Raw genomic sequence first — 57287 nt, 5'->3', positions numbered from 1 at the left:
GCGCATGGCGCACAACGTGGGGGCCAACGGCTTCTTGCGGCGCACCCAGGAAGGCGACGAGCTGGTGGGCGTCCTGCTGCGCGAGCTGCGGACCGCCGCGCCGACGCACGCGGTGCCGCCCATGGACCTGGGCACCGAGGACCACCTGTACCGGATGGTGCGGCAGCTGGAGCGCCGGGTGGGGCTGCTGGAGCAGGCCGAGCACACCGCGCGCGAGAGCGAGGCGCGCCTCCGCCTGGTGGTGAACGGCTCGTACGATGGCATCTGGGACTGGGACTTGCGCCGCCGGACGCTCTACTGGAGCCCGCGCCTGCTGGAGATGCTGGGGCTGGCGCCCGAGGACTTCGGGGGGACCTACGAGGCCTTCATGGCGCTGCTGCACCCGGAGGACCGGCCGGACGTCATGGCCGCCCTGTCCGCCCACCTGGAGCGGGGCGCGCCCTACGACGTCTCCTTCCGGCTGAGGCATGTCACCGGGGGCTACCGCTCGTGTGTGAGCCGGGGCCGGGCGCTCCATGACTCGCAGGGCCGGCCGGTGCGCATGGCGGGCATCATCGGCGACGTGACGGAGCAGCTGCGCATGTACCGCGAGACGCAGGAGGCGGTACGCGCGCGCGACGAGTTCCTCAGCGTGGCCGCGCACGAGCTGCGCACGCCGCTGGCGGCGTTGCGGCTGCGCGTGCAGGGGGCCCAGAGCGTGCTGCGCGCGGGCGTGGCGTCCGCGCCCGAGCGGCTGGAGCGGGCGCTGGACTCGGCGGACCGGCAGGTGCAGCGGCTGGCGGAGCTGGTGGAGTCGCTGCTGGACGTGTCGCAGCTCCAGGGGAGCGCGCCGCGGCTGCGCCTGGAAGAGGTGGACCTGGCGTCGGTGGTGCGCGAGGTGGTGTCGCGCTCCGAGGAGGCGGCCGCGCGCGTGGGCTGCCAGCTCGTCGTGAGCCCGCTGGAGCCCACGCCGGGCCGCTTCGACGCGGCCCGGCTGTCCCAGGTGGTGACGCACCTGCTGTCCAACGCGATGAAGTTCGGGCCCGGCAAGCCGGTGGAGGTGGCGCTGGAGTCCGAGCGGGACATGGCGACGCTGGTGGTGACGGACCACGGCATCGGCATTGCCCCCGGGCGGGTGGACGGCCTGTTCCGCCGCTTCGAGCGCGCGGTGCCGGTGCGCCACTATGGCGGGCTGGGGCTGGGGCTGTACCGCCTGCGCCGAATCGTCGAGGCGCATGGCGGCGAGGTGTCGGTGAACAGCACGCCCGGCGAGGGCTCTACCTTCCGCATCCGCCTGCCCCGCGCGGGCCCGCCCTCCGCCCGGGCATGAGGGGCAGCGAGCGTGGCCAGGGCGCGGTGGGGCCGGCGCATGGCGCGTCCCTCGCGCCGGAGCCAGCCGGCCTGCCCCCCGACCGGGCAGGTACCCACGGACGGCTCGGTGGACCGCACGTCCGGAGCGGACCGGGTGCTACATCCCGTCCGGGTTGCAGGTGCTCCCCGCGTACGATTGTCAGCCACTGGGCGCTGCGAAAGCCGTATGTACGGCGTTCACTTTCATCTTCACGGAATCGCTCTAGGGTCGGCGGCCGTTGCCAGGGGAAGCCATGCCAGAGGTGCTCGTCGTCGATGACAGCAAGGTGATGCGCGACATGGTCGTCGCCTGTCTGCGTCCCTATCCCGGGCTCACCTTCACGCATGCCTCGAGCGGGTTGGAGGCCATCGAGCGGCTGTCGCTGCAGCCGTATGATTTGCTCGTCCTGGACCTCAACATGCCGGACATCGGCGGCATCGAGGTGGTGGAGTTCGTCCGCGGCCAGGACCGGCTGCGCAACCTGCCCATCATCATCGTCACCACGCGTGGGGACGAGGCGTCGCGGACCCGCGCGCTGGCGGTGGGCGCCAACCGCTTCATGACCAAGCCCTTCACCCCGGATGCCATCCTGACGGAAGCCCGGGGCCTGCTGGAAGAGAAGCGCGGGTGACGGCCTCGGTGGACCTGGCGGACTTCCTGCCAGCGTACCTGGCGGAAGCGGAGGAGCTGCTCGGCGCGGCCCAGCGGCACCTGCTCGCCGTGGAGGCCAGCGTGCGCCGGGGGCTGGCGCACCCGCGCGCCGTGCGCGAGCTGTTCCGCGCGCTCCACACCATCAAGGGCCTGTCCGCCATGGTGGACGTGGAGTCCATCGTCTCCATCGCCCACTGGATGGAGACGTCCCTGCGCCACGCGGACCGCGCCGGGGGACGCCTGCCCGAGGCCAGCGTGGAGCCCCTGATGGAGGGGCTGCGCGAAATTGAGCACCGCGTGCGGCAGCTCGCCTCGGGCAAGCCGGCCACGCCCGTGCCCGCGGGACTGCTGGAGCGGCTGGAGGCGCTGGAGGCCGCCGCCCTGGGGACGGGCCCCGCGAAGCCCGCGCCCGTCACCCTGGAGCTGGACGCGACGCTCGCCGCGCGCCTGTCCGCAGCGGAGCGCGAGCAGCTCACCGCCGGAGTTGCTTCCGGACGGCGCGCGGTGCGGCTGGACTTCGTCCCGGGCGCCGAGCGCGCCGCCAGCGGCATCACCATCAACAGCGTGCGCGAGCACGTGGCGAAGCTGGGCGAGACAGTGAAGGTGCTGCCCCTGTCCGGCCCCGCCGCCGGGGGGGGCTCGCTCACCTTCGCGCTGCTGCTGCTCACCGACGCGCCGGACGCCGCGCTGCTGGAGGCCGCCGGGGGCCCGCCCGCCTCGGTGCGCTCGCTGGTCTCCGAGCAGGCGCCTGCGCCGGCAGGCGCACCGGCCATGCCCTCCGAGCCGGAGCTGGAGTCGGTGGCGGCGCGGATGGAGGACGAGCCCGAGGAGCAGCGCCGGGGCGGCGGCACGCTGCGGGTGGAGGTGTCCCGCCTGGACGAGGCGCTGGAGCGGCTGGCGGCGCTGGTCGTCAACCGCTCGCGACTCACCCGCGCGGTGGCGGAGCTGACGGCCGCCGGGGCCCCCACGCGCGAGCTCACCACCATCCTCCAGGAGAACGGCCGCCAGCTGCGCGACATGCGGGCCGCCATCATCCGCCTGCGCATGGTGAAGGTGGCGGACGTGCTGGAGCGGCTGCCGCTGCTGGTGCGCGGCCTGCGCCGCAGCACCGGCAAGGCGGTGCGGCTGGAGCTGGAGGTGGGCGACGCGGAGCTGGACAAGGCGGTGGCGGACCGGCTGCTGCCCGCGCTGGTGCACCTGGTGCGCAACGCGGTGGACCATGCCCTGGAGTCCCCGGAGGAGCGCCTCGCCGTCGGCAAGCCCGAGGAGGGCGTGGTGCGGCTGGCCTGCCACGGCGGCGCCAGCGGGCTGCTCGAGCTGAGCGTCACCGACGACGGGCGCGGCGTGGATGCCACGGCCGTGGCCGCGAGAGCGGGCGTGCCCGTCCCCTCGACGGCGGACGGGCTGCTGGACGTGCTCTGCCGCCCCGGCTTCTCCACCCGTGACGCCGCCAACGCGACGAGCGGCCGGGGCATGGGCATGGACATCGTCCGCCGCATCGCCGTGGACCAGCTCGGCGGCGAGCTGCGGCTGGAGACGCGCCTGGGCGTGGGCACCACCTTCCACCTGCGCGTGCCCCTCACCATTACACTGCTGGACGCGCTCGTCTTCGAGTGCGCCGGCCTGCGCTACGCGGTGGCGGTGGGCTCGGTGGAGGAGCTCATCGACGTAGACGTGGCCCGGCTGGTGCGGCCCGCGGGCGCCTCCGGCGTGACGTTGGTGGAGCGGCGGGGCAGCGCGGTGCCGCTGCTGGCGCTGGAGCGGCTGCTGGAGCGGGGACGCCCGGAGGGAAGGAGTGGGGCGGGCGCCAAGGCGCTCATCGTGCGCCAGCGCGGTGAGCCGGTGGCCTTCGCGGTGGACCGGCTGCTCGGGCAGCAGGAAATCGTCCTGCGCCCGCTGGAGGACCCGCTGGTGCGCGTGTCTGGAGTCGTGGGGGCCACGGACCTGGGAGACGGCCAGCCCACGCTGGTGTTGGACCTGGCGGCGCTCGGCGCCGCGCGAGGCGGGGCCGTCAGACGCCCGGAGCCCAGGCAGGGAAGGGAGCGCGCGCCATGAGCGTGCTGCACGTGGTGTTCAAGGTGGATGGGGCCGAGTACGCGCTGCCCGCGTCGGACGTGTTGCAGATGGAGAGCTACACGGGCGCAACGCCGGTGCCGGGGGCTCCGTCCCATGTGGCCGGGCTGGTGCAGGTGCGCGGCCGGGTCATCCCCGTGGTGGACGCGCGGGCGCGCTTCGGGCTGCCGCCCGGGCAGCGCTCGCTGGACACCCGGGTGGTGGTGGGCCAGCTCGGCAACCGGATTGTGGGATTGCTAGTGGATAGCGCCCGCGAGGTCCTGAAGCTGGACCCCGCGCAGGTGAAGCCGCCTCCTCCGTTGGTCGTGGAGGGAGCGCGCGGGTTCGTGAAGGCCGTGGCCCAGGTGGGGCCCCGGCTGGTGATGCTCATTGATTTCCCCCGGGTCATCGGGGAGGAGACGCCGAATGGCGACGGACAGCGGTAACACGGCGGTGGCGCTGGAGGACGCGCGCAACCTGGCCGAGGGGGCTTCGCGCAGCGTGCAGGAGAGCGCCGGCCTGGTGCAGGCGGTGGAGGCCCTGGCGACACGGCTGGCGTCCAGCGGCAACGAGCAGGCCGCGGGCTCCGAGCAGGTGCGCGCCGCGATTGAGTCCGTCGCCGCCCACGTGGAGGAGACGGGCCTGTCGGTGCACGAGCTGGTGCGCGCCCAGCGCACGGTGAGCGACTCCGCGCGCGGTCTGCAGCAGGAGGCCGAGGCCACCGCGGGCGCCCTGCAGGAGGTGAATGCCTCCGTGTCCGGCGTGCGCAAGGACGCAGCGCACCTGGCCGCGTCGTCGGACGCCACCGCCGGCACGCTGGAGCAGGTGACGCGCTCGGTGAAGGGCGTGAGCGCCGGCGCGGAGGAGCTGGCCGCCTCCAGCGAGGAGCTGCTGGCCTCCATGACGGAGATGAACGCCACCGTCGCGGACCTCGTCAGCCGCAACCAGTCCAGCGCCGCCGCCACCGAGCAGGTGGCCGCCACCGCCGAGGAGATGGCCAAGGGCATCACCCGCCTGTCCACGGACTCGCAGGCGGTGGGCGAGCGCGTGGCGCAGGTGTCCAACGCCGTGGTGGGCATCGGCCGCGTGCTGGGAGAGGTGGCCCGCGACGCCACCGCCATGGCCTCCGGCGTGGAGGAGACGGCCTCCACCTCCGAGGAGCTGGCGCGCAGCGTGCGCGGCGTGGCCGAGCATGCCCGCACGCTGGAGACGCACGCCGCCTCCACCGCGTCCACCGTGGAGGAGGTGGCCGCCAGCGTGGAGGAGGTGGCCGCCACCGCGGAGAAGAACGCAGCCGTGGTGGACGCCAACGCGGCGACGATTGAGCAGCTGGCCCGCTCCGCCCAGGCCGTGGCCAAGGCCGCCGAGCAGATCAACTCCCAGGCCGCCAGCAGCGCCACCGCCTCCACGCAGCTGGAGACGTCCACGCGCCGGGTGGCGCAGATGACGGAGGAGGCCCGCGCCACCGCCGAGCGCGTGGGCACCACCGCGCGCGAGGGCGGCGCCACGGTGACGCGCTCCATCGCCGGCTTCACGCGCATCCGCCAGTCCATCGTCGAGTCCTCCGGCGTCATGAAGGAGATGGGCAAGCGCGCCGAGGAGATTGGCGACATCGTCCAGACCATCAACCTCATCGCGGACCGCACCAACCTCCTGTCCCTCAACGCCAGCATCGAGGCGGCGCGCGCGGGCGAGCACGGCCGCGGCTTCGCGGTGGTGGCGGAGGAGATTCGCGCCCTGGCGGACCGCGCGGCGGCGGCCAGCGCGGACGTGGCGAAAATCGTCCGCGGCCTGCAGACGACGGCGCGCGAGGCGGCCACCGCCACCGGGGAGGGCGTGCGCGCGGCGGACGAGAGCGCGGCGCTGGCGGGCGACGCGGAGCGGGCGCTGACCACCATCCTCAAGGGCGTGGAGGACCTGGGGCAGAACGTTCGCGAGGTGTCGCGCGCGTCCGGCGAGCAGGTACAGGCGGTGCAGTCCCTCGCCCTGGCCACCGCGAAGGTGAGCGAGCAGGGGCGCGCCATGACCACCGCCGCGGCGGAGCAGGCGCAGGCGGCGCAGTCGCTGTCGCAGAGCGGCACGGAGATGCGGCGCATGGCGCGCCAGACGACGCAGGCCACGGCGGACCAGGCGCGCGCGCTGCGCGACGCGGTGCGCTCCAACGGCCAGCTGGCCGAGGTGGCCCAGAAGGTGTCCCGCGCGGTGCAGGAGCAGGCCGCGGCGGCGGCGGACCTGGCCAAGGGCTCCGCGCAGATGCGCCAGCTGGTGCAGACGGTGAGCGTGGCCGTGGGGGCGCAGAGCAAGGACGTGGGCGCGGTGGGCGGGCTCGCGCAGGAGGCGGCGACCGCCACCCAGCGCACCCTGCTGGGGCTGGCCGAGCAGGCCAAGGCCGCCACGGAGGTGACGCGGGCCATGGAGGAGACGCGCAAGCAGGTGGCCCAGTCCTCGCGTGGCATGGCGGAGCAGGCCCGCGCCCTCAAGCAGGGCGAGGTGGCCAGCCGTCAGGTGGCGAAGCTGGCGGCGGACGTGACGCGTGCCACCGACGAGCAGGCGCAGGCGCTCACCTCGCTGGTGAAGGGCGCGGATGAGGTGCGGCGCGTGGCGAAGGGGACCTCCCGCGCGCTGGACGAGCAGACGGAGGCGCTGGCCGCCCTCACCGGCTCCGCCAGCCGCCAGGCCACCAGCGTGGCGGCCATGGCGCGCGCCAGCACCGAGTCCACCACGGTGACGGAGGGGCTGGCGAAGAGCGTGGAGGAGATGCGCTCCCGCGCCCGGGAAATCGTGACCACCACCGCGCAGCAGACGCGCGCGGCGTCCGCCACCGCCGCCGAGGTGCGCGAGGTGGCCGGACGGCTGGCCCAGCTCACGCGCCTCCAGGGCGAGCAGGCGGAGAACCTTGCACGGCTGAGCGGTGCGCTCGGCGGTGCGCGCAACACCGAAGTGGGGACCTCCCGGTCCCGGGAGCAGCAGGCGTGACGGTTTCGTCCTCGGCACATCCCCATCCGCTCACCCTGTCGGCGGACGACCGCGCCCAGGTGGACGCGGTGGAGCAGCTCGCCCGCCGCGGCTCCGCCAGCCTGGAGTTGCTGGTGGCGGGACTGGACGCCCCGAGCTGGGCGGTGCGCCGCGCCGTGGTGGGCGCCCTGGCGCGGCTGGGCACGCCGGCCGTGCCGCCGCTGCGCGACGTGCTGAGCCACCGCCGCGACAGCGAGGCGCGCCTGGCCGCCGCCGTGGAGGCGCTGGTGGCTTCCTCGGGCGACGTGGAGGCCGCGCTGGAGCCGCTCGCGGAGGACCCGAACCCGGCCGTCGTCTGCGACATCGCCCAGGTGCTGGGCCGCCGCCGCAGCCGCCGCTCGGTGCCGCTGCTGGCCCAGCTCACCGTCCACCCGGACGACAACGTGGCCGTGGCGTCGATTGAAGCGCTGGGCCGCGTGGGTGGCGGGGCCGCGGTGGACGCGCTGCTGGCGGCGCTGGGCAGCGGCAACTTCTTCCGCATCTTCCCCGCCATCGACGTGCTGGGGCGGTGCGGGGACCCCATCGTCGTGCCGGCGCTGCTGGGCCTCTTGTCGGACCCCTTCTACGCGCTGGAGGCGACGCGCGCCCTGGGCCGCACCGGCCAGGAGGCGGCGGTGCCCGCGCTGGTGGGGCTCTTGCGCCGGGGCAATGACGCGCTGGTGCGCGGGGCCGCGGTGGCGCTGGTGGACATCCACGAGGCGCAGGTGCAGCGCTTCGGCGGCGCGCGCGCCGTGCAGGCCGCGCTGCGGGGAGACGCGGAGGGCGCGGTGCTGGGCCGCCGGCTGTCCCAGGCCATTACCGGCGCGGACTCGGCGGAGAAGGCCGCTCTCTCCCGGCTGCTCGGCTGGGTGGGCGGGCAGGACGCCGCGGGCGGCCTGCTGAAGCTGCTGGACGGGCCGGACCCGGCGGTGGCGCGCGCGGCGGCCAGCGCCCTGGCGGACCTGGGCTCGGACGCGGACTCCCAGATTCTGCAGGCGCTGCGCGACGGCGACAGCGCCCGCCGCCGCGTGCTGCTGCCGCTGGTGGGGCGCAGGGCGGCGTCGGTGCCGGACGTCATGGTGTGCCTGGAGGACAGGGACGCGACGGTGCGCGCGCTGGCGGCGGACACGCTGTCACGCATTGGCGACCCGGCCGCGGTGCCGGCCCTCTTCGCGCGGCTGGTGGACGAGGACCCGCGCGTGGTGCAGTCCACCGTGGGTGCCATCCAGTCGCTGGGCAGCGAGGGGACGGAGACGCTGGCCCTGCAGGCGGCGCGCTCTCCGGACGCGCGCCTGCGCCGCGCGGCGCTGCGCATCATCGCCTACTTCGGCTACCCGCGCGGGTTGGACGTGCTGCTCCAGGCCATGCGAGATCCGGACGAGCGGCTGCGCGACGCGGCGATTTTCGGCCTGCCCTTCATCGAGGACCCGCGCGCGGTGGACGCGCTGCTGTCCGCCGCCGCCCACGAGTCCGAGCGCACGCGCGCCGCCGCCATGCGCGCCCTGGGGCAGACGGAGAAGGAGGCGCGCATCACCTCCACGCTGCTGGGCGGCCTCAACGATAGAGACCCCTGGGTGCGCTACTACGCGTGCCAGTCGCTGGGGAAGCTCAACGAGGAGGCCGCCGCGGACGCGATTGTCGCGCTGGCGGACGACGACGCGGGCCAGGTGCGCGTGGCGGTGGTGGACGCGCTGGCGCACATGCACACGGAAGGGGCCATGTCGGCGCTGCGGCGCGCGGCGTCCAGCGGGGACGCGGACGTGCGCCGCGCGGCGCTGCTGGGCCTGGGCGTGGCCCGCCGCCCGGACGCGCTGCCGGTGCTGCTGGAGGCGGTGGCCTCCGAGGACGCGGCCACGCGCCTCGTCGCCCTGTCCGCGGTGGCCGAGTACGACGCGCCGGAGACGCTGCCCGCGCTGCTGCGCGCCGCCAGCGACCGGGACGACAGCGTGCGCAGCGCGGCGGTGGGCTTCCTCGCCACGCGCGCCGGGGTGCCCGCCACGCAGTCGCTGGTGACGCTGCTGGGGGACATGACGCTGCGCGAGCGGGTGGTGAGCGCGCTGGCGCTGCCCATGGAGGGCCGGCTGCCCGGGCTGCTCACCGCGCTGGAGGTGGCCGACGAGCTGACGGCCCCGCTGCTGGTGGCGGCGCTGGCCCGCATGCGCCGGGCGGACGCGCGCGCCGCGCTCCTGCAGGCGCTGGTGTCCGCCAGCCCCGCCGGCCGCCGCGCCGCGGCCCCGGCCGTGGCGGCGCTGGGCACGGTGGAGGCCCGCGAGGCGCTGGAGCATGCCTCCACGCACGACGAGGACGCCGACGTGCGGCGGGCCTGTCTGCTGGCGCTCGGGCGGTAGCGAGGAACCATGTCCTCGCTGCCCATGTCTCCGCAGGTGTTCGCCATCCTCGCCGCGCTGATTGAGCAGCGCGCGGGGCTGCACTACGGCCCGGAGGACCGGGACCTGCTGGCGGACAAGGTGGCCGCGCGCGCCCTGGACGCGGGCTTCGACTCGCTGCTCGACTACTACTACTTCCTCCGTTACGACCCGGCGGGCCCCGAGGCGCTGGACTCGCTGGTGGACTCGCTGCTGGTGCACGAGACGTACTTCTTCCGGGAGCCGCTGCCGGTGTCGGTGCTGGTGACGGACGTGCTGGTGCCCGCGGTGCGGGCCGGCCGGCGGCCCCGCGTGTGGTGCGCGGCGTGCTCCACCGGCGAGGAGCCCCTCACGCTGGCGATGATGCTGGCGGACCAGGGCATCCTGGCCGACGTGGAGCTGGTGGCCAGTGACTTGAGCCCCCGCGCGCTGGAGCGGGCCCGCACCGGGGAGCACAACCTGCGCTCGCTGCGCGCGCTGCCCCCGGGCGTGGAGGGGCGCTGGATGGAGGTGCGCGAGGGGCGCCCGCACGTGAAGCCGGAGCTGGTGGCCGCGGTGGACTGGCGCCGCGTCAACCTGGTGGACGCGGCGGCAGTGGCCGCGCTCGGCGCCTTCGACGCCATCCTCTGCCGCAACGTCCTCATCTACTTCCGGGACGACACCGCGCGGCGGGTGGTGGAGCTGCTCACCCGCGCGCTGGTGCCCGGCGGGCAGCTGCTGGTGGGCACCTCCGAGTCGCTGATGCGCTTCGGCACCGCGCTGAGCTGCGAGGAGCGGCGCGGCGCCTTCTTCTACACGAAAGCTGAATCATGACGGCGCCCTCTCCCATCCGCGTGCTGGTGGTGGACGACTCGGCCTTCGCGCGGAAGGTGCTGCGCCAGGTGCTGTCCAACGCGGAGGGCCTGGAGGTGGTGGGCACCGCGCGCGACGGCCTGGACGCGTTGGAGAAGGTGGCCGAGCTGGCCCCGCACGTGCTCACCCTGGACCTGGTGATGCCGGGGCTGGACGGGCTGGGGGTGCTGCGCGCGCTGGCCTCCATGCCTGGCGCGCCGCGCGCGGTGGTGGTGAGCAGCGCGGGCGAGGAGAGCGAGCTGGCGGTGTCCGCCCTCCAGGCTGGCGCGGTGGAGCTGGTGAACAAGCCCACCGCGCTCGCCACGGACCGGCTCTACGAGCTGGGGGGAGCGCTGGTGGAGGCGGTGCGCACGGCGGCGCGCGCGGTGCCGCACCCGGCTCCGGACGTTCCGGTCGCCGCCGGTGTCCCGGGCCCCGTGAGCGGGCTCACGCCGGGCCGGAAGCTGGTGGTGGTGGGCACCTCCACCGGCGGGCCGCAGGCCCTGACGCGGCTGCTGTCGGCGCTGCCCGCGGACTTTCCCGCGCCGCTGGCGCTCGCGCTGCACATCCCCATCGGTTACACGCAGGCGGTGGCGAAGCGCCTCAACGCCCAGTGCGCGCTGGAGGTGCTAGAGGCGGAGGACGGCGTGGAGCTGCGGCCGGGGCGCGTGGTGCTGGCGCGCGCGGGGCAGCACCTCAAGGTGGAGCGGCACGGCACGGTGGGCCTGGCCCGGCTGGACAGGCACCCGCTGCAGATGCCCCACCACCCCTCGGTGGACGTCCTCTTCCAGAGCGCGGCGCGCGTCTGGGGGGCGGACACGGTGGGCGTGGTGCTCACCGGCATGGGCGAGGATGGCAAGGCCGGCGCGCAGGCCATCCGCGACGCGGGCGGCACCGTCCTCACGGAGACCGAGGCCTCCTGCGTGGTGTACGGCATGCCGCGCGCCGTGGACGAGGCGGGGCTGGCCACCGCCACCGCGCCCCTGGAGGACATGGTGCCGCTGTTGCTGCACCACCTCGCCTGAGTCCCGGGCCTGGGTGGGCTCGCGACGCCTGGGTGCCTACATGCCGGGCGTTCAGTCAACCCCTCTCCAAACCAGCCAGGATGTTTTGGCGGGTGGACAGCGGCTGGGGCAGTATCCGCCGCATGCTCCGTTACGCTGCCGACCGCCGGACCTTGCTCTGGTGCCTGGCCATGCCCGTGGTGGCCCTTTCGATGTACGCGGCCCCCGAGCTGATTCCGTTTCTCTGCCCGGTATCCTGCTACCTGGCGCTGTCCGCGGGCGTCATCGCGCACAACCACAACCACAGCCCCACCTTCCGCAACCGGAAGCTGAACGAGGCGATGGGCATGTGGCTGTCGCTCTTCTACGGCTACCCCACGTTCGTGTGGATTCCCACGCACAACCTCAACCACCACAAGTTCGTGAACAAGGCGGGCGACGCGACGATTACGTGGCGCTACTCCAAGAAGCACAACTTCCTGGTGGCCTTCACCTTCCCGTTCGCCTCCACGTACTGGCAGCAGGAGCCGACCAAGGCCTTCATCGAGAAGGCCAAGGAGCGCAACCGCCCGCTGTTCCGGCAGATTGTCCTCCAGTACATCATCTGGGGCGGCACGCACGCGGCGCTGCTCGGGCTGGCCATGGCGCTGCACGGCGTGGGCGGCGGCGCCCGCATCTGGGCCTTCGCCTTCCTGATTCCGGCGTTCTTCTCGCTGTGGACCATCATGTTCTTCAACTACATCCAGCACGTCCACACGGACCCCTGGAGCGAGCACAACCACAGCCGCAGCTTCACCGGCCGCCTCATCAACTTCTTCCTCTTCAACAACGGCCTCCACACCGCGCACCACGAGATGCCCGGCCAGCACTGGAGCCTGCTGCCCGAGGCCCACGCGAAGGTGGCCGCCGACATCCACCCGGACCTCAAGCCCGTCAGCTTCTTCGGCTGGTGCTTCCGCTCCTACGTGCTGGCGCCCGTCCTCCCCAGCTTCGGCACGAAGCAGGTGGGCCGCGCCCCGTATGACCCGCCCACCGGTGAGAAGGTGAACGTCGCCTTCGGCGACGAGTTGCAGGCCGTCGACTCGGGCATCAACGTCGCCCGCGTCTGAGCCACCGGGGGAGGTGGGAAGGTTGCCCGCCTGACCCCCAGGCCGCCGCTGTGTCGTGTATTCCCCATCTCTCCCTGGAATCAGCCCCGGGGGAGTATTCGCCGTGTGTCCGTTTCTCATATCTCGAAGGTCGAGAGACGGGCGGGCCGGGGGGGGCAGTCACGACACGGAGGCACCGCATGATGACGGCTTCAGGACCGGACCGTCCGCCGCCAGGGCTGGTTCCGACTCCGATGCGGGTGTTGTGGGTCGGCCCCGCGAGCGAGTCCTGGCTGGCGCTGTCCCGGGCGGTGCGCTCCCTCGGGGGCGAGTCCCTTCACCTGACGTCGCTGGACGCCCTGGGCCCGGAAATGGCGCGCGTGCGGCCGGCGCTGGTGCTGGTGCACTGGCGGCTGCTGGTGGACTCGCGGAGCGGCCCGGGGATGCAGCGAGCACGCACTGGCGACGTGCCGGTGGCGCTGGTGGCGGAGGTGGACACCCCGGCGGAGGTGCTGGAGGCGGCGGAGGCGGAGGCCGTGGAGGACTGCCTGCTGGCGCCCCTGCGCGTCTCGGAGCTGCGGGCGCGGCTGGTGGCGCTGACGAGCGGGAGGGTGCCGGCGCGCTTCGTCGAGCGCTTCAGCCCCCGCGTCGTGCTGCTGGCGGGGGCGAGCGGGGCGCGAGCCTGGGGTGGGCTGGGCGCGTTGCTGGAGGCGTGCGGCCACCACCTCCTTTATAGCGCCAGCGTGGAGGGCGCGGCCGCGCGGCTGTCGCGAGGGGGCCTGGTGCCCCACCTGGTGCTCGTCTCGGGCGAAGGGCCGCTGGCGGCGCTGCGGCTGCTGTCCACGCTGCGCGCGCAGCCGCTGCTGGAGGGTGTGCCGGCGCTCACCGTGGCGGTGGGCCCGGGGACGCGGACAAGCGCGCTGGCGGCGCTCCTGCCGCGCATCCACGCGCTGCTGGGGCGGGACTTGGGCTCGCTGCGCGTGGACGAGCGGGTGCCCTTCTGCTGCCCGGTGGAGTTTGGCGAGAGCGCCTCGCGCGACACGGAGTGGACGTCCGGCTTCTCCAGCGCGCTGAGCCCTGGCGGCCTCATCATCCGCACGCTGGTGCCCGCACGGCCCGGGACGGCAGTGCGGCTGCGAATCCTCCTGCCCACCACGCGCGAGCAGCTGGAGACGCACGGCGTGGTGGCCTGGACCAACCCCTTCGCCCCGAGAGCTGGCCTGTCCTTCCCGTATGGCATGGGCATGCGCTTCCTCGGCATGGGCCCGCCGCGGCTGATGCACCTGCGCCAGCTCTGCCAGCCGGTGGCTTCGCTTTGACTTCAAGCTCCGCCCGGGAGGCGCCATGCGACGCAAGAAGGTCCTGCTCGTCGACGACTCGTCCACCGTGCTGCTGCTGCACCAGATGATGCTGATGGAGCTGGGCTACGACGCCGTCACCGCGCGCGACGGGCTGGAGGCCCTGGCGCGGGCCGAGGTGGAGCGGCCGGACCTGGTCTTCCTGGATGTCGTCATGCCGCACCTGGACGGCCTGGAGACGTGCCGGGCGCTGCGCGGCCGGGAGCCCACCCGCAGCACGCCCATCATCCTGTGCAGCACGCGCGCCGAGCCGCGCAGCGTGCAGGCGGGCTTCGACAGCGGCTGCAACGACTTCCTCGCCAAGCCCTTCGAGGGCGCCGAGCTGACGGCCCTGCTGCGCCGCTACCTGGATTGACAGCCCCTTTCCAAGTTGCGAAGCCATGCCCGTGGCGGTCCACGCGAGGTGCGTTCCGCTTGGGGAGGTTGCGTGAGGAACGGGAAGCGGAGCCGCTGGCCACGTCGCGTGGTGTCAGGCGTGCTGGTGTTGCTGGGGCTCGCAGTGACGGCGGCCCTGGTGGACGGCTGGAGGGCCTTTGGCCGGCGTGCCGACGGTGAGCGGCGCGCTCGCATGGACAAGTCGCCCCAGTGGGGTGACGGCCGCTTTCTGAATCCACAGCCGCTGAAGAATGACTTCTGGGGCTCCGTGACGGGCGCGTTCAAGGCCAGCGCGGACGGGAGTCCCTCGCTCCCGGTGCCCACGGTGCGCGGTGGCTCCGAGCGCTTCGCCACACCGCCGGCCTCCGGGCTGCGCGTCACGTGGCTGGGGCACTCCACGCTGCTGGTGGAGGTGGACGGCCACCGCATCCTCACCGACCCGGTGTGGGGCGAGCGAGCGTCGCCGCTGAGCACGGTGGGGCCGAAGCGCTGGTATGAGCCGCTCGTCGCGCTGGGGGAGCTGCCGAAGCTCGACGCCGTCGTCATCTCCCATGACCACTATGACCACCTGGACGAGCCCACCATCTCCGCGATGAAGGGCTGGGACACCACCTTCATCGTGCCGCTCGGCGTGGGCGCGCACCTGGCGTATTGGGGCGTGCCAGCGGAGCGAATCGTGGAGCTGGACTGGTGGGAGCGCACGAAGGTGGGGGCGCTGGAGATTGTCGCCACGCCGGCGCGCCATGCCTCCGGCCGGCTCGTCATCGACAACGACGCGACGCTGTGGGCCAGCTACGCGCTCCTCGGCCCCCAGCACCGCGTCTGGTTCTCCGGGGACACGGGGCTGTTTCCGGCGATGCGCGACATCGGCGAGAAGCTGGGGCCGTTCGACCTGACGATGATTGAGGCGGGCGCCTACGGCAGCGCCTGGCCCGACTGGCACCTGGGCCCCGAGCAGGCCGTGACGGCCCACCAGTTGGTGCGCGGCCGCGTGCTGCTGCCGGTGCACTGGGGGCTGTTCAACCTCGCCTTCCACGGGTGGACGGAGCCGGTGGAGCGGGTGCTCGCGGCGTCTCAGCGCGCGGGCGTGACGGCGGTGGTGCCGAAGCCGGGCCAGAGCTTCGAGCCGGGCGCGCTGCCCGCCCTGGAGCGCTGGTGGCCGGAGCTGCCCTGGAAGACAGGGGAGCAGGACCCCATCGTCGCGACGCAGATGAACTGAGGGCGGCGTTGGCGCCGGGCTACGGAGGCGGCCCCTGCGGCCCCCTGGGAGGCCCGTTCGGCTTCGTCGGCTGCGAGCGGCGCGGCAGCGTCACCGTGAAGGTGGTGCCGTCGACCTCGCTGGAGCTGACCTCAATCGTGCCTCCGTGGGCGTGGACGATTTCCCGGACGATGTAGAGCCCCAGCCCGTAGCTCATCTTCAGCGTGCGCGTCGTCTGCGGGCCGCGCCGGAAGGGCTCGAAGATGTGGGGCAGCAGGTTGTCGGGGATGGGGCGGCCGGCGTTGCGCACCTCCATGACCACCTTGTTGCGCACGCTGCGCACGGACAGATGCACCGGCGCCTCCGCGGGGCTGTACTTCAGCGCGTTCTCCACAAGATTGGACGCCACCTGCGCCAGCCGGTCCGGGTCCCACGTGCCCTGCGTGTTGCCCTTGGGGTCCACCTCCACGACGCGCTGGGGGAAGGCCACGCGGAACTCGTGGGCGACCTTTGCCGCCAGGTCCTTCAGGTCCATCGGCCGTGGCTCGATTGCCACGCCGCCCACCAGCCGTGTGCGGGTGAAGTCCAGCAGCAGCCGGGTGAGCCGCTCGATGCGCACCGCCGCCGTGGCGATGCGCTTGCTGGTCTGCTTCGCCTCCTCCGGGGTGCCGCCCTCGGCCAGCACGCGGGACCAGTTCATGATGGCGCCCAGCGGACTGCGGATGTCATGGCTGACGATGCCCATGAGCTGCTCCTGGAACTCCGCGTGGCCGCGCGCCTCCTCCTCCGCCCACTTGCGCTGGGTGATGTCGCGGCTGATGCCGAAGAGGCCGAACACCTTGCCCTCCGGGTCCTTCAGCACGCCCTTGGTGGACAGCCACACGCGCGGGCCCTCGGCGCCCGGCTGCGCGTCCTCGAAGGTGACGGTGCGCCCGAAGGCGAGCACCTCCCTGTCATTGGCCGCGTTGGCGCGCGCCACCTCGGGAGCGAAGAGCTCGTGGTCGGTGCGGCCAAGCATGGCCTCCGCCGTGTACCCCACCGCCTTGGCTCCGGCGGGGTTGATCATCTGGTACCGGCCCTCCAGGTCCTTGGTGTAGACGGCGTCCGTCGTCCCCTCGAGGATGGAGCGGAAGATTTCGCCGGTGCGCCGCAATTCCTCGCGGGCGCGGCGCTCGCCGGTGATGTCGCGGCAGTGCACCAGCAGGCCGCTGTCCACCGTGCGCACCCGGACGTCGAAGCACAAATCCTTGTCCGGCCAGCCATGCTCGAAGCGCACGGTGGCCTGCTCGGTGGCGGGCTGGTCGAAGCGCAGGTGGCGGCGCAAGTCCAGCAGCGTGGGGCACGTGCGGCGCACGTCGTCGCCGGGCCCGCCGCAGCCGCTCAGCAGCTCCGTCATGCGGGGGCTGATGTAGAGAAAGCGCCACTCCGCATCGAGCATGAAGAAGGCATCCGGCAGCCCCTCCAGGAGCGCGTGGAGCGGCACGGCGGGCGCCTCGGAGGGAGGCGCGGCCGGGGAGCGCTGGCGCTTCTTTGCGGAGGTGGGGGCCATGCGTCTTCGGTTCCGCGGTGGGCCGGAAGGGGCCCTCAAGAGGTGAACACGGGGTGGAGTGGGTCGCGTGCCGTCAGGGCGTGGGCATGGGCATGAGGCCGAGGTTGCGGGCGATGTCCTGGAAGCCCTCCACGGCGGGGGTGGGAGCGCGGGCCTTGTCCGGACTGGCGAAGTCCACGCGGAAGAGGCCGAAGCGTGGCGTGTAGCCCTCGGCCCACTCGAAGTTGTCCATCAGGCTCCAATGGAAGTAGCCCCGCACGTCCACCCCCTCTTTCACCGCCTGCTCCACAGCGTACACGTGGCTACGGAGGTAGTCCGCCCTCCGGATTCCTTCCGCGTCCGCCATTCCATTCTCTGTAACGAACAGGGGGATGCCCAGGTCGCGAAAGCGTCGCAGGAAGAGGTACAGCCCCTCGGGATAGATGTCCCAGCCCAGGTCGTTTACCGGACGTCCGCCGGGCACGTACTGGTTGGACAGGGACGCCTCGCTGAAGTCCTGCCGCACGTAGTCACGAGCGTAATAGTTGATACCCAGATAGTCGCTGGAGCCCTTCAGGTCCGCCACCTCGCGGTCGATGCTGACCTGGGCGGGCACGGATAGGCGGATGCGGCCGGTGCGCAGGGCGAGGGGGACGCTCTCGTTGAAGAAGGCGTCGGTGAGGCCCGCGGCGGTGATGTCGGCGGTGGAGCCGGTGGCGGGCTGGAAGACGCGGACGTGGTGCGCCAGGCCCACGCGGGTGGCGTGGCCGTCACCGTCGGCGTCCACGGTGTCCCGGGCGCGGAGCTGGCGGGCCGCGCGCGCGTGCGCCTCGATGAGGTGCGCCAGCGCGGTGGCCATGGCCTTCGCGTCCTTCTTCCCCGGGGGCCAGACGCCGTCCAGGTAGCCGAACACCGCGAGCACGTTGGGCTCGTTGATGGTGCACCACCAGTCCACGTCGGCGCCCAGCTCTTCGGCGACGCGGGTGACGTAGGCCTCGAAGTCGTCGAGCGTGGCGGGGTTCTCCCAGCCGCCCGCGTCGGCCACCCAGGGGGGCAGGGTGAAGTGGTGCAGCGTCACCAGCGGGGTGATGCCCTGCTCGCGCAGCGTGCGAGCCTGCTCGCGGTAGCGGGCGAGCGCGGCGGTGTCCCACTCGCCACGCGCGGGCTGGAGGCGGCTCCACTCCAGGCTGAAGCGGTAGGCGTTGGCGCCCAGGTTGCGCATCAACCCCACGTCCACGTCGAAGCGCTCCCACGAGCCAGCGGCGTCACCGGACACGCTGCCGTCGTGGATGTGGGGGCGGCCGTCGGGGTACGTGCCCTGCTCCCAGGCGCTCCAGTCGTTGGTGAGGCCGCCTTCAATCTGGTGGCTGGAGGTGGCGGTGCCCAGCAGGAAGCCCGCGGGCAGGCCGGCGCCGAGCGTGGCGCGGCGGATGTCCTCCGCGTCGAAGGAGGGCCTGTCGCTGCAGGCGGCCAGGACCAGCGGGAGGGTGAGCAGGGCGCGGCGGCTCATGAGGCGTCCCCCGCGCGGGTGGCGGTGGGAAGGCCCACGACGCCCACGGTGATGAGCGAGGTACGCACGTCGCCGTACTGGAAGAGGAAGCCCTCCACGCGCACGCTGGCGCGCGGGGCCAGGGGAATGTCCACGCGGCCCCGGCCGCCGAGGGGGAAGACGTAGGCCAGGCCCACGGGCCCGTAGGAGGCGCCGAGGTGCGCGGGCACCTGTCCATTCGCGTCGAAGACGCCGGCCTCCAGGTCCACGGGGCCCACGCGGTAGAGGCCCTTCACGGTGGGCAGGAGCTGAAGCAGGGGCCGAGAGGTGTAGCCGAGGCCGACGACGGCGCCGGCGAGGACGCTCCAACGCTCACCGGTGTAGCCCAGGCGCGCGGTGACGGCGGTGCTGGCGCCGGGGCCGCCGCGCTCCAGCGGGAGCAGTGACAGGAGGCCGCCGTCCACGGTGAAGCCGCCCACCAGGTAGCGGGCGGACGAGGTGCTGGCGAAGTACGCGTCCTGCCAGCGTCCGCCCGCGAAGGCGTAGCCGCCGGTGAAGAGGCCGACGTTGGTGCCCAGCTCCGCCGCGAGCGCGCGCACGGGCTCCGCGGCGGACGGAGCGGTGGCTGTCTCGAGCGCGGGGCCGGGCGCGCTGGAGAGGGTGAGTGCGAGGAGTGCGGGAAGCGGGGAGCACATCCGGGCAGGAACCATACTCCGCTCAAAGCCCCGCGCGAGGCCACCCGGTGCCCTCTGCACTGCGCGTCACAGCAGACAACGCGAGGAGCGGGAGGGGGTGCACCTGAGACGGAGGAATGCGCTCATGTTGAATGCGGGGGGCTGTGAAACAGGAATTTCCTGTGAACAAATGAATGTATGGACTGTGGAGGAAGTGGCTCCGGTCAGTCCCGGTTGATGCCCAGTTGGGGCGTGACGATGGCTGGAGGGATGGAGCTGCTCAGCCGAGAAGGCGGCGCCACCAACGCAGGACTTCTTCTTCCGAGTACCCGGCCCAGGCGAGGGCGTGGCGAGGCTCGAACCTGTTCAGCCAGGGCTCCAGGGTTCGAGCCAGCTCACGGTAGGCGGGAAGGCCGTCGCCGCGAGCCAGGTCTCCCGCTTCGGGCCATGTGCCGAGTGACACCACCGCGCGCCCGCCATTCAGTTCCAGGAGGCGCACCGGTGAGACGTCCAACCGGTGCCGCAGCCCGTCCAAGCCGCGCAACGCGTCCACCATCGGTGGGCCCAGGAAGTTCAGCCAGTGCACGCCGTCGATTCGCGTGCCCAGGGCCGACTCCACGCCTGGCTGAGGCAGGTCCAGTCCCGGGTGGCGGAAGAGCGCCTCGCGAATCAGCGGCAGCGCACGGCTCCGCCTCCCATACAGCTCGAAGGCCAGCCCCGCATGGCCCGTGGAGAAGCTCAGCAGCGAGGCCAGCCCCACTGCCAGCTCCCGCACTCTGCCCGGGCCATGTTCCTCCAGGTACTCGGTGGGAAGGGTGGCGCTCAGCACGCTCACGCTTCCTGCTGGCGGCGTGCGCCACGGAAGGCGGGCCCGGTAGCTGAATGAGAATCCATTGGGCTGTGGAGCGAGCCCGGTGAGCAGGAGCGAGGTCTCAGCCTGCATCTTGAGCTGGGTCCGCAGGAACGGGGTTGCGTCCTCGCTCGCGAGCTCGTCGATGAAGCGGTAGCCGTCGAAGGGGCGCAATTGGCTCCGGACGTAGTCCCACCTGTCCGGGCCGAGCTGGAACCGCGCACCGTCCAGGTCCTCTCCGTGGGAGAGGATGTCCGGGCCCGCACCGACGGCCTCGACGTAGAGGTCCAGGGCACGGCTGACCTGGGGTGCCAGGTCATGGTGGTCATGCGGCAGATAGAACACGAGTCGGACGACCTCCCGGGCCCGTAACTCCGCACCGTGGGTCTCGGAGGCGTGGAGCCGGATGCGCGGGAAATGCTCGCTCATGGTGGGCCACTCACGCTGATTTCGACTGAGCCGCTCCGTCCTGCTCGAACAGGCTCTCCAGCTCCTTGCGAGGCACCACGGTGGGAGGAGGCCCCGGTGCCGTCATGGCTTCTCGTCCATGTCGTCGAGTTGGTCCTGCGCAATCTCCCGGTAGAAGGGCACCACCTCGACGGCCAGCACGGCATGCATTTCCTGCCGCGCGGTGTCGTAGTCGCCGGCCCGCTGGTGGTCGTACATGAGAGAAAGAGCCCGTGTCAGCCGTCGTGAACCTTCGCTGATGCGTCGGATGGTTTCGCGCAGCAGGTCCAGTGCTCCGGCCTCGGTTGCCAGTGCATGGACCGCATGGGCATTGCTGATTGCGACCTCGCCCGCGGTGCGGAGGAGTAGCGCGCGCACGTCGTCTGTCAGCTCAAGCGGGGTGCCGCCCTCCAGTACGCGGCGCCCCAGGGCGCGGATGGCGTCCCAGCCGTGTTCGTCCGACATCTCTCCTCACGCCGACTTCGACTGCTCATCCTGCTCGAACAGGCTCTCCAGCTCCTTGCGAGCCTTCGCCGCCATCTCCACGAGCTTCGCCTCGTCCTTGTGGTACTTGGCCGTCTCGCGAAGCAACTCCTCGTCGTGGTCCCTCAGCCGCTCCAGCGCGCGGTGACTCTCCGAGTACGTGAGCCCCAGGTTCATGAGCACGTCCTGGGCCATCTCCAGGCTCCCGGCGAATGTCTCGCGCATCACCCGCTGGATGCCCATGTCCAGCAGCCGGTACGCATGCACGCGGTTGCGCGCGCGGGCGAAGATGGTCAGGTGCGGGAAGTGCTCCTTCACCGCCTGCGCCGTGCGCAGCGACGCTTCGATGTCATCGATGGCGAGCACGAACACCTTCGCCTTGTCCGCCCGCGCGGCCCGCAGCAAATCCAGGCGGGAGGCGTCGCCGTAGAAGACCTTGGACCCGAAGCGCTTCATGAAGTCGATGTGCTCGGGGCTCGCGTCGATGGCCGTGAAGCCGATGCGCTTGACGCGCAGCATGCGGCCCACCATCTGCCCCACGCGCCCGAAGCCGGCGATGATGACCGGGTTGTCCTCCTCCGGCGCCACGTCGAACGCGCGCGCCTCCGCCTTCTTCTGGAAGAGCGGCCGCACCCACCGCTCATGCACCACGTACAGCAGCGGCGTGGTGGCCATGGACAGGCCCACCACCACCACGAGCAGGTCCGCCAGCGCGCGGTCCATGACGTGGAAGGAGACGGCCAGCGCGAAGAGGACGAAGGCGAACTCGCCGCCCTGGGAGATGACGACGCCCAGGCTGAGCGCGGGCTCGTCCTGCTTCAGGCTGAAGCGGCCCAGGCCGTACAGCACCGCCCCCTTGAGCACCACCAGCCCCAGCACCAGCCCGGTGACGAGCAGCGGCTTCTCCACGATGAGCCCCAGGCTCACCGACATGCCCACCGCGATGAAGAACAGCCCCAGCAGCAGGCCCTTGAAGGGCTCGATGTCCGCCTCCAGCTCGTGGCGGTACTCGGACTCCGCCAGCAGCACGCCGGCGAGGAAGGCGCCCAGCGCCATGGACAGGCCCACCGCGCTGACCAGCGCCGCGGTGCCCACCACCACGAGCAGCGCGGTGGCGGTGAACAGCTCCTGGCTGTGGAAGGACGCCACCGCTCGGAACACCGGGCGCATCAGGTAGCGCCCCGTGACAACCACGCCCACCAGCACGCCCGCCACCTTGAGGCCGGTGAGCCAGCCCGGCTCGGTGGACGTGGCGCCACCGTCTCCCAGCAGCGGCAGCATCGCGAGCAGCGGAATCACCGCCAGGTCCTGGAAGAGGAGGATGCCGAAGGCAATCCGCCCGTAGCCGGTGGTGAGCTGGTTGCGCTCGGCCAGCAATTGGAGCGCGAAGGCGGTGGAGGACAGCGACAGGCCGAAGCCGGCGATGATGGCCGCGCCCGGCGTGAGGCCGAGGGCCAGGCCCACGCCGGACAGCAGCGCGCCGGTGAGCAGCACCTGGGCGCCGCCCATGCCGAACACCGAGCGGCGCAGCTCCCACAGGCGCGAGGGCCGCAGCTCCAGGCCGATGACGAACAGCAGCAGCACCACGCCCAGCTCGGACACGTGGAGGATGTTCTCCACGTCGGTGACGAGCCTCGCGCCCCACGGGCCGATGACGGCGCCCGCCGTGAGGTAGCCCAGCACGGACCCCAACCCGAGTTTCTTGAACAGGGGCACCGCCACCACCGCCGCCGCGAGGAAGACCAGGGCCTGATGCAGGAAGGACATGCGGCCCTTCCTCTCACGGAGCCCGCGGTGGCGGCAAACCGGTGGCCGGCGCCCGCGCGTGCCGGGCCCCAGGCCCTACCCGTTCAGGCAGGTCCGGGCGCTCGGAGCCTCTCCCTTTCGGTGGGCGCGGGACGCCGGGCCCGGCCATTCCGGTAGTGGCGGGGACGCCAGGACCGGCGATTCAAGTAGGGCGGGGCCGCCATGCGCCGCCAGCCGGCGGGCTCAGGAGTGATTGCAGAAGCGCGCCACCGACTGGAGCAGGTGCGCCATCTCCACGGGCTTGCGCAGCAGCCCCGCGGCGCCGCTGGGCAGCTCCGTGACGTGGCTGGCCGTCATGATGAGCACCGGCACCAGGGACTGCGTGCCGGTGATGCGCAGGCGCTCCAGGAACTCATAGCCCGTCAGCACCGGCATCATCAGGTCCAGCAGCACGAGGCAGGGTTGGCGGAGCGAGGCCAGGACATTCAGCCCCTCCTGGCCGTTGCTGGCGCTGGAGACGGAGTAGCCCTCCAGCTCGAGCAGCTCGGCGACCGCTTCGCGAATGTCCTGGTCATCCTCCACCACGAGGATGGAGTGCTGAGCGTGCTCGCGGCGCATGATTCCCACCCTGACCGGGCCGAGAGGTTGAGGCCGCCAATGTAACTCCATTCCAGGTGCCCTGTCCCGCGCAGGACCCCGGCTCTACCGTGACGAAGCTACTCATCCTCCTGCTGACCGAACAGCAGGCGCAGCAGCGGCAGGTCCTCCGAGAGACAGAAGACATAGACGTGGTCCCCTGTCTGGAAGACGGTGTCGCCGCGAGGCGCCATCAGCTCCTGTCCCCGCACCAGCAGCATGGCGGCGGAGCCGGGCGGGAAGGGGAGGTCGGAGATTCGCTCGCCCGCCACGGCGGAGGCCGAGCCGATGTAGAAGGCGCTCAGCTCGCCATTGAGGAGCTGGGTGGAGGCAATCTCCAGCACGGCCGGGGGCGGCTCGGGCACGTTGGCGGCCAGCCCCAGCTTGCGCGTCACCCAGGGCACGGTGGCGCCGGGGATGAGCCCGTTCACCACGACGATGAAGAAGACGATGTTGAAGATTTCGCGCGCCCCGGGGGCGCCGGACAGCACGGGGAAGGTGGCCAGGATGATGGGCACCGCGCCGCGCAGGCCCACCCAGCCGGTGTAGAGGATTTCGCGCGGCGGGAAGCGGAAGGGCAGCAGGCACAGCAGCACCGCCAGGGGTCTCGCGACGAAGGCGAGGACGAGCCCCATCCCCAGTCCCTCCCACGTCACCTCCAGGAGCGCCTCGGGGAACACGAGCAGTCCCAGCACCAGGAACATGCCCACCTGGGACAGCCAGGCCAGCGCGTCGTGGACGCGCAGCAGGCCCGTGCGGTAGCGGATGGTCTCATTGCCCAGGGCGATTCCGACGATGTAGACGGCCAGGAAGCCGCTGCCCTGCAGGAGGGTGGGCACGCCGAAGGCCATCATCGCCAGGGCCAGCGTCATCACCGGGTACAGGCCCGCGGCCCTCAGGCGCAGGCGCTTGAGCAGCAGCCGCCCCGCCCACCCGATTCCCACGCCCAGGCCGGCGCCCACCACCATCTGCACCACCGCGCCCCACACCAGCTCCCAGCCCGGCTCGCTGCCGCCCACCAGGCTGAGCGTCATCGCCGTGGTGAGGATGACGGCCATGGGGTCATTGAGGCCCGACTCCAGCTCGAGCGTGGTGCCCACGCGCCGCTTCAGGTGCAGCCCGCTGCCGCGCAGCACGGCGAAGACGGCCGCCGCGTCCGTGGAGGAGACGATGGCCCCCAGCAGCAGGGCCTGCTGCCACGCGAAGCCGAACAGCAGGTGTGCGGCGAGGCCCGCCACGGCCGCCGTCATCACCACGCCCACCGTGGCCAGCACCGCCGCCGGGCGGATGGCGGTCCGGATGGAGGACAGCGGCGTGTTGAGGCCGCCGTCGAAGAGGATGAGGACGAGCGCCACCGTGCCCAGCCGGAAGGCGAGGCCGTAGTCGTTGAACTCGATGCCGCCCGGCCCGTCCGAGCCGGCGGCCATGCCCAGGCCGAGGAACAGCAGCGCCACGGGGATGCCGAAGCGTCCCGAGGCCCGGCTGAACAGCACGCTCAGCGCCAGCAGGACGCCGCAGAGGGTCAACAGGAGGGCGGTGGGGAGTGGCTCCGCGCTGAGCATGGCTGGGCGGGACTCTAGCTGTCTCCGGCGCGGCGTACGGCGCCGCTCAGGGCTCTTTTCCCCGGACAGTGTCCGTCACCACATGCGCCGGAGCGCCCACGCCACGCCGGAGCGCGCCGGGTGTCAGTCGTGCGTCGCCGCGCGTGCCGTCAGGGGCAGCGCGACGGGAGCGCCGAGGGCGATGGGCAGGGTGAAGGCGAAGGTGCTGCCCTCGCCCGGCGTGCTCTCCGCGCGGATGGTGCCGCCGTGCGCCTCCACCAGCCCCTTGGCGATGGCGAGCCCCAGGCCGGTGCCCCGGCTGGCGGCGTCGCGCGCCTGCCAGTAGCGGTCGAAGATGTGGGGCAGCGCCTCGGGGGCGATGCCGGAGCCGGTGTCGCGCACGTGGAAGGACACCTCGGGGCCGTGGGCCCGAGCGACGACGGAGAGGGTGCCTCCGGCGCTGGTGAACTTCACGGCGTTGCCCAGCAGGTTGCCCAGCACCTGGAGCACCCGCACCCGGTCGCACCGCGCGCGCGTGTCCCCGGCGGGCAGCTCCATGCGCAGGTGCAGGCCCTTGGCCTCGGCCAGCGGGCGGATGGACTCCACCGCCTCGGTGACGAGCGCGGCCACGGCGTGCTCGCCCCACTCCAGCGGCAGCCCGCCCGCCTCCAGCCGTCCCCAGTCCAGCAGGTCCGAGATGAGGCGCGACATCCGCTCCGTCGCGTCCTGGATGCGGGTGGCCTGCTTCGCCACGCTCTCCCCGCCGGGCTTGCTCCCCGCCCCGCGCAGCAGCAGCGCGGCGCCGAGCTGCACCACGCCCAGCGGGTTCTTCAAGTCGTGGGAGACGACGGCCAGCAAGTCCTCGCGGGCGCGCGCGGCGCGGCGGGACTCACCCACCAGCCGCGCGTTGTCGATGGCGAGGCTGGCCCGCAGGCACAGGTCCTCCGCCAGCGCCAGGTCGTCCGGCCCGTAGCGCCGCCCGGAGCCGGAGGCCACGAAGGTGACGGCGCCCAGCGTGTGCCCCCGCGCGCGCAGGGGGACAATCATGTACGAGCGCGCCTGCAGCAGCTTCAGCAGCGCGGGGTGCGCCGGCTCGGCGGCGGCCGCGCGCAACAGCGAGTCCGTCACCGCGGGCACCAGCTCCGACTCGCCCGTGCGCAGCACGCGCAGCAGGCCCACCGGCGCGTCCTCGCGCAGCTCCGTGCGCGGGGGCAGCGCGCCCACGCGCTCCTGCTGCCTCGGGTCCAGGCACGCCGCCGCCATGCGCGCCACCCAGGGGCCCTGCTCCAGCGCGTCCACGAGGCACCAGTCCGCCAGGTCCGGCACCGCCAGGTGCGCCAGCAGCGTGTACATGCCCTGTGGGTCCGGCGGGTGGGTAAAGAGCGTCGTCATCGCCTGGTAGAGGAAGGAGCGGCGCCGCTCGGCCTGCTCCACCTCCGAGCGTGCGGCCTGCTCCAGCTCCAGCGCCCGCGAGTACACCGCCTCGGCCTCGGTGAGGGGCCGCGCCGTCAGCAGCACCGCGACTTCGCGCCCGTCCTCCGCCGGCAGCGGGGTGAACACCAGCGCGTGCCTGTGTGTGCCGGTGGGGCCAGGCCAGGGCAGCTCCACCGTGGCCGTGGCCCCGCTGGTCACCACCCGCGCGCGCGTCGCCTCCAGCGAGGCCACGTCCTGGGCGGACATCCCCAGCTCACCCCAGTGCCTGCCCGTCACCTCTCCCTGCGTCCGCTCCAGCGCACGCGCGCCCGCGAGACTGCAAGCCACCACGCGTCCCGCGACGTCCAGGACGTAGGCGGGCTCAGGCAGGGCGGTGAAGGCGGCGGCGAGCGAGGGAGAGAGTGCTTGCATGTAGAGCCGTGTGAGTCGGCTTCATGATGACACCTGGGAAAAGGCGCGCCATCCCGGAGGGGTGTCATACGAGGAGAGTTTCCAGAAGCCGATATTCTGGATCAGGGAATCGGAATACCTGTCCGGACACCCTGTAACAGGCGCAATGCGATGGAGGGCAGTGGCACCACCTCGTGTGCCAGGCCCGCGCCCACCACCACGCCCGGCATGCCGTAGACGACGGAGGTGGGCTCGTCCTGGGCCATCACGTAGCCGCCCGCCCCGCGCAGCTCGCGCACGCCTTCCAGGCCGTCCTGGCCCATGCCGGTGAGGACGACGGCGAGCGAGCGGGGCCCATGGGCGCGCGCCACCGAGCGGAACAGCCAGGTGGCGGACGGGCGGAAGCCATGCACCGGCGCTCCCCGGGTCACCTCCGCGCGTCCCTCGGCATGCAAGCCCAGGTGCCGGTCGTCCGGCGCCAGGTAGACGTGGCCGGCCTGGAGCAGCTCGCCGTCCTCGGCCACCTTCACGGGCAGGGGGCCAGCGGTGCCCAGCCAGGTGGCGAAGCCCTGGCTGAAGCCGAGGGCGATGTGCTGCACCACCAGCAGCGGCACGGGGAAGTCCCTTGGCAGCTCGGACAGCACGCGGTGGAGGGCGGCCGGGCCTCCGGTGGACGCGGCCAGCGCCACCAAGGCCGGGCGCTGCAGGGCCTGGGGCGGGGTGGGCACGGGAGGCACCACCGGCGCCATGACGCGGTCCGGCCAGCGGCGCACCACCTTCACCTCGGCCATGGCCTTGAGGGTGTCACGCAGGCGGCGGCTCTCCGCGTCGAAGTCCGGCGACTCCGGGCCCACGGGCTTCTGGAGCACCGCGAGCGCCCCGGCGCGCAGCGCGGCCATGGACGTCTGGATGTCGCGCTCCACCAGGGTGGACACCACCACCACCGGCGTGGGCACCTCCGTCATGATGCGGCGGGTGGCGTCCAGGCCGTCCATGCGCGGCATCTGGATGTCCATCGTCACCAGGTCCGGCCGCACGCGCTGGACGAGCTCCACCGCCTCCACGCCATCCTTCGCCTCGCCCACCACCGTCAGGCCGGGGTCGGCACGGAGGATTTCCACCAGCAGGCGCCGGGCGGTGGGCGAGTCCTCGGCCACGACGATTCGCAACGGGTCGTTCCTCATAGCAGTCGTCTCAGCGTCTCCAGCAGGCTGGTCGGGTCGAACGCGCTCTTGACCAGATATGCGCTGGCGCCGGCCTGGAGGCCACGCGCCTTGTCCTCGGGCTTGCCGCGCGCGGTGACGAGCACCACCGGCAGCCGAGAGAAGCGGGGGGAGGCGCGCACGGCCTCGGTGAGCGAGAAGCCGTCCATGCGTGGCATCTCCACGTCCAGTACCAGCGCGTCCGCGCCGCCCGCCTGGAGCCGCTCCCAGGCCTCGGCGCCGTCCACGCACGCCACCACCTCATAGCCCGCGCCCTCCAGGATGTTCTGCTCCAACGCGCGCGTGGTGGGTGAGTCGTCCGCCAGCAGCACGCGGCGCCTCGCCCGCTGGGCGGCCGGGGCGGGGAAGAGCGCGGTGGAGGGCCGGCCTCCCGCCGCGCGCACGAGGGAGAGCGGGTTGAGCAGGAGCGACATCCGCCCGTCTGGCAGCACCGCCACGGCGGACACGTGCCGGGCCCGGCGCACGCGGGGACCCAGGGAGCGCACCAGCGCCTCCTGCTCGGACAGCACCTCGTCCACCACCAGCGCGGCGCGCGCGGTGCCGGCGGCGAGCACCACCGCGCCCCGCCGCGCGCGCGGAGGCCCGGAGGGCAGGCCCAGCACGTCCGCCAGCGAGGCCAGCGGCACCAGGGCATCTCCCGAGGCCCAGGTGGGGCGCCCCTCCACCTCGCGCACCTCGCCGGGCGCCACGCGGACCAGCCGCGCCACGCTCTCGCTGGCCAGCGCCAGCGTCTGCCCACCCGAGGACACCAGCAGCACCCGCAGCGTGCTCAGGGTGAGGGGCACGTCCAGGACGAAGCCGGTGCCGTGGCCCGGGCGCGTCGTCACCTCCACCGTGCCGCGCAGTGCCTCCACCTGCGTGCGCACCACGTCCAGGCCCACGCCACGGCCCGCCACCCGCGTCACCTCTGTCGCGGTGGACAGGCCGGGCAGGAAGGCGAGCCGCGCCGTCTCGGCGTCGTCCTCGGGCACGTCGAGGCCCCGCGCCCGCGCCCGCTCGCGCAGGGCGTCCAGGTCCAGCCCCCGCCCGTCGTCGTCCACCGTCACCTGCACCCGGCTGCCCCGCAGGCGCGCCGTCAGCAGGACGCGTCCCTCCTCCGGCTTGCCCGCCGCGCGCCGCTGCTCCGGCGCCTCCAGGCCGTGCGCCACCGCGTTGCGCACCAGGTGCAGCAGCGGCTCGCGCAGCGCCTGGAGCAGGGAGCGGTCCAGCTCCAGCGCTCCGCCCTGAATCTCCAGCCGCGCCGCGCGGCCCAGGCTGCGCGCCACGTCGCGAGTGGCGCGCTCCAGCCCCTCACAGCCCTCCAGGAAGGAGAGGGTGCGCGCGCGGCGGACCTCGTCGTCCAGGCCGGTGGCCACGCCCCCCAGGGCGCGGCGGTCCGCGGCCAGCTCGCGCGCCACGCGCGCCAGCTCCGTCTCCGCGCGCCGCAGCGCCGCCTCGCCCACCGTCCCGCGCACCGCCTCGCGGGCCTGGGCCAGCGCCTCGCGCACGGACTCCAGCGCGTCCGTCCTGCCTTCCAGCCGCAGGGTCGCCACCCGCAGCTCGCCACTGCGCGCCAGCAGCGCGTCCAGCTTCTGCGCGGACACGCGCACCGGCAGCGTCTCGGCCCCGGGGGCGACGGAGGACGGAGGCTCCGGCGGCGGAGCGGGCTCCTCGGCGGGCATCGCCGGAGCGACACGGGCCGCAGCGGCGGGACGCATGGGGCGTGCGGCGACGCGCTCCAGTTGGGGCAGCAGGGCCTCCAGCGGCGAGCCGGCCAGGTCCTGCTTCGCGGCCAGCCGCCGTCCCGCGTCGTCCAGCGCGTCCACGGTGGTGAAGCACAGCTCGTACACGTCGGGCGTGCCCGCGCCCTCGTCGCGCACGCGCTCCAGCACCTCCTCCATCCGGTGGCACGCGGTCTCCACCAGGGTGGCGCTGGCCGCGCGCGCCGCGCCCTTCACGCTGTGCAGCGTGCGCAGCAGCGAGGCCACGTACTCCGCCGCGCGCGCCGGTGCCGTCTCGCGCTCCAGGGCGAGCAGCTCGCGGTTGAGCGAGGCCACATGCCCCTCGAGCTCCTCGAGGAACGTGGCCAGCAGTGCCTGGGCCAGCCTGTCCCGGTCCATCAGCGCCCGTACTCTCCCAGCAGGCCCTTGAGCTTCTGGCCCATGCCGTTGATGTCCTGCATGGCGCGCTCCGTCTGCCGCGAGGACTGGAGGGCCTGCTGCGTGGCCTGATTCACGTCGTGCATCGCCTGGCGAATCTGGGCGATGCCGGTGGCCTGCTGGTTGGCGGAGGCGGCAATCTGGGCCGCGGTCAGCGACGCCTGGGCCAGCAGGTCCGACAGCGTCTGGATGTTGGAGCCCGCCTCGGACACGATGCGGGTGGCCGCCGCCACGCTCTTGGTGCCCTCCTCGGTGGTCATCACCGCGCCGTGGGTGGCCTTCTGAATCTGCCCCAGAATCTGGCGCACCTGGCCGGTGGCCTTCTTGGACTGGTCCGCCAGCGCCTTCACCTCGGCGGCCACCACCGCGAAGCCGCGGCCCTGCTCCCCGGCGCGGCTGGCCTCGATGGAGGCGTTGAGGGCCAGCATGTGCGTCTGCTCGGAGATGTCGTTGACGGTGGTGATGATGTCCCCAATGGCCTGCGCCTGCTCGGCCAGGGCGAGGATGCGCGAGGCGATGGACTCCACCTGCTCGCGGACGACTCCCATGGAGGACACGGCCTCCTCCACGGCGCGCCGGCCGCCGCGGCCCACCTCCTCGGCGTGGCGGGCGGAGTCGCTCACCGCCCGGGCGCGGCCCGCGGCCTCCTCGGACGTCTTGGTGATTTCCTCGATGGTGCTCACCGTCTCCGTCACCGCGCTGCCCTGCTCCTGGGCGCTGGCCACCTGCTCCGTGGTGCTGGCGAGAATCTCCGAGCTGGCCCCGGCGAGCTGGTTGACGAACTCCGCCACCGTCTTCAGCGTGTGCTCGCGCTGCTCGGCCTGCTTCGCGAGCTGGGCCTCCGTCTGCCGGCGGCGCTCGGCCATCTCGTTGAAGGCGCGCGCCAGCTCCGCCGCCTCGTCGCCGCCCCGCACGTCGATGCGGTGCTCCAGTTGGCCGCGGCCGAGCTGCTCGGCGCCGACCATCAGCTTCTGCAGCGGGACGGTGATGCTCCGGGTGATGAAGTAGCTGCCCACCGCGACGATGGCCAGGCCCAGCACGGCGCAGAGGGTCAGCACCCAGACGATGCGCTGGGCCATGGCCCTGGCGTCCGCCGAGTGCTCATCCCAGCGCTGCTGCTCGGCCAGGAGCATCTCCTCGCTGATTTCCCGCACCTGGCTCATGAGCCGCTCGCCCTCGCCCACCTTGATGTACTTCGAGCTCCCCTCCAGGCCCTGCTCACGGCGAACGCGGATGCCCTCCGCCAGCCGGTCCAGCCGCTCCATGAGGGCGGGCTCCAGCCGGGCCAGCCGCGCCCGCTGCTGGGGGCGGTCCGCCATGGCCTCCCGGAGCATCGCTACGTCCTCCTTCAGCGTGGTGATGACCTGCTGGTACGGCCCCAGGTACGGCTCCTCCCCTGTGAGGAGGAAGCCGCGCTGGCTGGACTCCGCTTGCGTCAGCAGGGTGCGCACCTCGCGGATGGCGCTGACATTCTCATGGGTCGTCAGCAGCCCCTGGGTGCTCTCCGTGAGCTGGTTGGCGCCCTGGAAGGCCACGCCCGCCAGCACCAGCAGCACCAGCAGGGACAGTCCGAAGCCGAGTGCGATGCGGTTCCCGATGCTCATACAACTCCTTCGTCGGACAAATCGAACACGAGGCGACTGTCACCCAGCAGCGCCTCTCCCTCCAGCACGAGCGTGCCGTCCTCCTCCGCGGCGGACACCAGCGGGGTGTCCACGGTGGTGGGTGGAGGCAGCAGCGCGCGCCCCCGCAGCAGGGTGACCTCCTCGACCTCTTCGGTGCGCAGGCCCAGCTCGGGCCGTCCCGCGCCAATGACGAGCAGCGGGCCCGAGGCCTCGGCCGGAGCGCGGTCGAAGAGGGGCGCCAGCTCCACCACCGGCAGCACCTCGCCGTGCAGCAGGGTGAGGCCGCGCAGCGCGGGCGGCGCGCCCGGCAGCGGCACCACCTCCGGTGCGCGCACCACCTCCAGCACGAAGCGGGACTCCAGCGTGTAACGCTGGCCGGCGGTGCGGAAGCGGACGACCTCGCGCAGCGTGCCGGGCTCCGCCTCGGGAGCGGGCGCGCGGGCCAGGGCCCTGGCGCGGGCGTCGAGGAGCGCCGTGGCCTCTCCGGGCGCGAGGGTGCTCGCTTCCCCGGCCGCCTCCGCGAGCCGGGCGAGGCGCGCGCGTGCCGCCTCCCAGTCGATTCCGCCAGACCCCGGCATCAGGTGGTCTCCTCACCGACGGCCAGGGCCGCCTCCAGTCGAGTCCGCTCACCGCTCGCCACGGCGGCCAGCCCGCTCGCGCGCTCGCCGTCCGCGAGGGGGACGGGGGCCTCCGGGGGAAGGACGGCGCACAGCAATTCCGCCTCGCGCCAGGCCCTGAGGGCGCCGGCGGTGTCGCCCCGACGGCGCAGCACGCGGCCCAGGACGAGCCAGGCCACCACCAGCGAGGGCTCCAGGTAGAGCGCCTGCCGGGCGGCGCGCTCGGCGTCGGCGAGCCGGCCCTGGCCGAGCAGCAGCAGGGACTCCAGGTAGCGCGGTCCGGCGACGAGCGGGTGGCGCGCCGCGGTCTCGGCGCAGGCGTCCACGGCGGCGTGGGCGTCCAGGTTGGCCAGGGCGCGCACGGCCTCCATGGCGGTGGCCGGGTCCTCATCCTGGGTGCCGAGCCGTCGTGCCGCCTCGCGCCAGTCGCCGCGAGCCAGGGCCCGCCGCGCAGCCGTGAGGGCCTCCACGTCCGGAGCGTGGTGGGCGCCGCGTGCCTGGGACGGAAGCGGGACGGGTGTCGCGTTCCCGGAGCGACGGGACACGGAGCCTGCCACGCCACCGTCACGCGCCACCGGGCTCGTTCCTTCCGAGCGTCCAGTCGCGGCGCCCGAGGGAACATCCGTTCCCGGGCCCGAGCGGGATGCCGCGGCGCCCGGAGTCGCCGGCGGGAAGCCAGGGCGCCCGTGCACCTCGCTCCCACCCGAGCCTGCGCTGGTGGGAGCCGGGGGCCTCGCGCCTCGTTCCGCGCGCGCGGGCCCGGTGGGCTCTCGCGCCTCGGGCGTCGCCACGAGGGAAGGGGAGGGGACGGCTACCGAGGCGCCGTGCCGGGGCCGCCGGTAGATGACGCCCCACTCGGTGAGGACGGGCTCGAAGGGCGCCAGGTCTCCGAGCGGCGGGTCCGAGGGGCCGGTGAAGAGGTAGCCCCCTTCCGCGAGCGCGTCATGGAGCCTGCGGGCCACGGCCTCGATGGTGGCGCGGTTGAAGTAGATGAGGACGTTGCGACAGAAGATGACGTCCAGCCGCCAGAGGCCGCTGTCGGCCGAGGGCCAGGTGTCGAGCGCGAGGTTGAGGTAGCTGAAGCGCACGTGCTGCTTCACCTCGGGGGACAGGAGGTACCTGCGTCCCTCGACGCGCAGGTGGGCGCGCATGCGGTCCGCCCAGGGGCCGCGCAGGGACCACTCGCCATAGACGGCCTGCCGGGCGCGGGCGAGCGCGCCGCGCGACACGTCGGTGGCATACACGGCCATGTGCTCGCCCCAGCCCTCGGCCTGGAGCAGGGCCGCCAGTGAGTAGGGCTCCTCGCCCGAGGAACACGCCGCGCTCCACACGCGCACGGCATGTTCGGGCCCCAGCCGCTCGCGCAGCTCCGGCAGCACGACGCGGCGCAGGTGCTCGAAGTGCTCGGGGGTGCGGAAGAAGTACGTCTCTCCGACGGTGAGCTCGATGAGCAGGTCATCGAGCGCGGCGGAGTCCTCGGCGAGCCGGGCCCGGTAGGCCTCGAAGTCCGCGAGGTCGGCGCGGGCCATGGCGCGGGAGATGGCCTCCTCGGCGGCGGCGGGGCAGCTCGGCGCGGCCAGCCCGGCGCGCTCTTCCACGAGTGCGAGCACGGCGGCGAAGCCAGGGTGGCTCCAGGGTCCCCAGCTCACGGCGTCTCCGGCGGCGGGGCCAGGGCGGCCTCCAGCTCCAGGGCCTCGGCCTCGGAGAGGAAGGAGCGCAGGTCATGGACGAGCACGAGCCCGTCCTCCAGCTTCGCGGCGCCGGCCACGTAGCCCACGCCCGGCAGCTCGCGGGGCGTGGCATCCCACTCACCGGGGGCGAGCACGCGCAGGCCCTCGGCGCGGTCCACGCGCAGCACCACGTGGCGTGTCCCGGCGCGAGCGACGATGAAGTGGTCCAGGGGCGACAGCGGGCGGGGTGGGTGGCGGAAGCGGCGGCGCAGGTCCAGCACGGGCAGCAAGTCACCGCGGAGGTTGAGGAGGCCCTCCACGACGGCGGGAGCGCGAGGCAGGGGCGTCAGGCGCGCGGCGCGCACCAGCTCCCGGACGTCCTCGGCGGGTAGTCCATAGCGCTGCCCTTCCAGGGTGAACAGCAGCACCTCGCGCGGTGCGGGCTCCATGCCCTGGGACATAGACACGGAAGTGCGAACTGTCGAACCCTGATGTCGTCCCGTGGCCCAGGTGTCCACCAGTGCCCAGTGGGCGCGGCGCCCGCTCCAGGCCAGCACGCACGGTGCGCCCCGCCGCCAGCCCCTCAGTGCAGCGGGGCCCGGGAGGGCTCGGACGCAGCCGCCTCACCCTTCGCGTCCTCGCCGGCCGTCGTCGCGGGCAGGCGCACGGTGAACGTGGACCCCTGTCCGGGGAGGCTCTCCACGGAGATGGTGCCGCCGAGCGCCTCCACGAGCTGCCGGGTGATGAACAGCCCCAGCCCCAGGCCCCCGTAGTTCCGACTCGACACGGCCCGCTCGAAGCGGCCGAAGATGCGCCGCGCGTCCTCGGGGGCAATCCCGATGCCCTGGTCCTTCACCTCCAGGTACACGTGCGCTCCCTCGCCACGCACGTGCACCTGCACCGGCGCGCCATGCCCGTACTTGAGCGCGTTGGACACCAGGTTCGTCAGCACCTGCTCCAGCCGCAGCCGGTCCCACCGTCCGGGGACGGGCCGCGGCGCGTCCACCGTCAGCAGCACGCCCGCCGCCTGCGCGTCCGTCTCGAAGCGGCGCACCAGCTCGTGCACGACCTCGCCCAGCTCCAGCGCCTCCAGCCGCAGCTCCAGCCTTCCGTGCATCAGCCGCGACACGTCCAGCAGGCTGTCCACCAGCTGGGACAGCCGCGTCGTCTGCCGCTCACACGACGCCACCCCGCGCTCCAGCCGCCCGGCGTCCGCCGGACCGTCCTGGCGCAGCTGGCGGTAGAGCAGCTGGAGCTGGAGCTTGAGGGACGTGAGCGGCGTGCGCAGCTCGTGCGCGGCGACGCCGAGGAACTCGTCGCGCACCCGCACCGCCACCTGGGCCTCGCTCGCCAGCCGCTGCTGCTCCACGCTGGCGGCCTCGGCGGCGGCCCGGGCCTTCACCTGCGCGCGCGTCATCAGGAACAAGAGGAGCGTCACCAGCAGGCCGCTGAACACCACCGTGCCGAGCTGCACCCGGCTATTGCGCTCCAGGAACGCCTCGCGCGCGGTGAACACCAGCGTCCAGGACCGGCCGGCCACCGAGATGGGCACCTCGCGGCGCAGGCCCAGCCGCAGGCCCTCCTCCCAGGGCTGGCCGCCGTTCCGCGAGCTGATGAGGGCAGCCTCGGGACGCGCCTCAGCCCCGTCGTAGATTTCGAGGTCCACGGTGCCGTAGGAGCCCGGGAAGCGCAGCCCCTCCACCAGGTCTCCCATGCGGAACGGCGCATACACGAAGCCCCGCAGGCTGGCCCGGCGGGCCTCGGGCGTGGCGGGCGGCGCGGCCTCGTAGACGGGGACGTAGAGCAGGAAGCCGGCCTGGGGTCGGGCGTCCTCCTCGTGCTCCTGGACGAGCCGTACCCGGCCGCTGGCCGCGGGCAGCGCCGTCTCCAGCGCGCGCCGCATGGCCTCCTGGCGGGTGGGCTCGGAGAACATGTCGTAGCCGATGGCGCGGCGGTTGCGCGCGTCGAGGGGCTCCAGGAAGACGATGGCGGTGTACTCGGCGCGCTCCCCCTCCGGCCAGAGGTGGTAGTCCGTCAGGCCCTCCCGGCGCGCCTGGTCGACGTGCGCCTCGAGCTCGCCGGGCTCCAGCCATTGCGCGAAGCCGATGCCCAGGATGCCGGGGTAGCGCCGCCGCAGCTCCAGGCTCTCCACGTACGCGTGGAACTCGTCACGCTCCACGCGCTGGCTGCTGCTGAACAGCCCGCGCGTGCCCAGCAGCATGGCCTGGTACATGTCCAGGCGCTGCTGGAGCCCCAGGGTGCCGTCGCGGACCGCCTCATCGAAGCGCCGGTTGCGTCGGTCCTCCAGGCTCCGCTGCACGTAGAGCGCGGCCACGACGGTGATGGCCAGGCCGACCAGCAGCGCGCCATACGCGGCGGCGTTACGGCGCAGGTGGGGAGTCGGGCGGGCGGGCACGGTGTGTCGCGAAGAGCACGAAGCGGGGTGACAGGGATAGGGGACCCCAGGGCGATAAACAGGCCGGAGGGTCCGTGGGAGTCCCACCCTCCGTCCCGTCCGGCATGCATGTCCGCAACCTGAAACGAGCGGAGGGCATCCGTTCGCCCGAGCACCGCACGGAGATTGCAACGCCCCGCGCGTTCAGGCATCGAAGCGGCCATGGTGCGTCACGTCATCGTCGTGGGAGCAGGGCCCGGGGGGCTGTCGGCCGCCATCAATCTGGCGGGGCAGGGGCTGCGCGTCACCGTGGTGGAGAAGGACGCGGTGCCCGGAGGGCGGATGAAGGGGCTGACGCTCGGTGATGCGGGCCAGTACGCGCTCGACACCGGCCCGTCCATCCTCCAGCTCCCCGGCGTGCTGGAGCAGATCTTCCGGCGGTCCGGCAAGCGCCTCGAGGACTACGTGAAGCTCGTCCCGCTGGACACCAACACGCGGGTGCACTTCTGGGACGGCACGCACCTGGACACCACGCGGAACATGCCCCGCATGGAGGCGGAGGTGGCGAAGTACGGCCCGGAGAAGGCCGGCGCGCTGCGCGAGTGGATGGAGGAGGGGCGGGAGAAGTACGCCATCGCCTACGCGAAGTTCATCTGCACGAACGCGGGCAGCCTCGCGTACTACGCGCCCTGGCGGCTGGCGCCCACGCTGCGCTTCAAGCCGTGGCAGACGCTGTACCGGCAGCTCGACTCCTTCTTCCACGACGACCGGATTACCTACGCGCTGGCGTACCCGTCGAAGTACCTGGGGCTGCACCCGACGACGTGCTCGTCGGTGTTCAGCGTGATTCCGTTCCTGGAGCTGGCCTTCGGCGTGTGGCACGTGGAGGGCGGCTTCCGCGAGCTGGCGCGAGGGATGATGCGCTGTGCGCAAGATTTGGGCGCCACCTTCCGCATGGGCACGGCGGTGGACCAGGTGCGGGTGGAGGCGGGCCGGGCGGTGGGCGTGAAGCTGGCGGACGGCACGGTGCTGGACGCGGACGCGGTGGTGGTGAACGCGGACCTGGCGTATGCGGCGCAGAACCTGATTCCCTCGCAGGCGCGCGAGGGCTCGCGGCTGACGGACGCGGCGTTGGACAAGGCGAAGTACTCGTGCAGCACCTTCATGGCGTACTACGGGCTGGACACGGTGTACGCGGACCTGCCGCACCACCTCATCTACCTGTCGGAGGCCGCGCGCCGCACGGACCGGGACGCGCTGGAGGACCGGCACGTGGACGTGGACGACCCGCCCTTCTACGTGTGCAACCCGTCGGTGACGGACCCATCCGGCGCGCCGAAGGGGCACTCCACGCTGTACGTGCTGGTGCCCACACCGAACACGGCCCAGGACGTGGACTGGGCGCAGACGGAAGCGAAGCTGCGCGAGCGCATCCCCGCCATGCTGGAGAAGGTGGGGCTCAAGGGTGTGCGCGAGCACATCCGCGAGGAGCGCTACTTCACGGCGGAGACGTGGCGGGACGACTTCAACGTGTTCCGCGGCGCGGTCTTCAACCTGTCGCATACGTGGCTGCAATTGGGTCCGCTGCGGCCGAAGGTGAAGAACCGCGACATCGAAGGGCTCTACTGGGTGGGCGGAGGCACGCACCCGGGCAGCGGGCTGCTGACCATCATGGAGAGCGCCAACATCGCGGCGGACTACCTCACGCGCGAGGCCGGCAAGGGGCCGCTGCCGGGCTGGCCGTACGTGCCGCCGCTCGACGCTGCCGATGCTCCGTCCGCGCCGACGACGGGCAGCGCCGCGCCTCCCCGGGCGCGCGCGGGTTGAGCCTGGGGGCTACTCGGGCTCCACGGAGTAGTTGATGGACCCTGGCGCCGCGGCCCTGGACAGGGGGTAGATGGCGCGGAGGTTGACCCGGTGGTGGTAGGCGACAAGGTGGGGCTCGCCTGCAATCACGATGACGACCTGACGCGGGGGCTCTGGCTGGCTGTCGACCCAGGCCCTGGCTTCCTCCCGCGTTCCGAATGTGGCTACCGGCGCAGGGAGCCCATCGTCAATCATCTCTCGGAGGTAATACTCGAGAGCTTGAACGGGTACGATATAGCGGCGTTTGAGGTCGGGTGAACAATTGACGTAGTGGTATTCGCCCGCAATCAAAATCTCGGCGCCGGACGGAGGGCTGGGATGATTCCTCATCCAGGTCTCTGCGCTTTCTTTCGTATCGAAGGCCGCGATGACGAGAGGGGGGGCATTGTCGTTGATGCTCTCGCGAAAGACTTCGAAGTCATGGGACTGGCCGGTAGCAGAGATGAAGTTGAGCGCGTCCATGGCTGCTTCCAGGCGCTCCTTGTCTTCCGCTGAGGCAGTCTCCTCCAGGAGTCGCCCGAGCAGATTCAGGACGCGAAAATGGAACTCCCAGTCCTTCATGGTGAGGCCTCCGCCATCCAAGGCTCGAAAGGCGCTGCCGTGACTCTTGCCGGTGTCGTGGTGCTTCGCATGTAGGGACCACGCCAGGTCGGGGAGCCGCCTCACGCTAGCAAGCGCGGAAACATGCCCGTCCCCTTAAATGCGCTGACTGGAGCTGTCCCCCGTCGAAGCGCTGCGTCCAGGGGCAACGTCCACGACACCCTCTCAGCGAGCCGGACTGACGGGCTGACAACCAGGGGACGGCTCGCTTGTATCGACGGGGCACGGAGGATGCGAAGCTGACCCCCGCTTCATAAGAGGAACAGTCGGACCCGAGGAGGCCCGCATGCCCTTCTTCATCCCATTCGCGGTGGGCGGCCTGGTGCTGACGGCACTGGGGCTCGGCGTGAAGCGGGTCCTGGAGGAGGGCGAGCCCGCGACGCCCGAGGAGGCGAGGGTGCGCGCCGCGCGCGAGCGGCACCGCGAGGCGCTGGCGGCCCTCAAGGCGGCCCGTCTCCGGGTGAGGGACGGTGTCACGGCCTGGAGCGAGCTCCAGTCGCGCGCGCACGCGGAGGGCGTGGTGCCCTTCCGCGCGCTGCTGGAGCGGCTGGAGCGCTGGGAGTACGCACGGGAAGACGAAGTGCTCGAGCCCGACGCGAGGGAAGCGCTGCGAGCCTTGCCCCTGGACCCACCCCCGCGCGCGACGCTGCGTCCCTGGCCGCTACTCGGCGCGGGCGCGGAGACGCCTCCGGCCCTGGCCCCCGTGCTGAAGTGGCTGGACCGGGGCTGGCTGGATGAAGACGCGCCGCCGGTGGTGGTGGATGGTGCCTCGCTGTTCGAGGCCGCGGCGCCGTGGGCCCTGACGGCTCCCGGCACGGCTCAAGCCGCGCGAGTCCTGGCGCTGGACGAGGCCGCCGGAGCGCTGGCGCACGCAACACGCTTCCTCGGAGTGCTGCACGCGAAGCTGGAGACCCGGACGACGCGGGTGGCCGGCGTGTACGGGCGGGCCTCGGCGCAGCTCACGTATCTGGACCCGACCAGCTTCGAGGAGGACGGCCCGGAGCCTCGCGAGCGGCTGCGGCGGCTGGCCGCGCTGATGGGCGAGGTGGCGGTGCTGCTGCGCGCGCCGGTGCTGACGCCGGACGGGCGGCTCGCGCCGGAGCCTCCGGAGTCACCCGGCGACGAGGCCGCGCCCCGGACTTGAGGCTCCACAGCGTCTCAGACGTAGCGCTGGGCCAGCTGCGACACCTGGCCGGTGGCCTGGGAGACGGCGGTGGCCGCCTGCTGGGTGGTGTCCAGGTGGCGCAGCGTGTCCGTCGTCAGCTCGTCCAGCTCGCGCACGGCGGCGAAGAGCTGGTCCACGCCCTGGTGCTGTTGCGACACGGCCTCGGTAATCTGCCGCACCGCCGTGGCGGACTCCTGGGACAGCGCGGCCAGCTCGCGCAGCCGCTCGCCGCTGGTGCGCAGCGGCACCAGTGACGTCTCCACGCCCTCCACGCCCCGGTCCGACAGCGCCGTGGCCTGGTGGGTGGCGGTGGCCATGGTCTCCAGCAGGCCGCGCACCTGGTTGGTGGCCTGGATGGACTGGTCCGCGAGGTCCCTCATCTGCCGCGCCACCACGCCAAAGCCCTTGCCGTGCTCGCCCGCGCGCGTGGCTTCAATCGCCGCGTTGATGGCGAGCATGTGCGACTGGTCCGCCAGCGCCTTCACCATCTCGGACACGCGGCCCACCTCGCGGGCGCGCTGCTCCAGGTCCTGCATCTGCTCGTGCAGCCCGGCGGCGATGTCGCGGATGGAGGCGAGCCCCTTCTCGGTGCCGGCCAGCGACTCCTCGCCCAGCTTGCCCACTGCGGCGGCGCGCTCGGCCACGCGCAGGATGCTGGTGGCGCGGGTCGCGGTGACGGTGGAGGCCTGCTGGATTTCCTGCGCGGTGGCGCGCGCCTGGTGCAGCGCCGCGGCCTGGCGCGACAGCGTCTGGTTCTGCTGGTTGCTGGCCTGGGACAGCCGGTTGCCGGCCTGGGCCAGGTCTCCCGCGGACGAGCGCAGCGAGCGCGGCAGCTCCTGGAGCCGCCGGTAGAGCTGCCAGGTGTTCGCCGCGAGGTCGCCCAGTTCGTCCGTGGACACCCACTGCGGCGGCGCGGCGCGGCCGTCCACCAGCGCCTCCAGCGAGGTGCCCACCGCCCGCGCGCCCTTCGCCAGCCGGCGGGCCGCCCAGGCGGCGGTGAGGATGGAGCCCAGCGCCGCGTAGCCGCCGAACATCACCACCGGCAACACCAGCTCCTCCTGGAGCGGGCGCACGGTGGCCTTCACGCGCTCGGCCGCCACCACGTCCCCCCGCGACTTCATGTCGGAGGCCAGCGCGCCCAGCCCCCGCTCCAGCCGCAGGTGCAGGGTGACGATGCTGGTGAGACAGGTGACGAGCAGCGCGGAGACGACGGTGGCGGGCAGCAGCCAGAGCTGGCGCGCGGCGAAGCCTTCGCCCGCGGGCTTCGCGGTGGGCGCGCGCGCATACGCGTCCAGCACCGTGGGCATCATCACCTTCTCGAACGCCATGAACATCAGCGGGCAGCTGAAGAGGCCCGCGCTGACCGCCACCGCCACGCCCACGAAGACCACCGACGCCGGCCGGTCCAACAGCACCGCCACTCCGCCGTTGAAGAGGATGCCGCCCACGAACCACGACACCATCGCCTCGCCGAAGGCCAGCGCCGCGGGGATGCGGATCAGCCGCTGCACCCGGAGCGCCCCTTCCGAGCTCAGCGCGCGCCGCAGCAACCAGGGCGTCACCAGCAGCGGTTGGGCCACCGCGCACAGCCCCAGCACCAGCGGGGTGATGACGCCGAGGAAGATTCTCCGCTCGTGGTCCCCGTTCAGGTCGAGCAGCTGCATGTCGACGTAGAGCGCGGGGGTGAAGGCCACCGTGGTGATGAGGGACCGGAGCAGATACAGCCGCCGCAGCAGCGCGCCAGGGGACGGGAGCGAGGGGGTCGACATCGGGAAGCAGTGTCTCCGGGGTGGCAGTGGACCCAGCGTGCGGTGCGAACCGCCCCCCGTCAATGTCCGGATGCACTACCCGCCAGGAAGGTTTCGCTCACAGCGGAAGCGCCAAGGGCTCGGGAGGCCCGACACGGCGCGTCGTCTCCGCTTTCCCGTGAAGCCTGCTCATGAGGGCGGAAAACAATCAAAACGAGAATAGTCAGCTTGGTTCTGGAGCGCGTGTCGAGGGGCTGGCTTGCTTCGGGCCGAGGGCCGTCGCGGCGCTCCCTGGCGCCGCGCTCCGCCCGGCAGGCGGGCGTGCGGGCCCCTGGTGACTGCACGCCCCCGCCCGCATGCCCACCTTCTGTTCAGCAGCGGCACGAACGAAAGGAGCCAGTCATGGGTGAGTGGACCGACAAGGCCAAGGGACGCATCAAGGAGACCGCGGGCGTCGCGACCGGCGACCGTGACCTGGAGGCCGAGGGCAAGAAGGACACGGCCAAGGGCGAGCTCAAGGGCAAGGTCGAGGACGTGAAGCGCGCCATCAAGGATGCGATTGACCCCGACAAGCCGCGCGGCAACGGGCCGTAGTCCGGCCTGACAGCGATGCAGTCCTGGCGGGCCGCGGGGGAACTTCCTCGCGGCCCGTCCTCATGTGCGCCCAGCCTGGGCGTGGGTTGAGTGAGGCCGCCAGTCGCCAGTCCTGGCGGCACGGTGAGGCCCTCGAGCCTCCATGATTGAATCGTAGTGAGGGCGGGGCCGCGGGTGACTTCTTCCCGCGGCCCTTGTTGCGTTCTACCGCTTCGTCACTGGCGGGCAGGCCACCTCGAGAAACGTGGTGGACTTCCCGCTGACCATGACCCACAGGCAGCGCAGAACGCAGCCCGCACCGAACTCCCGGTAGATGAGCCCCAGGTTGGCGACCACCTCTCGTCCGGTGATGACCCCGCGCATTGGCACTTCCCCCTTCTTCAGCTTCCCGTCCGACCCGCCGCCCACTGCCCCGAGCGCCGCCGCCGCACCTCTTCTGCAAATCGCTGGCCGTGCTTCGTGTGGCCGTCCGGAGTCGCTCTGTTGCCCTTCGGACGTGCCAAGCACGCCAACCGTCGTTGGCCCATGCACGGCGTTCTGCGCCCAGGTGTGATACGCGAGCCACCGCGCAGGAGTTTTTTCAGGGTGCCCGTCCACCGTGTGACGCACGTGCCCGACTTCGCGAAGTGGCACTCGTGCAGCCGCGTCCCAGCCGGACGCGACGCGCCATGCACACCCTGCTTCTTCGGCCCCTGTTCCCGGGAGCGGGCCGTGGAGGTTGCCCGGTCGCGGTGTCGCCGGCTCGGCGGGCCTGGTGGCACGTCCCTCCGAGGCGCTGAAGCTTCTGCTCACGGGTCCCTTCTCACCTGGAGCATGGCGGCTGCTCGCGGAGCAGTGGCGCGCTCGGGCCCTCGCGGCGCGGGAACGGGTGTCACCCCGTCGGTCCGCGCACACTAAAGAGATGAGGGAACTGGAAGGAGGGACGCGAGATGATGAGGACGCACGAGCATTTGAATGGAGCGCTGCCGTTGCTGACGGCGGGGCACTTTCGCGGCCAGCGCGGCGTCTCGCGGGTGGTCGTGGGGACGGACTTCTCCTTGCGCTCCGAGTTCGCGCTGGCGCGAGCGCTGCGCCTGCCCCTGGGTCAGGGAGGCGTCTTCGCGGTGATGCACGCCAGCCCGCGGCTGGACGGGCATGACGGCCCTGGAGGCACCGTGTCCGGCGAGCGCTGCCTGCGCAAGGCGGTGTCATCGGTGTGCCGGCGGCTGCGGCACCGGGTGGACGTGGACGTGCAGGAGGCGCTGCGCCAGGGCGACCCGGTGGAGGCGGCGTCCGCCGTGTCGAGCGAGCTGGGGGCGGAGCTGGTGGTGCTGGGACGGCCGCACGTGACGTACCCCCTGCAGGAGCTGGCGGGGGACTCCATGGTGCGGCGCATGGTGCGCCGGCTGGGCGCGTCGGTGCTGGTGGTGGTGCCGCATCCGGTGAAGCCCTACGCGCGGCCCCTGGTGGCGGTGGACTTCTCGCGCGAGTCGCGGCGGGCCCTGGAGCTGATGCTGCGGATGTGCCCCGCGCCGACGCCGGTGGACGTGCTGCACGTGGTGGACACGCGAGACGAAGAGGAAGCGCTGCGAGCGAAGGGGGCGCCCACCGAGCGCTGGCTGCTCCTCCGGCAGGAGCGCGAGTACACGGCCCGGGTGGCGCTCGGACGGTTCCTCGCTCCCTACCGGGAGACGGGGCGCGAGCTGGAGGTGCGGGTGCGCAGCGGTGACGCGGAGGTGGGGGAGGGCATCCTGGCGGAGGTGGCGGAGCGGGGCTCGGACGTGCTGGCGCTGGCCATGTCGGGGGCGAACGCCCGGACACCGCTGACGGAGCGGGTGCTGGCGCGGGCCGGGTGCGACGTGTTGGTGGCGCGGCACACCGGTTCGCGGCTGAGCACGGACAGCCGGTCCGCGTTATGAACGCGCCCCGTGTCCCCACCCCTGTCCGCTTCCGCTCCTCCGCAGTCACTCCGGGCCCGCCTGAAGAGCACGGGTAGCCTGTTCAAGCAGCTCCCCGGCACCTTTCGCCTCTTCTGGCAGGCCAGTCCTCGGCTGGCGGTGCTGCTGGGGCTGCTGACGCTGGTGGCGGCGGTGCTGCCGGCGGGCATCGCCTGGGTGGGGAAGCTGATTGTGGACTCGGTGGTGGCGGCGGCGCAGGGCTCGCTGGAGGCGCGCTCGCGCGTCTACGGCCTGGTGGGGCTGGAGTTCGGGCTGATGCTGGGCTCGGCGGTGGTGGAGCGTGGGCTGACGCTGACGCGCGAGCTGCTGCGGGCCAACCTGGGCAACCTGCTCAACGAGCGGATTTTGAAGAAGGCGCTGGAGCTGGAGCTGCGCCACTTCGAGGACTCGGACACCTACGACAAGATGCAGAACGCGCGGCGCGAGGCGAACAGCCGGCCGCTGTCGCTGGTGATGCAGGCGTTCTCGATTGTGCGGAACGCCATCACGTTGTCCACGTTCGCCGCGCTGTTGATAGCGCTGTCGCCGTGGAGCGTGGTGGTGCTGGTGGCGGCGTCGATTCCGGCCTTCATCGCCGAGGCGCGGCTGGCGGCGGAGGGCTTCCGGCTGTACTCGTGGCGGGCGCCGGAGGGGCGCAAGCTGAACTACCTGGAGTGGATCCTCACGCGGGACAACCACGTGAAGGAGGTGAAGCTCTTCGGGCTGGGGCCGCTGGTGCTGGGGCGCTATCGCTCGCTCTTCCAGAAGTTCTTCTCGGAGGACCGGGCGCTGGCCTTCAAGCGGCTGGCGTGGGGGCTGGGGCTGGGGGTGCTGTCGCTGGCGGCCTTCTACGCCTGCTACCTGTATGTGGCGGGCCGCGCGGCGAGCGGGGCGATTTCGGTGGGCGACATGGTGCTGTACCTGGGCGTGTTCCGTCAGGGACAGGCGGCGTTCCAGGGCATCCTGACGAGCATCGGGTCCATGTATGAGGACGCGCTCTTCATGAGCAACCTCTTCATGTACCTGGACATCCCCACGGGAGGGGAGACGACGCGGGTGCTGCCGGCGAAGTCTCCGCCGCGAGGGCCCGGCAACGCGATTGAGCTGCGCAACGTGTCCTTCCGTTACTCGGGGAAGGAGGCGTGGGCGCTGCGCGGGGTGAATCTGACGCTGCAGCCGGGGCAGAAGCTGGCGCTGGTGGGTGAGAACGGGGCGGGGAAGAGCACGCTGGTGAAGCTGCTGCTGCGCCTGTACGAGCCGACGGAGGGGGAGATTCTCTACGGCGGCGTCAACATCAAGGACATGGACGTGGAGGACCTGCGGAGCCGCTTCGGGGCGGTGTTCCAGGACTTCGTGCGCTACCAGTTCAACGTGGCGGAGAACATCGGCCTGGGGCACGTGCCGGCGCTGGAGGACCGGAATCGGATTGTGCGAGCGGCGGAGGAGGGTGGGGCGAGCGAGGTGATTGCGACGCTGCCGAAGCAGTACGACACGATGCTGGGGGGCTGGTTCGAGAAGGGGCAGGAGCTGTCGGCGGGGCAGTGGCAGAAGCTGGCGGTGGCGCGAGCGTTCATGCGGGACGACGCGGAGGTGCTGATTCTGGACGAGCCGACGGCGAGCATCGACGCGGAGGCGGAGCATGCGCTGTTCGAGCGCTTCCAGGCGCTGGCGGCGGACCGGATTGCGATTGTGATTTCGCACCGCTTCTCCACGGTGCGGATGGCGGACCAGATTGCGGTGCTCCACAACGGGCAGGTGGAGGAGCTGGGCAGCCACGACGCGCTGATGGCGAGGGACGGGCGCTACGCGCACCTGTTCCGGTTGCAGGCGCGGGGGTACAGGGACTGAGGCGTCAGTGCTTGCCGCCGCGCAGGCGCTCCAGCTCGGCGAGGGCCTCGGCCAGACGCCGCTCGGCGTCCTCGCGGCGCTGGGACTCTTCCGCGCGCAGGCGAGCTTCTTCGACCAGCTGTTGCTGCAGCTCGGCGCAACTTGCCTCCCGTTGCCCGACCAGCCGTTCGAGTCTGGCAATCACTTCCTGTGCATTCGGAAGGGCTGCGCCGCCCTTGTAGAAGCGAAGTTGCTCCTCCCCGACCTGTAACTCCAAGTCGAGCACGTCCGAGTGGTAGGTACCGCGTTGGGGGAGGATGGGACGATATGCGCGGAGTCCCTCGACAAGCCGCCAGCCGTTCAGTCGCAGCCGGCCGAGGTCGAAGACGAAGTACTCGCGGATGCCCAGCCGCGCGTAGCGCTCCACATTCCGTTCGAGGTCCTTGCGCCGCTCGCCCGCGACATGCACCTCCAGCGCGAGGTCCACGCCCTTTCCCTCGGCGCTCACCGTCCAACGCATGCGCGAGTGGGGCTCCACGTCCACTACGGCGATGACGTCCGGGGCGAACATGGGCTCACCCGGGTAGTCCACGGGCAGCTCGCAGGCCAGGTACACCTTGCGGCCAAGGCGCGAGAAGAAGCTGCCGAGCACTTCGCGGGTTCGTGACCTGGCATCGTAGTGAGCGTCACCTTCTGGCTGAGTCGCCTCGGAGATGGGGAACTCAGCATGCGGGTTGTCCCCGGGATGGCCACCCTCTTTGGACATGACTCGCTCCCGCAGCGTGCCGGAAGAGAAGAAGCATGGAGCGCGTCCGAATTGGCGCAGGTAGGTTCTATTTCGTGTCCTCGGTACTACCTTTAGGGTAGGCAGGCAACACCGTTACCTCGCCGATTACAGGTAGTGTCCATGCCGCGCCGCTTCAACACAGCGGGCCCGTGCCGCCCGGACTGGCACTACATGGTTGCCGCCGAGCGTCGACTCCCCGTGGTGTCTGAACCGTTGGACCAACTGGGCTACTTCATGGTTCACGCGCTCCAGCGGGCAGGGAAGACCACTGCCACCCGGGCCTTGGCGGAGGAACTCACGGCTGCCGGGCGCTACGCCGCGCTCTACTCCTCCTGCGAAGTGGGCGAGGCGGCGGGCGACGACTTCGGCGAGGCGCAGCGGGCCATCCTGGCCAACCTGCGGCTCAACGCGGGGCTCTTCCTGCCCACGGAACTGCAACCGCCGCCCTTTCCCGACGTACCGGACAGCCTGCTCCTGGGGACCGCTCTCTCCGCGTGGGCGAGCGCCTGCCCGCGCCCGCTGGTGCTCTTCCTGGATGAGATAGACGCCCTGCGTGGGCAGAGCCTCATCAGCGTCCTGCGCCAGCTGGGCAGTGGTTTTCCGAGCCGCCCCGGTGCTTTCCCTGCCTCCGTCATCCTCTGTGGTTTGCGAGACGTGCGCGACTGCAAGGCCGCCAGTGGTGGGGATGCAGACCGGTTCGGCATGGCGAGCCCCTTCAACATCAAGCTCAAGTCACTGCGGCTGGGTGACTTCGACCAGTCTGAAGTCGAAGAACTCTACAAGCAGCACACCACGGAGACCGGACAGCCCTTCACCGAGCAGGCCCTGGTGCGCGCTTTCGAGCTGACGGCCGGACAACCCTGGCTGGTCAATGCGATCGCTCGGGAAATCACCGAGGAGATGGCGGTACCTCTCAGCGAGCCCATCACCGCGGACCACGTGGAGTCGGCCAAGGAGCGGCTCATCTACGCCCGCGTCACCCACCTCGACTCGCTGGTGGCGCGCCTGCATGAGCCGCGCATCCGTCGCGTGCTCGAGCCCGTGCTGGCCGGCATGCTGACCTCCGGCGACAGCTACCAGGATGACGTGCAGTACGCCCGGGACCTGGGGTTGCTCGCGCCGGACAACCCGGTGCGAATCGCGAACCCCATCTACAACGAGGTGATTGCCCGGGTGCTCGCAGGGGACGCCGAGCTGCAGGTGCAGGCCGAGCCCAGGAACTTCGTCCTGCCAGATGGCCGGCTGGACTTCGGCCGCCTGCTCCGCGAGTTCGCCGCGTTCTGGCGAGAGCATGGAGAGGTGCTGACCGCCGGACTCTCGTACCACGAGGTCGCGTCTCAGTTGGTGCTCATGGCGTTCCTCCACCGGGTGGTCAACGGCGGTGGCTTCGTGGACTGGGAGTACGGCGTGGGCAGGGGACGCATCGACCTGCTGGTGCGCTGGCCCTATACGGAGGCGGGGCAGCGCCGCTGGCAGCGACAGGCGATGGAGCTGAAGGTGTGGCGGGAAGGGGAGAAGGACCCGCTGCCCAGGGGGCTCGCGCAGCTCGACGAGTACCTGGAGCAGCTGAGCCTCGATGAGGGCGTGCTCGTCATCTTCGACCGTCGGCGTGAATCAGGTGACGCCGATTCCCGGATGCGCTTCGAGCAGGCCCAGTCGCCCTCGGGCCGCAAGGTTACCGTGCTGCGGGCATGAGTCGGGCATACTCCCGTTGTGCGCCCCTGCGTTGCTAGGCAACCCCGGGACGTGACGTAGCCACGAGCCATGCTGATGATGCGCAGCTTCCGCAGGAGGAGAACCTGGTTATGGGCAGGCCTCGCGGCGGCAGTGGTCGCGGGCACTGCCTCGGTTTGGGGCGAGGTCTCGCATCACGTCTACCGACAGCTCTCCGACTCGGCATGGAGAGGTGAGCTCGGGAAGGTCCGCTGGTTGTTGCGGCTCGGGCTGGACCCGAATCAGCCCGTGGCGGGGAAGGTCTCGCCACTCATCGCGGCCGCCATGCAGGAACGCGAGGAAGTGGTGGCGCTCCTGCTGCGGAACGGAGCGCGCGTGGACGCTCCGGGCAAGATGGGCCTCACGGCACTGGAGGCCGCGTCCCGCCGGGGGCACCTGGGCGTCGTGCGCCTGCTGCTCACACACGGTGCCGACCTGGAGCGAGTAGGCGAGGCGGGCACCCCGCTGATGGCTGCGGCGCAGGGCTGTTCCCCTGAGGTGGCTGAAGCCCTGCTGGCGGCCGGGGCGCGCATCACCGCGACGACCTCGTGGAGTCCACAAACCGCGCTGGATTTGGCCCGGGACGCGGGCTGCCAGCCCGTGCTCGAGCTGCTGCGGCGTGGAACTCCGGGCCGGTGACGCACGGAGTGCCTTCTGCAAGGGGGGCCGCGTGGGTCCCCCGGCGCTCTACACGTCTGGAGGCTACGCCTTCGGCAGATGGTCCCGGATGACGCCGAGTTGCAGGTGCAGGCCGAGCCCAGGAGCTTCGTCCTTACCGTAGCCGGGAATCAGGTGACGCCGACTCCTGCACGCGCTTCGAGCAGGCGCAGGCGCTCTCGGACCGCAAGGCGACCGTGCTGCGGGCGTGAGTCGCACCTGACTCCGTTCTGACTGTCTATCGCTGGTGCAGTGTGTTTGTGCATCCCCGCGTTAGGCTGGTGCGGCCATACTGGGGCCAGTGCTGAAGCGCTGGTTTTGCCCGGGGGTGGAATGTGAGACCGCGAGTACCTGCATGGGACCAGGTCATTGCGATGGAGAAGTGGATCTCTCCGGAGGGAAGGTTGGAGCTTCCTGGTGAGGACCGCGCACAGGTGCAGTCCGTCGCGCTGCAGATGACGATTGCCGAGGCAGAGGTCTACACGTTGTTGCTCACGGCCGAGGGGACGGCGGCGCTGGTGCGGGAGGTCCGCCGCCGGGTCATCGATGGCGGGAAGCGCTACTCCAGCACGCTCGGCGACGTGCGTGACCTCCAGGAGGCGGAAGACCCTGAAGGCGCGCGGAAGGTGCTGGAGGAGTACATCGCGAACGAGCCTATTCCCCGTTACCGCGAGTGGGCCGAGACTGAGTTGAAGGACCTGGAGTGAGGGGGACGTCCATGTTCGAAGTGTTGGTGACCGTCAAGGCTGTCAGCAAGCTCCTCCAGGTGGGAATGGCCGCATGGGATGCCTTCAAGGAAGAGGGCATCGGCAGCAAGGAAGTCACTGCGCTACGTCTGGCGACGGACCTGCTGGGAGACCTGGGAGGAAATAGCTCCGGTCAGCTCTCGGACATGGCGGCCCTGCACTTTGGCGTCATTGCACAGTGCTTCGGCCACGCGCTCGGGCGGCAGTGGGCGTTCAACAGGCAGTTGGCGCCTAGTGGGTTTCGGCTCTTCATGGGCAGGGAGCAGCGGGAACGGGCGGATGAGATCGACCTTCGGGTGAAGCTTGCCGTCAGCGCGCTTCCGAAGTTTGGGGGGCCTTCCCTGCTACAGGCGGGAGACTTGCCCCCGAGTGTGGATGGGGTGCGAGATGCGGCCGCCATCGGCGAGCCCTTGGCGACTCCGTATTACAGGGCGCTCTGGGACGCCTTCTCCAACCCGAAGCTGGACGAGGGAGGAATCCCGCTGCTCGACTTGGAGAAGGGGCGACTGGGGTTCGAGCGTGACTTCCTCCTTGCCTATCAGCAGGTGCTGGCATCACCGGAAGGTCAGAAGCTCCAGCGGTATGTGGCTGGCGTGGTTGGCGACTACCGCGTGCGCATGCTGCGCGAGCTGCTCCTGCGCGACATGGCCGAATGGGGCGAGCGCCACACCTTTGGCAACATGGAGCGGCGCGACCGGCCGCCAGATGACCCCATTCCGTTCATGCCGCTCGCGAAGATGTACATCGAGCCTGCTGCCCGTCTCGCGAAGAAGGAACAGCAGGAGGAGGCGCCACGGAAGCCTGTGCTTTCCCTGATCGAACAGTGGCTTGGTTCTTCGAAGACGAATGTCGTCGTTGTGCGTGCAGACTTCGGAATGGGGAAGTCGCTTACGGCGCGGTCACTGGCGCAGCGGCTCGCCCTGCGGTTCCTGGAGACGCGAACCCCGTCTCCTGAGACGGAGATACCGGTCTTCATCCGATGCGCCGAAGACTTGACCGACGAAGGGGTCGATCTTGACGAGTTCGTACGCAGAGCGTGGAAACGCGAGGCTGGTGAGCTGGATCTGAAGCTGAAGCTCGACGACCCTGCTCTTGAGCCCCCAGGTCGCACACAGCGAGCTCTCTTCATCCTCGACGGGTTGGATGAGGTCATCCTCGGAGAGCGGCGGCTGGAGTCGTTCTTTCAGCGCATCAAGGACGAGGCCTCGGAGCACCACCGTTTCATCGTCTTCTCTCGTCCCGGTGCGCTCCCTGCGGAGCAGGAACTGGAGGGCATTCCGGTGCTTGAGATCCTGCCGTGGACCGAACCGCAGATTGCCGACTGGCTCGAAGCGTGGCGTGGCCTGAATGGAGGTGCTGGGCCAACCCCTCAAGAGCTTGAAGCCAGAAACTTGGGCGAGCTGGCCAGGACGCCCATTCTCCTCTTCATGGTTGCGCAGACCTGGGGGGGCCAGTCCCGCGAGGTGGGCGCAAGCCGCGCTGCTCTTTACGAGGAGTTCTTCTGGCAGATTGCGCGGGGAAAGCATGAGGCAGACCGCAGGGGGCACAAGAACGTCTTCGAGGCCTCCGATAAGCTTCATCAACACTTGGTGAGCATGGACCTGGTCGCGCGGGGAACCGTGCCACCGGATGCCATGTTGTGGCTCATGGGGCGCGTGGCCTGGGAAGCCACGAAGCTCGACCAGCGCCAGATGCTCGAACCCGGGCGCAAAGCGGAGGTTCTCACGAAGCACGGCATCACGAGCCTCCTCGTCGATGAATTGAAGGTGGAGAAGAGTGCGGCTGAGACCATCGATGCAATCCAGGTGGGCCTGCTGCTGACGCTCCAGGCTCACTTGCGCGCCGGGGAGTCGAGCCAACTCCTCTTCGGTCACAAGTCCTTCCGGGAGTTCCTGGTGGCTCGCTACTGGGCGGACAGGCTGAAGGCCATTGCCAGGGCCTCATCACGAGATTGGGAGGACGTTGAAGCTCCGCTGCTGGGAGGACGACTGCTCAGCCGTGAGGACCGGACGTTTGAGTTCCTGATTGAGATGCTGGACGGGGCTGCCCACCCGAAACGCACAGCAGCTCCTTTCGGCCTGACGGAGTCCGAGCGCCGCTCTCTGCTGGGGTGGGCTCAGATGCGCTTCGAGTCGGAGGTGCCCCTGCTGCCAGCCGAGTCCTCACGTGGGACACGTGGCCGTCACCCTTCGCTGCGAGAGGACAGGAGCCCCTGGTTGCGTGAGGCGGCGCTTGCCATCGGGAGCACGCTGAAGGGCAGCCCCGGCCTGAAACAGCATGACAAGCTGACCCTTCGGTCGATGCTCGCCTGGTTCTGGATGATGCGAGTCGGCCCCATCATCATCGCGCGCAAAGCGCAGTTGGTGGGTGCCTTGATGCCAGATAACACCTTGAGAGGTGCTGACTTCCGTGAGGCCCATCTGGAAGGTGCCAACTTTTCACGAACCAACTTCAGGGCAGTTCCCAGCGGAGGTAGCCTTCCCACGAGTTTCGTTCGAGCACATCTCGATGGCGCCTCGCTGATGAATGCGGAGCTCTCGGGATGTAATTTCGATGCGGCGTCCCTCCGTGAAGCGGGGCTCGCCGGGGCGGTGATGGACGGCGCTGTCTTTGTCGGAGCGAATCTCGATGCCGCAGAGTTGACTGATGCCTCTGCGGTTCATGCTGTGTTCGACGGGGCAAACCTGCGAGGAACCTTGTTTGGGGACAGTAACCTAGCAGGTGCCTCATTTGTCGGTGCCGACTTAGCAGGGGCCTCCTTGACGGGCGCCAACCTCACCGGGGCCGTGCTCGAACGAGCGCTGTTGCGTGGTGCTTTCTATGACAGCAACACCCAATGGCCCGATGGGTTCGACCCAGATGCAGCGGGCGCCTTGCAGGTCAACTACGACGAATGACCCGCCCTACGCCTTCGGCAGATGGTCCCGGATGACGCCGAGCCAGTACTCCTTGCCGTAGTACTGGCTCATCTTCCCGATGAGCTTCCCGTCGCGGAACAGCAGGAACGTCGGAATCCCGAAGAGGCCGAAGCGCTTCGCCAGGTCCTCGTACTGGTACGCGTTCACCTTCACCACGCGCATCGGCGCACCCTCCAGCTCCGACAGCAGCATGGGCTCGGCGGCCGCGTAGATGTCGCAGTTCGGGCAGCCGTCTCCCCAGAAGTCCACCACCACCAGCTCGCCCTTCGGCTCCATGACCAGCTGGTCGAAGTTCTCCGCCGTTCCCTCGTAGCTCACGGGATGTGCCATGGCCTCCTGCCTAACGGTCTCCCCCTCCTTCTTCAACCTGCTCACGGCGTGCGCCGCTCGAAGTCCTCACTGGCCCCTCCGCTCTTGCGCCCGTACACTGTCCCGGCGGGCAGCGGCCCGTACCAGACGGCATCCTCCGGCCCGTAGAGCACCGGCTTCCCCGTCTCCTCCGAGCGCCGCTCCCGGCTGAACACCCCCACCTCGCCCCCGTTGCGCGACAGCGTGAAGGGCAGGTGCAGCGGTCCCCGGGAGATGTCGCCGCTCGCCAGCAACCTCACAGCTTGCCCGGGCCCGAGCGTCCCCGAAGACAGCCGATACCGCGCCGTGGCCCGCAGGTCGCTCGTCACCTCGTAGGCGCTCAGGTCCAGCGCGCCGCTGCCCCGGTTGTACAGCTCCACGTACCCCGAGCCCCCCGTCGTCACCTCGCGGATGACCAGCGGCCCGCTCCCGTGCACCCGCAGTGTCTCCAGCTTCTTCAGGAGGTACTCGCGCCGGCCGCGCACGTAGTCCCGGAGGAACTGGCGCGCGCGCCGCAGGTGCTCGGCGGACGCGTGCGGGTCGTTCTTCAGCTCCGGCTCCACCACCTTCCACAGCGCGTCGATGTGGGCCAGCGCCTTGTCCTCGGAGAAGGGGCCTTCCAGCGCGGCCTCCAGCTTCGCGAGCACCCGCGCCCGCAGCGCCGGCCGGTCCCACACGCGCGTCGCCAGCACGCTCCACGTGGGGCGCTGCTCGGGCCGAGTCGCCACGCGCGTCTCGAAGATGTCCTGCACCGCCGGGTCGTACAGCGTGAAGGACTGCGGCCACCGGTCGACCACGGGCGTCGACAGCGGGTTCCACGTGCGCCAGTAGAGCATCCGCGCGTTGTTCAAATCCCACGGCACGTACGTCCACCGGTCCGCGTGCAGCTCGTGCACCCAGAAGCTGCGCGAGTCCTCGATGATGTTGTTGGAGATGAGCGCGTCCGCCGCCAGGTTGCCCAGGTACGCCTCCACGTCCACCCGCTGCTCCAGCTCCTCCTCGAAGCGTGCGTCGTCGCTCCGGTTCACCCAGGCGAGGAAGGCCGTCAGGTCCTCGCGGCCGGTGTCCTCGTTCGTCTTCTTCTCGAAGTTGCTCTGGTGGGGGCCGGGCCGGAGCGTCAGCTCGCAGTTGCGGTGGCCGCAGCGGTAGATGGAGGCATCTCGCTCGCGCCGATGGTGCTTGAGCCAGTCCTTCCCCACGTGCTCCATGTCCAGGTACAGCCCCTGGTGCTCGCCATTCACGCTGACTCGCGCATAGCGGGCCTTCGGCACGGGCAGCCCCAGGGCGCGGTACAGGTCCACCGCGAACTTCTCCGTCAGCTTGCCGCCGTCGAACCAGCTCGCGAGCAGCTCGAAGTGGTCCCGGTCTCCCAGCTCGTGGCCGGGGTCCAGCTCGATTTTGTAGCTCTTCTGCGGCAGGTCGCGCGTGCTCGCGCCGCGGTAGCGCATGCGCCCCGGCACCCGCACTCCTTCCAGGGTCACCGTGCACGGGACGGACACGTTCGAGGACGGGTCCGCCTCCAGCTTCTCCAGGTCCTCCGGAGACAGCTCCAGCGCGAAGGTCGGCACGGTCGACTGCACCGGTGGGAACTGGCCCACGGGGACGGGACGCGGACCCGCATCGGGCGTGCCCGCGTCCGGCTGCGAGCCTCCAACACCCGCATCCGTTCCGGGAGCGCCTCCATCGGAGGCCGCCGGGGAGGTCCCCGCGTCCTCCTCAGACGTCACCGGGCCCGCATCGGTGGCCGTGTCCCTGGGACGGTCCGGAGGGAGTTCCTGGTGCACATCGTCTGGGTCGGAAATGCCGCCGTTCAGTGCCTCGGGTACGCCTGGGCCGCACGCCAGCAGGCCCACGATGCTCACCATCCACCATCCCGCTCCACGACCCATGTCACCTCCACGTGGCAGTGCCGTCGGCCCGTGCAGCCTGCATGCCCCGGTCTCCCGCCCACGGGTGGAAGACTTCTTCCCTCGCAAGCCCGGCAGGCTTCCCTGCGCGGCAGCCCCGACGGGTCGGCGGAGGCTATGCATTGCTCCAGGAGTTGCCTGCCGTTGCCCTCCAGACCGACCGGAAGCAGGGCGAACGGCCGGGGGAGCGTCCGTCCTCCCAGCGGTTTGGATCAGGTGTGTGTCCCAGTCATGCGAGTGGCCTGGGGGGCAGCGGCTTTGGCGCTCCAGGGTTGGATCATCCCGCACGGGGTGTCATCAAAACCCAACACCCGCACTGCGCAGGAGGGCACACACGCCGTAAGGTTGTGTCATTGGATGTCGTGGAGGGGTCATGCACGAGTGGTTGGAGGCACTGCGGAAGTTGGCGAAGGCAGCGTCACCGGGTGTCCCCGCGGACGAGGTCCGCCGGGCCGAGACGGAGTGCGGTGTCCCATTCCCCGAGGAGCTTGGTGCCCTGTACGAGGCCCTCAATGGCGGGGAGTTCAGCGGTGATGTGCAGCTCTTCCCCCTGCATGGGCCCGAGGGGGCGCCGAGCGTCCTGGAGAAGTCCCGGCTCAAGCTGGTGGGCCTTCCCGCCGCGGGTGTGTGGCGCATTGGCCTGAAGGGGCTCCACCGTCACCTCTTCACCGCGCGAAAGTCCGCGATGGTGGAGCAGGGAGATGGGGGAGGGCCGCTGCCCGGCTGGGTCGAGGCGCTGGGTGACGAGGAGTGGGTCTACGGCACCTGGGACGGCGAGAAGCAGGAGCTGCGGATGTACCGCTCGCTGAAGGACATGCTCGACGTGCTCGTCCCTCCGGCGGAGGTGGAGAGCTTCGGTGAGCGCACCTTCGCGCGCGCGATGAACGCCGTCCTCCAGGGCGCGCTGTCCGGCGCCGAGGCTGGTGACGGAGAGGGCGAGGAGGAGGCAAGTCCGTTCGAGAAGGCCGACACGGAGGAGGGAGCGGCCGGTGCCGGGGAGGAGGACACGGGGGAGGTGCGCGAGCTCGCGTACGAGTACGACGAGTACTCGGCCGGCAAGCGCGACGAAGAGCGGCCCTTCGGTGCGAGGAAGCCCAAGCCGGAGGCCAAGAAGCCGGTGCGCCCCATCGGCGAGGGGCGAGCCGCGAAGGTGAAGCCCGTGGGCCGCGCGGAGCCTCGCTCCGAGGCCATGGGTGGCGCGGGTGTCCTGCTCCCCAGTGGTGGTGCGGAGGCTCCCGCGAGTGAGAAGGCCGCGCCCGTGGGCTCGGAGGCCCCGGCGGTGCCGCCCTCCGCTCCGAAAAAGGCCGCCGCGAAGAAGGCCCGCGCGGAGGCGAAGGCGCCCGCCACGGAGAGGGCCCGCGTGGAGTCTGCTCCCGTCACGGAGGTGACCACCGGGACACCCGCTGCCGAGCCTGCCGCGCGGGAGGCTGCGACCGCGAAGCCCGCTACGGCGAAGAAGGTCGCCGCGAAGAAGGCGCCTGCTGGTCCTGCGGCGGAGAAGGTCGTTACGGCACCCACTGCTGCTGCGAAGACCGCTCCCGCGAGCAAGACCGTGGCGGCTACCACCAAGGCTGCGGCGAAGAAGGCTCCTGCGAAGAAAGCCGCCGCGAAGAAGGGCGCGGGCACGCCGGCAGCACGCAAGGCCACAGCGAAGAAGGCCGCAGCGAAGAAGGCGCCTGCGAAGAAGGTTGCCCCGGTGAAGAAGGCCGTAGCGAAGAAGGCGCCTGCGAAGAAGGTTGCCCCGGTGAAGAAGGCCGCAGCGAAGAAGGCGCCTGCGAAGAAGACTGCGGCGAAAAAGGCTGCGGCGAAGAAGCCGGTCGCGAAGAAGGCTGCGGCGAAGAAGCCGGTCGCGAAGAAGGCTGCGGCGAAAAAGGCTCCTGCGAAGAAGGTTCCCACGAAGAAGGGAGCCAGGGCTCTCGGTCGTTGAGCAGGTAGTCGAAAGGCCGGGCCCGGAGAATCGGCGCCCGGCCTTGGAAACTTTCGTCAGGAGGCGCCGCCTCCGGACTCCTGCGCTGGGCTCCAACGTCGACGCGGAGCCGTCCCGGGCCCGTGCACCAGTCTCCGGCGCACGACCCCGGCATCCCTCTCACTCTGCTCCACGGAGCCGCGTACCCCTGCCGCGCCGCGCAGCCTGCTCGTGGCGTTCCCTGGCGTGGGCGACGGGCCCGTGGAGTGTCCGCAGCGCGGCTACCCCTCGGGGAGCTGGTCGCGGCGGATGGGTCTGATGCGGTCCTCTGGCTGGGCTGTCAGCTCCGGCCCTTCCTCTTCCTCGTCGCCTCGGCGGAACTCGTGAATCTGGTCCGGGAGGATGTCGCGGTAGTCCGGCTCATCTTCCAGCGGCGGAGTCGCCGCCATGTCCTGG

At 71.5% G+C, this 57287-nt stretch carries 45 protein-coding genes (2 of these 45 cut by a window edge); 22 read left to right on the top strand and 23 right to left on the bottom strand.

The genetic code is table 11. The annotated features are described in order from the left end of the window. The 12 genes from G4D85_RS42125 to G4D85_RS42070 form a co-directional block, all read left to right on the top strand. Window positions 1-1309, top strand: partial view of a sensor histidine kinase gene (locus tag G4D85_RS42125; protein ID WP_205525943.1) — the 3' portion only. The gene continues 659 nt to the left of window position 1, outside the view; the window shows 1309 of its 1968 coding nt (coding positions 660-1968); its start codon lies beyond the left edge, outside the window; it ends in the stop codon at window positions 1307-1309. Between the two features lie 274 nt (window positions 1310-1583). After that, entirely contained in the window at window positions 1584-1961 is a 378-nt protein-coding gene (locus G4D85_RS42120) for a response regulator (protein WP_164019919.1), read from the top strand. Beyond that, entirely contained in the window at window positions 1958-4036 is a 2079-nt protein-coding gene (locus G4D85_RS42115; protein WP_164019918.1) for a chemotaxis protein CheA, read from the top strand. The genes G4D85_RS42120 and G4D85_RS42115 overlap by 4 nt, the downstream gene beginning before the upstream one ends. Continuing rightward, complete coding sequence (locus tag G4D85_RS42110) at window positions 4033-4479, top strand: chemotaxis protein CheW (RefSeq protein ID WP_164019917.1); 447 nt, start codon at window positions 4033-4035, stop codon at window positions 4477-4479. Before G4D85_RS42115 ends, G4D85_RS42110 begins: the two co-directional genes overlap by 4 nt. Next, a complete protein-coding gene (locus tag G4D85_RS42105; RefSeq protein ID WP_164019916.1) occupies window positions 4460-7009 on the top strand; it encodes a methyl-accepting chemotaxis protein in 2550 nt (849 codons plus the stop codon). Before G4D85_RS42110 ends, G4D85_RS42105 begins: the two co-directional genes overlap by 20 nt. Continuing rightward, window positions 7006-9375, top strand: a complete 2370-nt coding sequence (locus G4D85_RS42100) for a HEAT repeat domain-containing protein (protein WP_164019915.1) — start codon at window positions 7006-7008, stop codon at window positions 9373-9375. Before G4D85_RS42105 ends, G4D85_RS42100 begins: the two co-directional genes overlap by 4 nt. Before the next feature lie 9 nt (window positions 9376-9384). After that, entirely contained in the window at window positions 9385-10206 is an 822-nt protein-coding gene (locus tag G4D85_RS42095) for a CheR family methyltransferase (protein WP_164019914.1), read from the top strand. Then, complete coding sequence (gene cheB, locus G4D85_RS42090; protein ID WP_164019913.1) at window positions 10203-11249, top strand: chemotaxis-specific protein-glutamate methyltransferase CheB; 1047 nt, start codon at window positions 10203-10205, stop codon at window positions 11247-11249. Before G4D85_RS42095 ends, cheB (G4D85_RS42090) begins: the two co-directional genes overlap by 4 nt. A 122-nt stretch (window positions 11250-11371) precedes the next feature. Beyond that, window positions 11372-12337, top strand: a complete 966-nt coding sequence (locus tag G4D85_RS42085; protein WP_205525942.1) for a fatty acid desaturase family protein — start codon at window positions 11372-11374, stop codon at window positions 12335-12337. Between the two features lie 179 nt (window positions 12338-12516). Beyond that, on the top strand, window positions 12517-13635 hold the full coding sequence (locus G4D85_RS42080; RefSeq protein WP_164019912.1) for a PilZ domain-containing protein: 1119 nt from the start codon (window positions 12517-12519) through the stop codon (window positions 13633-13635). Between the two features lie 25 nt (window positions 13636-13660). Then, window positions 13661-14029 carry a response regulator gene (locus tag G4D85_RS42075; RefSeq protein ID WP_164019911.1) on the top strand — a complete coding sequence of 123 codons (369 nt, stop codon included), beginning with the start codon at window positions 13661-13663 and terminating at the stop codon, window positions 14027-14029. A 72-nt stretch (window positions 14030-14101) separates the two neighbouring features. Continuing rightward, window positions 14102-15268: an MBL fold metallo-hydrolase gene (locus G4D85_RS42070; RefSeq protein WP_420821748.1), complete on the top strand. Its 1167-nt coding sequence runs from the start codon at window positions 14102-14104 to the stop codon at window positions 15266-15268. 19 nt (window positions 15269-15287) lie between these two features. Here G4D85_RS42070 and G4D85_RS42065 read toward each other — a convergent pair whose 3' ends face one another. From G4D85_RS42065 to G4D85_RS41990, 16 genes are all read right to left on the bottom strand, one after another. After that, entirely contained in the window at window positions 15288-16796 is a 1509-nt protein-coding gene (locus G4D85_RS42065; RefSeq protein WP_164019910.1) for a sensor histidine kinase, read from the bottom strand. A 73-nt stretch (window positions 16797-16869) separates the two neighbouring features. Continuing rightward, window positions 16870-18285, bottom strand: coding sequence for a glycoside hydrolase family 1 protein (locus G4D85_RS42060; RefSeq protein WP_164019909.1), 1416 nt, complete (start codon window positions 18283-18285; stop codon window positions 16870-16872). Continuing rightward, window positions 18282-18959 carry a hypothetical protein gene (locus G4D85_RS42055; protein ID WP_164019908.1) on the bottom strand — a complete coding sequence of 226 codons (678 nt, stop codon included), beginning with the start codon at window positions 18957-18959 and terminating at the stop codon, window positions 18282-18284. The genes G4D85_RS42060 and G4D85_RS42055 overlap by 4 nt, the downstream gene beginning before the upstream one ends. Window positions 18960-19218: 259 nt before the next feature. After that, window positions 19219-20217 carry a type VI immunity family protein gene (locus tag G4D85_RS42050; protein WP_164019907.1) on the bottom strand — a complete coding sequence of 333 codons (999 nt, stop codon included), beginning with the start codon at window positions 20215-20217 and terminating at the stop codon, window positions 19219-19221. 102 nt (window positions 20218-20319) lie between these two features. Further along, a complete protein-coding gene (locus G4D85_RS42045; protein ID WP_164019906.1) occupies window positions 20320-20700 on the bottom strand; it encodes a DUSAM domain-containing protein in 381 nt (126 codons plus the stop codon). 6 nt (window positions 20701-20706) lie between these two features. Further along, on the bottom strand, window positions 20707-22485 hold the full coding sequence (locus G4D85_RS42040) for a monovalent cation:proton antiporter-2 (CPA2) family protein (protein WP_164019905.1): 1779 nt from the start codon (window positions 22483-22485) through the stop codon (window positions 20707-20709). 222 nt (window positions 22486-22707) lie between these two features. Beyond that, entirely contained in the window at window positions 22708-23082 is a 375-nt protein-coding gene (locus G4D85_RS42035) for a response regulator (protein ID WP_164019904.1), read from the bottom strand. Window positions 23083-23180: 98 nt separating this feature from the next. Continuing rightward, complete coding sequence (locus G4D85_RS42030) at window positions 23181-24662, bottom strand: potassium/proton antiporter (RefSeq protein WP_164019903.1); 1482 nt, start codon at window positions 24660-24662, stop codon at window positions 23181-23183. Window positions 24663-24785: 123 nt separating this feature from the next. Next, the gene (locus G4D85_RS42025; RefSeq protein WP_164019902.1) at window positions 24786-26486 is read right to left on the bottom strand and encodes an ATP-binding protein; all 1701 of its coding nucleotides are present in this window, start codon (window positions 26484-26486) and stop codon (window positions 24786-24788) included. 101 nt (window positions 26487-26587) lie between these two features. Next, window positions 26588-27649: a chemotaxis-specific protein-glutamate methyltransferase CheB gene (gene cheB / locus G4D85_RS42020; protein ID WP_164019901.1), complete on the bottom strand. Its 1062-nt coding sequence runs from the start codon at window positions 27647-27649 to the stop codon at window positions 26588-26590. After that, window positions 27646-29787: a hybrid sensor histidine kinase/response regulator gene (locus G4D85_RS42015; RefSeq protein WP_164019900.1), complete on the bottom strand. Its 2142-nt coding sequence runs from the start codon at window positions 29785-29787 to the stop codon at window positions 27646-27648. The genes cheB (G4D85_RS42020) and G4D85_RS42015 overlap by 4 nt, the downstream gene beginning before the upstream one ends. Further along, a complete protein-coding gene (locus tag G4D85_RS42010; protein WP_164019899.1) occupies window positions 29787-31430 on the bottom strand; it encodes a methyl-accepting chemotaxis protein in 1644 nt (547 codons plus the stop codon). The genes G4D85_RS42015 and G4D85_RS42010 overlap by 1 nt, the downstream gene beginning before the upstream one ends. After that, the gene (locus tag G4D85_RS42005) at window positions 31427-32029 is read right to left on the bottom strand and encodes a chemotaxis protein CheW (protein WP_164019898.1); all 603 of its coding nucleotides are present in this window, start codon (window positions 32027-32029) and stop codon (window positions 31427-31429) included. Before G4D85_RS42005 ends, G4D85_RS42010 begins: the two co-directional genes overlap by 4 nt. Then, complete coding sequence (locus tag G4D85_RS42000; protein WP_164019897.1) at window positions 32029-33717, bottom strand: CheR family methyltransferase; 1689 nt, start codon at window positions 33715-33717, stop codon at window positions 32029-32031. Before G4D85_RS42000 ends, G4D85_RS42005 begins: the two co-directional genes overlap by 1 nt. Beyond that, on the bottom strand, window positions 33714-34187 hold the full coding sequence (locus tag G4D85_RS41995; protein ID WP_164019950.1) for a chemotaxis protein CheW: 474 nt from the start codon (window positions 34185-34187) through the stop codon (window positions 33714-33716). The genes G4D85_RS42000 and G4D85_RS41995 overlap by 4 nt, the downstream gene beginning before the upstream one ends. A 134-nt stretch (window positions 34188-34321) precedes the next feature. After that, complete coding sequence (locus tag G4D85_RS41990) at window positions 34322-36154, bottom strand: CHASE domain-containing protein (RefSeq protein ID WP_164019896.1); 1833 nt, start codon at window positions 36152-36154, stop codon at window positions 34322-34324. Window positions 36155-36355: 201 nt separating this feature from the next. On the opposite strand from G4D85_RS41990, the gene G4D85_RS41985 reads away from it, so the two are divergent. Next, entirely contained in the window at window positions 36356-37960 is a 1605-nt protein-coding gene (locus G4D85_RS41985; RefSeq protein ID WP_164019895.1) for a phytoene desaturase family protein, read from the top strand. A 9-nt stretch (window positions 37961-37969) separates the two neighbouring features. Here the strand turns inward: G4D85_RS41985 and G4D85_RS41980 are convergent, their stop codons facing one another. Continuing rightward, window positions 37970-38560 (bottom strand): head protein, encoded by a 591-nt coding sequence (locus G4D85_RS41980; protein WP_164019894.1) that lies wholly within the window; start codon window positions 38558-38560, stop codon window positions 37970-37972. Between the two features lie 325 nt (window positions 38561-38885). Between G4D85_RS41980 and G4D85_RS41975 the strand changes: the two genes are divergently transcribed. Further along, entirely contained in the window at window positions 38886-39743 is an 858-nt protein-coding gene (locus G4D85_RS41975; protein ID WP_164019893.1) for a hypothetical protein, read from the top strand. 14 nt (window positions 39744-39757) lie between these two features. Here G4D85_RS41975 and G4D85_RS41970 read toward each other — a convergent pair whose 3' ends face one another. Continuing rightward, complete coding sequence (locus tag G4D85_RS41970; RefSeq protein WP_164019892.1) at window positions 39758-41533, bottom strand: methyl-accepting chemotaxis protein; 1776 nt, start codon at window positions 41531-41533, stop codon at window positions 39758-39760. Window positions 41534-41914: 381 nt separating this feature from the next. Between G4D85_RS41970 and G4D85_RS41965 the strand changes: the two genes are divergently transcribed. Then, window positions 41915-42106 carry a CsbD family protein gene (locus G4D85_RS41965; protein WP_164019891.1) on the top strand — a complete coding sequence of 64 codons (192 nt, stop codon included), beginning with the start codon at window positions 41915-41917 and terminating at the stop codon, window positions 42104-42106. Between the two features lie 204 nt (window positions 42107-42310). On the opposite strand, the gene G4D85_RS49065 is transcribed toward G4D85_RS41965, so the two are convergent. After that, complete coding sequence (locus G4D85_RS49065) at window positions 42311-42469, bottom strand: hypothetical protein (protein WP_205525941.1); 159 nt, start codon at window positions 42467-42469, stop codon at window positions 42311-42313. 566 nt (window positions 42470-43035) lie between these two features. Between G4D85_RS49065 and G4D85_RS41960 the strand changes: the two genes are divergently transcribed. Together G4D85_RS41960 and G4D85_RS41955 are read left to right on the top strand one after the other, a co-directional pair. Beyond that, window positions 43036-44004 carry a universal stress protein gene (locus G4D85_RS41960; RefSeq protein WP_240359820.1) on the top strand — a complete coding sequence of 323 codons (969 nt, stop codon included), beginning with the start codon at window positions 43036-43038 and terminating at the stop codon, window positions 44002-44004. 9 nt (window positions 44005-44013) lie between these two features. Beyond that, window positions 44014-45870: an ABC transporter ATP-binding protein gene (locus tag G4D85_RS41955; RefSeq protein WP_164019890.1), complete on the top strand. Its 1857-nt coding sequence runs from the start codon at window positions 44014-44016 to the stop codon at window positions 45868-45870. Window positions 45871-45874: 4 nt separating this feature from the next. Here G4D85_RS41955 and G4D85_RS41950 read toward each other — a convergent pair whose 3' ends face one another. Next, complete coding sequence (locus tag G4D85_RS41950; protein WP_164019889.1) at window positions 45875-46615, bottom strand: Uma2 family endonuclease; 741 nt, start codon at window positions 46613-46615, stop codon at window positions 45875-45877. A 141-nt stretch (window positions 46616-46756) separates the two neighbouring features. Between G4D85_RS41950 and G4D85_RS41945 the strand changes: the two genes are divergently transcribed. The 4 genes from G4D85_RS41945 to G4D85_RS41930 all read left to right on the top strand — a co-directional run bounded on the left by G4D85_RS41945 (window position 46757) and on the right by G4D85_RS41930 (window position 52649). Continuing rightward, entirely contained in the window at window positions 46757-48331 is a 1575-nt protein-coding gene (locus G4D85_RS41945) for an ATP-binding protein (protein WP_164019888.1), read from the top strand. A gap of 69 nt (window positions 48332-48400) precedes the next feature. Further along, entirely contained in the window at window positions 48401-48988 is a 588-nt protein-coding gene (locus tag G4D85_RS41940) for an ankyrin repeat domain-containing protein (RefSeq protein ID WP_338052944.1), read from the top strand. A gap of 353 nt (window positions 48989-49341) precedes the next feature. After that, complete coding sequence (locus G4D85_RS41935; RefSeq protein ID WP_275900362.1) at window positions 49342-49713, top strand: DUSAM domain-containing protein; 372 nt, start codon at window positions 49342-49344, stop codon at window positions 49711-49713. 11 nt (window positions 49714-49724) lie between these two features. Next, entirely contained in the window at window positions 49725-52649 is a 2925-nt protein-coding gene (locus tag G4D85_RS41930) for an NACHT domain-containing protein (protein ID WP_164019885.1), read from the top strand. Window positions 52650-52655: 6 nt separating this feature from the next. Here the strand turns inward: G4D85_RS41930 and G4D85_RS41925 are convergent, their stop codons facing one another. Next, window positions 52656-53000, bottom strand: a complete 345-nt coding sequence (locus tag G4D85_RS41925) for a thioredoxin family protein (protein ID WP_164019884.1) — start codon at window positions 52998-53000, stop codon at window positions 52656-52658. Window positions 53001-53041: 41 nt separating this feature from the next. Beyond that, window positions 53042-54907, bottom strand: coding sequence for a CotH kinase family protein (locus tag G4D85_RS41920; protein WP_164019883.1), 1866 nt, complete (start codon window positions 54905-54907; stop codon window positions 53042-53044). Window positions 54908-55298: 391 nt separating this feature from the next. Between G4D85_RS41920 and G4D85_RS50635 the strand changes: the two genes are divergently transcribed. Next, window positions 55299-56852, top strand: a complete 1554-nt coding sequence (locus tag G4D85_RS50635) for a histone H1-like repetitive region-containing protein (protein WP_164019882.1) — start codon at window positions 55299-55301, stop codon at window positions 56850-56852. A 260-nt stretch (window positions 56853-57112) separates the two neighbouring features. Here G4D85_RS50635 and G4D85_RS41910 read toward each other — a convergent pair whose 3' ends face one another. Beyond that, window positions 57113-57287, bottom strand: the 3' portion of a protein-coding gene (locus tag G4D85_RS41910; RefSeq protein ID WP_164019881.1) for a hypothetical protein. It continues 98 nt past the right edge of the window; the window shows 175 of its 273 coding nt (coding positions 99-273); its start codon lies beyond the right edge, outside the window; the stop codon is at window positions 57113-57115.

Origin of the sequence: Pyxidicoccus trucidator, from assembly GCF_010894435.1 — a bacterium.
Classification (GTDB): Bacteria; Myxococcota; Myxococcia; order Myxococcales; family Myxococcaceae; genus Myxococcus; species Myxococcus trucidator.
Note: the sequence above shows the minus strand (reverse complement) of the source record. Positions and strands in the feature narration are given on the sequence as shown.

Excerpts from the sequence above, each read along its gene's own strand:
- G4D85_RS41980 (WP_164019894.1), bottom strand. The coding sequence starts at position 38,560 with ATGAAGGACTGGGAGTTCCATTTTCGCGTCCTGAATCTGCTCGGGCGA.
- G4D85_RS42105 (WP_164019916.1), top strand. The coding sequence starts at position 4,460 with ATGGCGACGGACAGCGGTAACACGGCGGTGGCGCTGGAGGACGCGCGC.
- G4D85_RS42045 (WP_164019906.1), bottom strand. The coding sequence starts at position 20,700 with ATGTCGGACGAACACGGCTGGGACGCCATCCGCGCCCTGGGGCGCCGC.
- G4D85_RS42035 (WP_164019904.1), bottom strand. The coding sequence starts at position 23,082 with ATGCGCCGCGAGCACGCTCAGCACTCCATCCTCGTGGTGGAGGATGAC.
- cheB (WP_164019901.1), bottom strand. The coding sequence starts at position 27,649 with ATGAGGAACGACCCGTTGCGAATCGTCGTGGCCGAGGACTCGCCCACC.
- G4D85_RS42065 (WP_164019910.1), bottom strand. The coding sequence starts at position 16,796 with ATGGCCCCCACCTCCGCAAAGAAGCGCCAGCGCTCCCCGGCCGCGCCT.
- G4D85_RS41960 (WP_240359820.1), top strand. The coding sequence starts at position 43,036 with ATGATGAGGACGCACGAGCATTTGAATGGAGCGCTGCCGTTGCTGACG.
- G4D85_RS41965 (WP_164019891.1), top strand. The coding sequence starts at position 41,915 with ATGGGTGAGTGGACCGACAAGGCCAAGGGACGCATCAAGGAGACCGCG.
- G4D85_RS42095 (WP_164019914.1), top strand. The coding sequence starts at position 9,385 with ATGTCCTCGCTGCCCATGTCTCCGCAGGTGTTCGCCATCCTCGCCGCG.
- G4D85_RS42080 (WP_164019912.1), top strand. The coding sequence starts at position 12,517 with ATGATGACGGCTTCAGGACCGGACCGTCCGCCGCCAGGGCTGGTTCCG.
- G4D85_RS49065 (WP_205525941.1), bottom strand. The coding sequence starts at position 42,469 with ATGCGCGGGGTCATCACCGGACGAGAGGTGGTCGCCAACCTGGGGCTC.
- G4D85_RS42025 (WP_164019902.1), bottom strand. The coding sequence starts at position 26,486 with ATGCAAGCACTCTCTCCCTCGCTCGCCGCCGCCTTCACCGCCCTGCCT.
- G4D85_RS42085 (WP_205525942.1), top strand. The coding sequence starts at position 11,372 with ATGCTCCGTTACGCTGCCGACCGCCGGACCTTGCTCTGGTGCCTGGCC.
- G4D85_RS41940 (WP_338052944.1), top strand. The coding sequence starts at position 48,401 with ATGCTGATGATGCGCAGCTTCCGCAGGAGGAGAACCTGGTTATGGGCA.
- G4D85_RS42030 (WP_164019903.1), bottom strand. The coding sequence starts at position 24,662 with ATGCTCAGCGCGGAGCCACTCCCCACCGCCCTCCTGTTGACCCTCTGC.
- G4D85_RS41950 (WP_164019889.1), bottom strand. The coding sequence starts at position 46,615 with ATGTCCAAAGAGGGTGGCCATCCCGGGGACAACCCGCATGCTGAGTTC.
- G4D85_RS41985 (WP_164019895.1), top strand. The coding sequence starts at position 36,356 with ATGGTGCGTCACGTCATCGTCGTGGGAGCAGGGCCCGGGGGGCTGTCG.
- cheB (WP_164019913.1), top strand. The coding sequence starts at position 10,203 with ATGACGGCGCCCTCTCCCATCCGCGTGCTGGTGGTGGACGACTCGGCC.
- G4D85_RS41975 (WP_164019893.1), top strand. The coding sequence starts at position 38,886 with ATGCCCTTCTTCATCCCATTCGCGGTGGGCGGCCTGGTGCTGACGGCA.
- G4D85_RS42060 (WP_164019909.1), bottom strand. The coding sequence starts at position 18,285 with ATGAGCCGCCGCGCCCTGCTCACCCTCCCGCTGGTCCTGGCCGCCTGC.
- G4D85_RS42110 (WP_164019917.1), top strand. The coding sequence starts at position 4,033 with ATGAGCGTGCTGCACGTGGTGTTCAAGGTGGATGGGGCCGAGTACGCG.
- G4D85_RS42075 (WP_164019911.1), top strand. The coding sequence starts at position 13,661 with ATGCGACGCAAGAAGGTCCTGCTCGTCGACGACTCGTCCACCGTGCTG.
- G4D85_RS41945 (WP_164019888.1), top strand. The coding sequence starts at position 46,757 with ATGCCGCGCCGCTTCAACACAGCGGGCCCGTGCCGCCCGGACTGGCAC.
- G4D85_RS42055 (WP_164019908.1), bottom strand. The coding sequence starts at position 18,959 with ATGTGCTCCCCGCTTCCCGCACTCCTCGCACTCACCCTCTCCAGCGCG.
- G4D85_RS42120 (WP_164019919.1), top strand. The coding sequence starts at position 1,584 with ATGCCAGAGGTGCTCGTCGTCGATGACAGCAAGGTGATGCGCGACATG.
- G4D85_RS41925 (WP_164019884.1), bottom strand. The coding sequence starts at position 53,000 with ATGGCACATCCCGTGAGCTACGAGGGAACGGCGGAGAACTTCGACCAG.
- G4D85_RS42015 (WP_164019900.1), bottom strand. The coding sequence starts at position 29,787 with ATGGACCGGGACAGGCTGGCCCAGGCACTGCTGGCCACGTTCCTCGAG.
- G4D85_RS42010 (WP_164019899.1), bottom strand. The coding sequence starts at position 31,430 with ATGAGCATCGGGAACCGCATCGCACTCGGCTTCGGACTGTCCCTGCTG.
- G4D85_RS50635 (WP_164019882.1), top strand. The coding sequence starts at position 55,299 with ATGCACGAGTGGTTGGAGGCACTGCGGAAGTTGGCGAAGGCAGCGTCA.
- G4D85_RS41970 (WP_164019892.1), bottom strand. The coding sequence starts at position 41,533 with ATGTCGACCCCCTCGCTCCCGTCCCCTGGCGCGCTGCTGCGGCGGCTG.
- G4D85_RS42005 (WP_164019898.1), bottom strand. The coding sequence starts at position 32,029 with ATGCCGGGGTCTGGCGGAATCGACTGGGAGGCGGCACGCGCGCGCCTC.
- G4D85_RS42040 (WP_164019905.1), bottom strand. The coding sequence starts at position 22,485 with ATGTCCTTCCTGCATCAGGCCCTGGTCTTCCTCGCGGCGGCGGTGGTG.
- G4D85_RS41920 (WP_164019883.1), bottom strand. The coding sequence starts at position 54,907 with ATGGGTCGTGGAGCGGGATGGTGGATGGTGAGCATCGTGGGCCTGCTG.
- G4D85_RS42050 (WP_164019907.1), bottom strand. The coding sequence starts at position 20,217 with ATGAGCGAGCATTTCCCGCGCATCCGGCTCCACGCCTCCGAGACCCAC.
- G4D85_RS41995 (WP_164019950.1), bottom strand. The coding sequence starts at position 34,187 with ATGGAGCCCGCACCGCGCGAGGTGCTGCTGTTCACCCTGGAAGGGCAG.
- G4D85_RS41930 (WP_164019885.1), top strand. The coding sequence starts at position 49,725 with ATGTTCGAAGTGTTGGTGACCGTCAAGGCTGTCAGCAAGCTCCTCCAG.